This is a genomic window from Cellulophaga baltica, assembly GCF_018861125.1.
GTDB lineage: Bacteria > Bacteroidota > Bacteroidia > Flavobacteriales > Flavobacteriaceae > Cellulophaga > Cellulophaga baltica_A.
This window is the reverse complement of the sequence record NZ_JAHKQN010000029.1, coordinates 115,202-168,425: the sequence shown is the minus strand read 5'-3', so window position 1 is coordinate 168,425 and position 53,224 is coordinate 115,202. Positions and strand designations below refer to the sequence as shown.

Annotated in this window: 52 protein-coding genes, 1 tRNA gene and 1 pseudogene (1 of these 54 only partly in view); 35 read left to right on the top strand and 19 right to left on the bottom strand. The window is 30.4% G+C overall.

The features are described from left to right. Window positions 1-416 (top strand): annotated as a pseudogene (locus KO500_RS14890) (hypothetical protein); the annotation flags it as partial. Window positions 417-461: 45 nt separating this feature from the next. On the opposite strand, the gene KO500_RS14885 reads toward KO500_RS14890, so the two are convergent. Next, window positions 462-1,097: a hypothetical protein gene (locus KO500_RS14885; protein ID WP_215957355.1), complete on the bottom strand. Its 636-nt coding sequence runs from the start codon at window positions 1,095-1,097 to the stop codon at window positions 462-464. A gap of 226 nt (window positions 1,098-1,323) precedes the next feature. Here KO500_RS14885 and KO500_RS14880 point away from each other — a divergent pair, with 226 nt between their 5' ends. The 3 genes from KO500_RS14880 to KO500_RS14870 all read left to right on the top strand — a co-directional run bounded on the left by KO500_RS14880 (window position 1,324) and on the right by KO500_RS14870 (window position 3,982). Continuing rightward, window positions 1,324-2,229, top strand: a complete 906-nt coding sequence (locus tag KO500_RS14880) for a YihY/virulence factor BrkB family protein (RefSeq protein ID WP_215957354.1) — start codon at window positions 1,324-1,326, stop codon at window positions 2,227-2,229. A gap of 13 nt (window positions 2,230-2,242) precedes the next feature. Then, window positions 2,243-3,271: an AI-2E family transporter gene (locus tag KO500_RS14875; RefSeq protein WP_215957353.1), complete on the top strand. Its 1,029-nt coding sequence runs from the start codon at window positions 2,243-2,245 to the stop codon at window positions 3,269-3,271. 108 nt (window positions 3,272-3,379) lie between these two features. Continuing rightward, window positions 3,380-3,982: a nitroreductase family protein gene (locus KO500_RS14870; RefSeq protein WP_215957352.1), complete on the top strand. Its 603-nt coding sequence runs from the start codon at window positions 3,380-3,382 to the stop codon at window positions 3,980-3,982. Window positions 3,983-4,054: 72 nt separating this feature from the next. Here the strand turns inward: KO500_RS14870 and KO500_RS14865 are convergent, their stop codons facing one another. Then, window positions 4,055-4,237 (bottom strand): hypothetical protein, encoded by a 183-nt coding sequence (locus KO500_RS14865; RefSeq protein ID WP_215957351.1) that lies wholly within the window; start codon window positions 4,235-4,237, stop codon window positions 4,055-4,057. Window positions 4,238-4,451: 214 nt separating this feature from the next. Here KO500_RS14865 and KO500_RS14860 point away from each other — a divergent pair, with 214 nt between their 5' ends. The 14 genes from KO500_RS14860 to KO500_RS14795 all read left to right on the top strand — a co-directional run bounded on the left by KO500_RS14860 (window position 4,452) and on the right by KO500_RS14795 (window position 13,510). Continuing rightward, a complete protein-coding gene (locus KO500_RS14860) occupies window positions 4,452-4,790 on the top strand; it encodes a YtxH domain-containing protein (RefSeq protein WP_215957350.1) in 339 nt (112 codons plus the stop codon). A 7-nt stretch (window positions 4,791-4,797) separates the two neighbouring features. After that, complete coding sequence (locus tag KO500_RS14855) at window positions 4,798-5,145, top strand: hypothetical protein (RefSeq protein WP_215957349.1); 348 nt, start codon at window positions 4,798-4,800, stop codon at window positions 5,143-5,145. After that, entirely contained in the window at window positions 5,145-5,351 is a 207-nt protein-coding gene (locus KO500_RS14850; RefSeq protein WP_215957348.1) for a hypothetical protein, read from the top strand. The genes KO500_RS14855 and KO500_RS14850 overlap by 1 nt, the downstream gene beginning before the upstream one ends. A gap of 282 nt (window positions 5,352-5,633) precedes the next feature. Beyond that, window positions 5,634-6,521, top strand: a complete 888-nt coding sequence (locus tag KO500_RS14845) for a mechanosensitive ion channel family protein (RefSeq protein WP_215957451.1) — start codon at window positions 5,634-5,636, stop codon at window positions 6,519-6,521. A gap of 138 nt (window positions 6,522-6,659) precedes the next feature. Next, window positions 6,660-7,109 (top strand): ferritin-like domain-containing protein, encoded by a 450-nt coding sequence (locus tag KO500_RS14840; RefSeq protein ID WP_215957347.1) that lies wholly within the window; start codon window positions 6,660-6,662, stop codon window positions 7,107-7,109. A gap of 205 nt (window positions 7,110-7,314) precedes the next feature. Further along, window positions 7,315-7,476, top strand: coding sequence for a DUF1328 domain-containing protein (locus tag KO500_RS14835; RefSeq protein ID WP_215957346.1), 162 nt, complete (start codon window positions 7,315-7,317; stop codon window positions 7,474-7,476). A 63-nt stretch (window positions 7,477-7,539) separates the two neighbouring features. After that, window positions 7,540-7,728, top strand: coding sequence for a hypothetical protein (locus KO500_RS14830; protein ID WP_215957345.1), 189 nt, complete (start codon window positions 7,540-7,542; stop codon window positions 7,726-7,728). An 84-nt stretch (window positions 7,729-7,812) separates the two neighbouring features. Continuing rightward, window positions 7,813-8,124, top strand: coding sequence for a hypothetical protein (locus KO500_RS14825; RefSeq protein ID WP_215957344.1), 312 nt, complete (start codon window positions 7,813-7,815; stop codon window positions 8,122-8,124). Window positions 8,125-8,285: 161 nt separating this feature from the next. Continuing rightward, window positions 8,286-8,849 (top strand): helix-turn-helix domain-containing protein, encoded by a 564-nt coding sequence (locus KO500_RS14820; RefSeq protein ID WP_215957343.1) that lies wholly within the window; start codon window positions 8,286-8,288, stop codon window positions 8,847-8,849. Between the two features lie 5 nt (window positions 8,850-8,854). Then, the gene (locus tag KO500_RS14815) at window positions 8,855-9,301 is read left to right on the top strand and encodes a response regulator (RefSeq protein WP_215957342.1); all 447 of its coding nucleotides are present in this window, start codon (window positions 8,855-8,857) and stop codon (window positions 9,299-9,301) included. Window positions 9,302-9,315: 14 nt separating this feature from the next. After that, window positions 9,316-11,904: an ATP-binding protein gene (locus tag KO500_RS14810; protein ID WP_215957341.1), complete on the top strand. Its 2,589-nt coding sequence runs from the start codon at window positions 9,316-9,318 to the stop codon at window positions 11,902-11,904. A gap of 257 nt (window positions 11,905-12,161) precedes the next feature. Then, the gene (locus tag KO500_RS14805) at window positions 12,162-12,305 is read left to right on the top strand and encodes a hypothetical protein (protein ID WP_215957340.1); all 144 of its coding nucleotides are present in this window, start codon (window positions 12,162-12,164) and stop codon (window positions 12,303-12,305) included. Window positions 12,306-12,308: 3 nt separating this feature from the next. Further along, window positions 12,309-12,458, top strand: coding sequence for a lmo0937 family membrane protein (locus KO500_RS17515; RefSeq protein ID WP_215957339.1), 150 nt, complete (start codon window positions 12,309-12,311; stop codon window positions 12,456-12,458). A 23-nt stretch (window positions 12,459-12,481) separates the two neighbouring features. Then, window positions 12,482-13,510 (top strand): helix-turn-helix domain-containing protein, encoded by a 1,029-nt coding sequence (locus KO500_RS14795; protein WP_215957338.1) that lies wholly within the window; start codon window positions 12,482-12,484, stop codon window positions 13,508-13,510. Between the two features lie 457 nt (window positions 13,511-13,967). Here KO500_RS14795 and KO500_RS14790 read toward each other — a convergent pair whose 3' ends face one another. Next, window positions 13,968-14,459 carry a Dps family protein gene (locus KO500_RS14790; RefSeq protein WP_215957337.1) on the bottom strand — a complete coding sequence of 164 codons (492 nt, stop codon included), beginning with the start codon at window positions 14,457-14,459 and terminating at the stop codon, window positions 13,968-13,970. A gap of 199 nt (window positions 14,460-14,658) precedes the next feature. Here KO500_RS14790 and KO500_RS14785 point away from each other — a divergent pair, with 199 nt between their 5' ends. Beyond that, entirely contained in the window at window positions 14,659-15,477 is an 819-nt protein-coding gene (locus KO500_RS14785; protein ID WP_215957336.1) for an SDR family oxidoreductase, read from the top strand. 79 nt (window positions 15,478-15,556) lie between these two features. Here KO500_RS14785 and KO500_RS14780 read toward each other — a convergent pair whose 3' ends face one another. The 3 genes from KO500_RS14780 to KO500_RS14770 all read right to left on the bottom strand — a co-directional run bounded on the left by KO500_RS14780 (window position 15,557) and on the right by KO500_RS14770 (window position 18,735). Next, window positions 15,557-16,687 carry a DUF748 domain-containing protein gene (locus KO500_RS14780; protein ID WP_215957335.1) on the bottom strand — a complete coding sequence of 377 codons (1,131 nt, stop codon included), beginning with the start codon at window positions 16,685-16,687 and terminating at the stop codon, window positions 15,557-15,559. Continuing rightward, window positions 16,688-17,107: an arsenate reductase family protein gene (locus KO500_RS14775; protein ID WP_252732533.1), complete on the bottom strand. Its 420-nt coding sequence runs from the start codon at window positions 17,105-17,107 to the stop codon at window positions 16,688-16,690. 80 nt (window positions 17,108-17,187) lie between these two features. Continuing rightward, window positions 17,188-18,735 (bottom strand): hypothetical protein, encoded by a 1,548-nt coding sequence (locus KO500_RS14770; RefSeq protein ID WP_215957334.1) that lies wholly within the window; start codon window positions 18,733-18,735, stop codon window positions 17,188-17,190. 144 nt (window positions 18,736-18,879) lie between these two features. On the opposite strand from KO500_RS14770, the gene cls reads away from it, so the two are divergent. From cls to KO500_RS14755, 3 genes are all read left to right on the top strand, one after another. After that, the gene (cls, locus tag KO500_RS14765) at window positions 18,880-20,301 is read left to right on the top strand and encodes a cardiolipin synthase (RefSeq protein ID WP_215957333.1); all 1,422 of its coding nucleotides are present in this window, start codon (window positions 18,880-18,882) and stop codon (window positions 20,299-20,301) included. A 103-nt stretch (window positions 20,302-20,404) separates the two neighbouring features. Next, window positions 20,405-20,875, top strand: coding sequence for a hypothetical protein (locus tag KO500_RS14760; RefSeq protein ID WP_215957332.1), 471 nt, complete (start codon window positions 20,405-20,407; stop codon window positions 20,873-20,875). Between the two features lie 82 nt (window positions 20,876-20,957). Further along, complete coding sequence (locus KO500_RS14755) at window positions 20,958-21,530, top strand: hypothetical protein (protein WP_215957331.1); 573 nt, start codon at window positions 20,958-20,960, stop codon at window positions 21,528-21,530. On the opposite strand, the gene KO500_RS14750 is transcribed toward KO500_RS14755, so the two are convergent. From KO500_RS14750 to KO500_RS14740, 3 genes are all read right to left on the bottom strand, one after another. Continuing rightward, window positions 21,527-23,053, bottom strand: a complete 1,527-nt coding sequence (locus tag KO500_RS14750) for a GH3 family domain-containing protein (RefSeq protein WP_215957330.1) — start codon at window positions 23,051-23,053, stop codon at window positions 21,527-21,529. The two genes, KO500_RS14755 and KO500_RS14750, sit on opposite strands and share 4 nt — an antisense overlap. Window positions 23,054-23,146: 93 nt before the next feature. Beyond that, a complete protein-coding gene (locus KO500_RS14745; protein ID WP_215957329.1) occupies window positions 23,147-23,710 on the bottom strand; it encodes a type 1 glutamine amidotransferase domain-containing protein in 564 nt (187 codons plus the stop codon). A 241-nt stretch (window positions 23,711-23,951) separates the two neighbouring features. After that, window positions 23,952-24,269 (bottom strand): hypothetical protein, encoded by a 318-nt coding sequence (locus KO500_RS14740; protein ID WP_215957328.1) that lies wholly within the window; start codon window positions 24,267-24,269, stop codon window positions 23,952-23,954. Window positions 24,270-24,685: 416 nt separating this feature from the next. Between KO500_RS14740 and KO500_RS14735 the strand changes: the two genes are divergently transcribed. Next, entirely contained in the window at window positions 24,686-25,174 is a 489-nt protein-coding gene (locus tag KO500_RS14735) for a hypothetical protein (RefSeq protein ID WP_215957327.1), read from the top strand. Window positions 25,175-25,409: 235 nt separating this feature from the next. On the opposite strand, the gene KO500_RS14730 is transcribed toward KO500_RS14735, so the two are convergent. From KO500_RS14730 to rseP, 4 genes are all read right to left on the bottom strand, one after another. Continuing rightward, entirely contained in the window at window positions 25,410-26,045 is a 636-nt protein-coding gene (locus KO500_RS14730; protein WP_215957326.1) for a hypothetical protein, read from the bottom strand. Between the two features lie 19 nt (window positions 26,046-26,064). Continuing rightward, the gene (locus KO500_RS14725) at window positions 26,065-27,090 is read right to left on the bottom strand and encodes a YHYH protein (RefSeq protein WP_215957325.1); all 1,026 of its coding nucleotides are present in this window, start codon (window positions 27,088-27,090) and stop codon (window positions 26,065-26,067) included. A 328-nt stretch (window positions 27,091-27,418) separates the two neighbouring features. After that, window positions 27,419-27,492 (bottom strand) — tRNA-Asn (locus tag KO500_RS14720). 102 nt (window positions 27,493-27,594) lie between these two features. Next, a complete protein-coding gene (rseP, locus tag KO500_RS14715) occupies window positions 27,595-28,911 on the bottom strand; it encodes an RIP metalloprotease RseP (RefSeq protein WP_215957324.1) in 1,317 nt (438 codons plus the stop codon). A gap of 164 nt (window positions 28,912-29,075) precedes the next feature. Between rseP and KO500_RS14710 the strand changes: the two genes are divergently transcribed. From KO500_RS14710 to KO500_RS14695, 4 genes are all read left to right on the top strand, one after another. Then, window positions 29,076-29,753, top strand: coding sequence for an SCO family protein (locus KO500_RS14710; protein ID WP_215957323.1), 678 nt, complete (start codon window positions 29,076-29,078; stop codon window positions 29,751-29,753). Window positions 29,754-29,861: 108 nt separating this feature from the next. Further along, window positions 29,862-30,107, top strand: coding sequence for a FeoA family protein (locus KO500_RS14705; RefSeq protein ID WP_215957322.1), 246 nt, complete (start codon window positions 29,862-29,864; stop codon window positions 30,105-30,107). Then, entirely contained in the window at window positions 30,104-32,341 is a 2,238-nt protein-coding gene (gene feoB, locus KO500_RS14700) for a ferrous iron transport protein B (protein WP_215957321.1), read from the top strand. Before KO500_RS14705 ends, feoB begins: the two co-directional genes overlap by 4 nt. Window positions 32,342-32,693: 352 nt before the next feature. After that, window positions 32,694-34,220 (top strand): carboxypeptidase-like regulatory domain-containing protein, encoded by a 1,527-nt coding sequence (locus tag KO500_RS14695; RefSeq protein WP_215957320.1) that lies wholly within the window; start codon window positions 32,694-32,696, stop codon window positions 34,218-34,220. Here KO500_RS14695 and KO500_RS14690 read toward each other — a convergent pair whose 3' ends face one another. Beyond that, the gene (locus KO500_RS14690) at window positions 34,221-34,592 is read right to left on the bottom strand and encodes a DUF423 domain-containing protein (protein WP_215957319.1); all 372 of its coding nucleotides are present in this window, start codon (window positions 34,590-34,592) and stop codon (window positions 34,221-34,223) included. It abuts the gene before it with no gap. A 146-nt stretch (window positions 34,593-34,738) separates the two neighbouring features. On the opposite strand from KO500_RS14690, the gene KO500_RS14685 reads away from it, so the two are divergent. Beyond that, on the top strand, window positions 34,739-36,625 hold the full coding sequence (locus KO500_RS14685; RefSeq protein ID WP_215957318.1) for an outer membrane protein assembly factor BamB family protein: 1,887 nt from the start codon (window positions 34,739-34,741) through the stop codon (window positions 36,623-36,625). Between the two features lie 425 nt (window positions 36,626-37,050). Here KO500_RS14685 and KO500_RS14680 read toward each other — a convergent pair whose 3' ends face one another. The 4 genes from KO500_RS14680 to KO500_RS14665 all read right to left on the bottom strand — a co-directional run bounded on the left by KO500_RS14680 (window position 37,051) and on the right by KO500_RS14665 (window position 40,936). Next, on the bottom strand, window positions 37,051-37,461 hold the full coding sequence (locus KO500_RS14680) for a DUF2141 domain-containing protein (protein ID WP_215957317.1): 411 nt from the start codon (window positions 37,459-37,461) through the stop codon (window positions 37,051-37,053). Between the two features lie 61 nt (window positions 37,462-37,522). After that, the gene (locus KO500_RS14675; RefSeq protein ID WP_215957316.1) at window positions 37,523-38,344 is read right to left on the bottom strand and encodes a ZIP family metal transporter; all 822 of its coding nucleotides are present in this window, start codon (window positions 38,342-38,344) and stop codon (window positions 37,523-37,525) included. Window positions 38,345-38,365: 21 nt separating this feature from the next. After that, window positions 38,366-40,252, bottom strand: coding sequence for an Nramp family divalent metal transporter (locus KO500_RS14670; protein ID WP_215957315.1), 1,887 nt, complete (start codon window positions 40,250-40,252; stop codon window positions 38,366-38,368). 30 nt (window positions 40,253-40,282) lie between these two features. Then, window positions 40,283-40,936: a metal-dependent transcriptional regulator gene (locus KO500_RS14665; protein ID WP_215957314.1), complete on the bottom strand. Its 654-nt coding sequence runs from the start codon at window positions 40,934-40,936 to the stop codon at window positions 40,283-40,285. 118 nt (window positions 40,937-41,054) lie between these two features. On the opposite strand from KO500_RS14665, the gene KO500_RS14660 reads away from it, so the two are divergent. The 3 genes from KO500_RS14660 (at window position 41,055) to KO500_RS14650 (ending at window position 45,545) form a co-directional block, all read left to right on the top strand. Then, window positions 41,055-43,337 carry a TonB-dependent receptor gene (locus tag KO500_RS14660; protein WP_215957313.1) on the top strand — a complete coding sequence of 761 codons (2,283 nt, stop codon included), beginning with the start codon at window positions 41,055-41,057 and terminating at the stop codon, window positions 43,335-43,337. A 70-nt stretch (window positions 43,338-43,407) separates the two neighbouring features. Beyond that, the gene (locus KO500_RS14655) at window positions 43,408-44,403 is read left to right on the top strand and encodes a hypothetical protein (RefSeq protein WP_215957312.1); all 996 of its coding nucleotides are present in this window, start codon (window positions 43,408-43,410) and stop codon (window positions 44,401-44,403) included. Beyond that, a complete protein-coding gene (locus tag KO500_RS14650) occupies window positions 44,403-45,545 on the top strand; it encodes a lycopene cyclase family protein (protein ID WP_215957311.1) in 1,143 nt (380 codons plus the stop codon). The genes KO500_RS14655 and KO500_RS14650 overlap by 1 nt, the downstream gene beginning before the upstream one ends. On the opposite strand, the gene KO500_RS14645 is transcribed toward KO500_RS14650, so the two are convergent. Then, complete coding sequence (locus tag KO500_RS14645) at window positions 45,546-46,520, bottom strand: polyprenyl synthetase family protein (RefSeq protein ID WP_215957310.1); 975 nt, start codon at window positions 46,518-46,520, stop codon at window positions 45,546-45,548. Window positions 46,521-46,662: 142 nt separating this feature from the next. Between KO500_RS14645 and KO500_RS14640 the strand changes: the two genes are divergently transcribed. The 4 genes in view from KO500_RS14640 to KO500_RS14625 are tightly spaced (at most 32 nt apart) and all read left to right on the top strand, a layout consistent with a single transcriptional unit that may run on beyond the window. Further along, a complete protein-coding gene (locus tag KO500_RS14640) occupies window positions 46,663-47,268 on the top strand; it encodes a TetR/AcrR family transcriptional regulator (RefSeq protein ID WP_215957309.1) in 606 nt (201 codons plus the stop codon). Further along, window positions 47,269-48,603, top strand: coding sequence for a TolC family protein (locus tag KO500_RS14635; protein WP_215957308.1), 1,335 nt, complete (start codon window positions 47,269-47,271; stop codon window positions 48,601-48,603). A 32-nt stretch (window positions 48,604-48,635) separates the two neighbouring features. Next, window positions 48,636-49,805, top strand: a complete 1,170-nt coding sequence (locus tag KO500_RS14630; protein ID WP_215957307.1) for an efflux RND transporter periplasmic adaptor subunit — start codon at window positions 48,636-48,638, stop codon at window positions 49,803-49,805. Between the two features lie 17 nt (window positions 49,806-49,822). Continuing rightward, a protein-coding gene (locus KO500_RS14625; RefSeq protein ID WP_215957306.1) for an efflux RND transporter permease subunit crosses the window boundary here: on the top strand, window positions 49,823-53,224 show its 5' portion. 96 nt of this gene lie beyond the right edge of the window; 3,402 of the gene's 3,498 nt are visible here — the first part of the coding sequence; its start codon is at window positions 49,823-49,825; the stop codon falls past the right edge of the window.

Genomic DNA, 53,224 nt, shown 5'->3' with positions numbered 1-53,224 from the left:
GTAGTAGTAGTAGTAGTAATTCCTTAATTAATAAATCAAATTCAGTAATAATCAAAAGTAGCAGTAATAAACTTGTATTTGAAACGGATGATATTAAAAATGATCCAAGAATTAAAAACTTAGATCCCAATACTATTAAATCTATGAAAATAGATAAAAATAAAACTGGAAATGGGGGGACAATTGAAATAGAACTTATAGATAACCATGAAGAAGTTACAAGTACAAGCACATTTATTTCAGGCGAAAAACCAATTACTGTTATCAATGGAAAAGTACAAAACAAAGATTTTGATATGAATACAATATCACCTGATAAAATTGAAAGTGTAAATATTTTAAAAGAAGAAAAAGCAACTATTAAATATGGTGAAAAAGGTAAAAATGGTGCAATTGAAATAACCCTTAAAAAATAAAAAATCAACAAAACCTAAAGGCTTTATCCTTAAAAATAAAGCCTTTTAATTCTCTCTAAATATTACATTACTTTTTTTCATTGATGCTACGATCAATTGCACATAATGATTTAACGCCTTAGAAGGTTTCGCACCTCCTTTTACATCAATATTACCTCTCCAAATTAAAGATTTTTCTTTGTCAACACAAATGCAATAAACAGTAGTTTCCGTGTTGTAAATGTCATACGAAGTTTTCGTATTATGATTATCTAAATATGTATTTTGATTTTCTAAAAAATCATTTTTAAAATCAGAATAGTCTGTAAGCTGGTTAATTTTAGATCGTAAATTAGGTTTAATTTCTGCTCCCATCACTTTTGTAAATAATATAGCATCAAAATCTTTTTCTAACAATTGTTGCTCAACTGCAGCTAATTCATCTTCTGTTTTAGACGAAGCTTTAAATTGTATGTCAAATAGGTCTATACTACGTACTGCTTCAATACCAATATCATCAAAATCTTCTTTAATTCGTGTCTCAAAATCTATACGCATTTCTTCATTAGGTGTCATCCCAACTAATAATACTTTGTAAGCATTGAAAATTACAGGTTGCGGATTTCTATATTCAGCAACTAATTTTGAAGATTTACAGCTAAAAAGCATTACAACAATAAATACTATTCCAATTTTTTTCATGTAAATGAGTTACAACGGCAAAACTATATTTTTGCAATTGATTTGTTGGTTACAGATCAAAAATACAATTAATACTTATTTTAAGAAGTATACTAAGATATGCATTTATAAAAAGTTAGCCCTTATTTGAACTCATATATTATTTGATACAGTTAATCAAGTTTACTTACCAATATTAGTTTTGTGGTAGAAAACAAGTTATCAATAATTTAACTAACCTCTTACTATGCTGAAAGCTCAAAAAGAAAAATTTAAAATTAAAGATTTACCTTCTTTAATTGTTGACACTTACAAAGCATGGAATGAAGCAAACCCTTTTCGGTTGAGTGCCGTAGTAGCATATTATGCAATTTTATCATTGCCAGCATTACTTATAATTATTATAAACATCATAGGGTCAATATGGGGAACAGAAATTGTACAAGGTCAGTTAACTGAAGAAATATCATCAGCCTTGGGCAGTGACGCAGCTACATCAATTGAAACAATAATTGCAGAAACTCAAAATAAAGAAGAAAATTTAATCTCTACGGTAATTGGTATCGGAACTTTACTATTTGGTGCCACTGGTGTATTCTATCAATTAAAAATATCTTTAAATGAAATTTGGAAAATAAAACAAGACCCAAATGCAAGCTTCTGGAAATTAGTTACCGATAGAGCACGAAGTTTTGCTTTTATACTTGTAATTGGCTTTTTATTACTTGTAAGTTTTATTATCACTGCTGGTATTTCAGCACTTAATAATTACATACATAGGTTTTTTCCTGATATACTGGTATATATAGCTTACATACTAGATTTTGCCTTATCCGTAGGTATCATCACAGTACTTTTCGCTTTAATGTATAAATATCTACCAGATGCTAAAATTAGATGGAAAACTGTGTGGACAGGCGCATTTATCACCGCTATATTATTTGTAATAGGTAAGTCTTTATTAGGCTATTATTTTGGTGAAGCAAATCCTGGGTCAACATATGGTGCAGCCGGAACAATAGTTTTAATTTTACTTTGGGTATCATACTCTTGCTTAATCTTATTCTTTGGTGCCGAATTCACATATATGTATGCAAAACGATATGGTTTTGCAATTCAACCAAGTAAAATAGCAATAAAAGATACTGAATAATAACAACCAACTTATGAAATCAATTAGCCCCAAAATAATAAGACAACTGTTTATCATATTACTCATTTTATCAATGGGATCTATGATATTTAAACAAATGCTACCCTATTTATCAGGTGTTTTAGGAGCAATAACTATTTATGTTTTACTCCGTAAGCCAATGAGTAAATTGGTAAAAAAAGGTTGGAACCCTGATTTGGCTGTATCCTTACTACTTTTAGCCTCTGTAATAGGAATTGTAATTCCGCTAGCAGGTATTGTATTGATGTTAGCGAGTAAAGTTAAAGACACTGTACAACATTCTGAAAAAGTAATTGAAGCAGGAAAAAGTCAATTAAGCACCATAGAAAGTAAAATTGGTTATGATTTAACCTCTCAAATTGATTCCTCAGGTGCATCATCATGGTTAACTGAAAATTTGCAAAATTTTGCAGGTGGTACTTTTGACATATTTATAGCGATAGGTCTTATGTATTTTATGCTATACTATATGCTTACCAACAGAAGACAATTACGAGAATCACTATATGAATATATCCCGATAGGAAATGAAAATTTAAAAATTATAGGCAAAGATGTACAGGCAATGGTGCGCTCAAACGCTTTAGGAATTCCATTAGTTGCAGCTGCCCAAGGTGTTGTCGCTTTAATAGGTTTTTTTATTTTTAATATTGAACAACCATTTTTTTGGGCCGTAGTAGTTTTTGTGGGCTCAATGATCCCTTTTGTAGGGACTATAATTGGAACATTACCTGTATTTATTCTCACACTAGCATCTGGTAATGATTTTAAAGCTTGGGGTATTTTAATTTATGGATTAGTTGTCGTTGGCTCAACAGACAATTTATTACGATTATTTATATTAAAAAAATTAGATAATGTTCACCCTTTAATAACATTATTAGGTGTAATTGTCGGTGTACCTTTATTTGGTTTTATAGGGCTAATATTTGGCCCGTTATTAATAAGTTTATTTTTAATAGTGCTACGCATTTACAAAAAAGAATACGGACAAGAAACCATAGCAAAAGAACAACTTTAACTCAAAAATTGCAATTGAATTAATCAAATAATCATTTGAGTTAAAAATAAATTTGGTTTTTATGTAAAATTGTGGTTGATCAATGATCAAGAAAAAGAAATAATAGTTATGAACATATCAGAACAGATACAATTAGAAAATATAGCTGCTTGTGAATATGAAATATTTGCACTACTTAAACAGCGATATAGCCCCAGAACTTTTAAAGAAGCTTCAATAAAACAACAACATATTAATCAAATATTTGAAGCTGCACGTTGGTCTGCTAGCTCAAACAATATACAACCGTGGCGTTTTATTTATGCAGAAAGAAATACACCTGCATATGATAAAATATTGTCATGCCTAAATGATTTTAATAGAGAGTGGGCTACAAACGCACCCTTATTAATGCTAACAGCTTACAAAGAAGAAACTGAAGATGGGGTTGAAAACTTTCATGCACTGCATGATTTAGGTTTTGCCATAGGTAGCATGACAATGCAAGCACAATATATGGGAATAGCATTACATAGCATGGCTGGCGTAGATTGGGAAAAAGCACAAGACGTATTCAATGTTCCTGAAGGTTATCATATAGCAAGTGCAATTGCTGTTGGTTATTACGGCGGAGAAATTGAAAAACTATCAGAAGAATTACAAGAACAAGAAATAAACGAACGTAAACGAATAAGACAACGAGATTTTGCTTTTAAAGAACAATGGGACTAATATAAAATTCTTTAAACTAAAACAGCCACCGAATATTCGGTGGCTGTTTTTATTTGTTTATAATCTAGTTTTTTAAAATGCAACTCCGGATATTATTACGCCGACTACCAATAATATTAAGAAAGCCATAATTATAAACGCACCTGATAGTGTCTTTTTATTTTTTTGAAATACGAATTGCTTTGTATCTTCTTTGTGATCTTTTACAAACTTAGTTTCTTGTTCTTGACTTCTGATTTTATCTCTAGGTTCCATATATATCTTTTTAAATTAATAATTTCTGCTAATGACTAAATCTAATTTAATTTGGTAGGCTTAGCTGCTTCATTTGAATAATTTGTTAACCCTTTCAATTGATGCGCATTACAGTCAATCTTAAGTTTGTTTAAGACAATTTGCGACACATTAGTGACGTAAATTTGAATCAAGTGATTGAGACACAATTACTATTTAACAAAAAAAATATATCATGAACAACAATAATAACAACACAGCTTTAGGAATAATAGCAGGAACAGCAATTGGTGCCGCTTTAGGTATTTTATTTGCTCCAGACAGAGGTTCAAACACTAGACAAAAAATTGCAGACCAAGCTGTAGCAACAAAACATTCTTTAGAAGAAACTGCTCTAGACTTAAGAGACATGGCCGCAAATTCTGTTGCCACTAAAAGAGAAACTTTGGATACTCAAATAGAACATATCGTTTCTGATGTAAGTCATAAGACTGAAGATGTAATTACGACACTAGAAAAAAAATTATCAGAGTTGAAAGCTAAAAACAAAAAATTACAAAAATCTCAAATATAAAACCACTATGAGTATTATTAAATCTTTAGACGAAACTACTAGTAATGCAGCACAGTCTGGGGAAGACTATGTAAAAAAAACGCAGAAGTATTACGAATTAAAAATATTTCAGCAAATTTCTATACTGTCTTCTTACATTCTTAAAGTTGCGATAATAGGTAGCCTTTGTATATTAGGTTTAATATTTTTGGCAATAGCAGGAGCCACTGCTTTGGGAAATTATTTCCACGATAGAGCATTGGGTCACTTGTGTACTGGACTGATATTTTTTGCGACAATTATTCTTATATATTTATTCAGAAAATACATTGATAAATTTATTATTAAGAAGCTTTCTAAAACCTATTTTGACTAATGAGAAATCAGAATTACACATCGTTCGAAGAAATTGAATATGATTTAAAACGATTAAACTTAGAGCGTCAAATAGCGGTTGAACAGCTTAAAAGTTTTAAAGTACAAGTTCAAAAAGATTTACAACCCTTAAATTGGATACAATCTGGTTTTAAAGTGGCAAGTAAATTAAGTACCGTAATGCTATTAAAAAAGCTCTTTAAATAGTACACGAGATTTTCAAAATTTTAAAAAGGTCTAAGCTGAAAAGCTTAGACCTTTTATAGTTTTCTAACTATTTGTAAAACAGTCACTATTAGACTCAAAAAAGCACCTCTTACCGCTACAATACCTGTAATTTTACAGTAATAAGGTTTGGTTGATTGTAAAATGGTTTCAACAGCATACTACAGCAAGTTGAAACCATTTTTTTAAAAACCAATATTTGAGACTCTTTTTAGATTCAATCTATTTACCAACCAAAAAAATCACAAAATGAAAGAATTTGCTATGGACATACAACTAAATGATGCATGGAATAAAATGATTACCCGTTTAGAATCATGGGTTAACCAATTGATTATTAACCTACCTAATATAATTATAGCTATAGTTGTATTTATTACAGTCATTATACTATCAAAATACATTAGTAAATTAACTTTAAAACTGTTAAGTAAGAGTAGTCTTCAAAAGTCAATGAAGAATGTTATTGCTAAATTAGTATCAATCTTAGTAATTGCTGCTGGTCTATTTTTAGTTTTAGGAATTTTAGATTTAGACAAAACTTTACAAACCATTTTAGCTGGTGCCGGTGTTGCTGGTTTGGCTGTTGGCTTAGCCTTGCAAGGGGCTTTGGCAAATACTTTTTCTGGTATCGTTTTATCTTACATAAAACAAATTAAGTTTGGTGATTGGATTGAGAGCAATGATTTTGAAGGCGAAGTTATTGATATTGACTTAAGAGCTGTAACTATTAAGCAACCTGATAATAATTTAGTATACTTACCAAACAAGTTGGTTTTAGAAAATCCGATAAAAAACTTTTCATCAACATCACAGTCAAGAGTTATACTTAATTGTGGCGTTGGTTACTCATCAGATTTAGAATTTGTTCGTGACTTAGTCCAACAAACGATAGTTGATAATTTTCAGCCTGTTGAAGATAAAAACGATGTTATATTCTTATATAAAGAGTTTGGTGATAGCTCTATAAACTTTCAAACACGTTTCTGGATAGATTCTACATCAGCATTACAAGTAGCAAAAGCCAAAACGGAAGCAATGATTTTTATTAAAAAAGCTTTTGATAAAAATGATATTAATATTCCATTCCCAATAAGAACTTTAGATTTTCCTAAAAACTTTAGCATGTTAAAGGAAGATGAAAATAAATAAAAAGCGATTTGTTTTAAAGGCAATCTAAAATTGTTTTGAATCAATTCACCTCAGATTTAACTATTAAATTTGAGTATAAATGTTGATAGAATAAGCATTTAAAATATTATTCTAATAATTATATAAAAAAAACAAATTATGAGCACATACACACAAGAAGTTGGAGAAAAATTAAACGGACTTTTAGAAAAAACATACGACGCAGAAAAAGGATATAAAAAAGCTTCTGAGAACACAGATAACAAGGTATTGAAAGACTTTTTTGCAAAAAAAAGTAGCCAACGTTATGATTTTGGTTATCAATTAAAAAATGAAATTGCAAGCTACGGTCAAAAAATTGAAAATGGCGGAAGTATTACTGCTGCAACACATAGAGCATGGATGGATGTAAAAGCATTTTTAACGAGTGACAATGAAGAGTCAATGCTAGAAGAGGCATTAAGAGGTGAAAAGGCAGCAATTGAAGAATATAAGAATGTATTAGCAGAAACTGCTTTGCCAAAAAGCACATCTGATATTTTAAATCAGCAATTAAGTCAAATTCAACTTGATCTTTCAAAAGAAAAAGTTATGGAAAATATTATGTAAGGCTACGGTTTTTATAAATATAACTAACATTAAATTGGGGGTAAGTTACTAAACTTACCCCCAATTTTTTTGGTATAATATTCAACTGTTAATGAGCTAATTAATTAACCGATATAGTTAATCGGATCCTTACTTTTTAATGATCTTTGAAGTGTAAGATTGATAGAGTATCAATCCTATTTATTAACCCTAAAAAACACACATTATGTTACGTTGGACAGTCACTTTTATAATATTAGCAATAATCGCCGCAGTTTTTGGCTTTGGTGGAATAGCAGCAGGAGCTGCAAGTATAGCAAAAATACTTTTCTTTATTTTTCTAGTACTATTTATTATATCACTATTAACAGGAAGAAAGAAAGTTTAAGAATATAATTTTTAAACGACAACAAACACACACTTAATTACTTAACACATTAATATACATATAATGAGAAAGCCACTTATAATAACAATGGTTACCTTAATGCTAAGCACAACAGTAGTAACTTTAAATAGCTGTAGAGAAGAGAAATCTACAGGCGATAAAATTGAAGAAGCTGCAGATGATGTAGGCGATGGCATTGAAGAAGGAGCCGAAGAGGTAGAAGATGAGATTGATGATCATACAAATGAGTAAGATATCTCTATAAAATAATTGAAACGGACAAAGGCTTTGAGTAGCATTTGTCCGTTTCTTATGTCAAACATTAATACACAAATTATGGAAAATGCAAAAAGTGAAAAAGAATATATAAATGAATATTCTGAAAAAGGATATACTGCAAGCTATATGATTAAAAATGATAAGCTTGAAGACTTAGACACTAAAAAAACCTATAAACCTTCAGAAGTTTTTATAAAAAAAGAATTTAGATTTGAGGGTATGAGCAACCCATCAGACATGTCAATACTATATATTGTTGAGACGAGTGATAGCAAAGGAACTGTTTTGGCAAATTACAGTCCTTCAAGCGACACGAATATGGCTGAATTTTTCACAAATATTCCTAAAGAAAATTACACCGCTAATTAATTATTTGTCATTTTTTTTAAAATTGAATAAAAGTTTAGTTATCGCAAAGGATATTTTTTAACAAATAATTAAAAAAAATGTATCTTTTCAACGATTATACAATAACAAGAAACTTGTATTTTTACCTTTTTTATTTTAACCGCCAAATACTCAGAAAACCTATGAAATTTAATGTAAAGTTTGATTTTAATACCATCTGCAAAAAAGTGCTATGCCAGCAACTTGATGATATGAATTTAGACTATTCATTAAATGGTATTGGTGAGGTAAATTTAAAACAGTCTCCGAATGCAGTACAAATGCAAAAAATTACTGAAAATTTAGCCAAATTTGGTATTGAAGTTATAAGTGATCAGCAAACAGCACTTGTACAACGAATAAAAGATGCCGTTACACTAATTGTAAATGGCGATGAAGAGGCTCAGAAATATAATGTTTCAAATTATTTATCGGAAAAATTAGATTATTCATATACACACCTCTCAAATGTTTTTTCAGAGGTTACCCATATGTCTATTGAAAATTTTGTGATCTTAAAAAAAATAGATGTTGCTAAAAATTTGATTATTGAACATAACCTAACACTTACTGAAATTGCTTTTAAACTCAACTATAGTAGTGTAGCACATTTATCAACTCAATTTAAAAAAACAACCGGATTAACACCCTCAACATTTCAAAAAATTATAAAGAAAAGAAATGATAAGGTTGTTCCTCAAGATTAATTACTATGGCTTTGAACTCCCTGAATATTGCACTTGCTGATGATGATGAAGATGATAGATTCTTATTTAAAGATGCTATTGAAGAAATCAAAATCAAAACAAAACTTTCTCTTTTCACTAATGGTAAAGAGTTAATGGATTATTTAATATTACCAAATGTTATTTTACCTGAAGTAATATTCCTTGATTTAAACATGCCTATCAAAAATGGTATGCAATGTTTAAAAGAAATTAGGGAAAATCCAAAATTGATTGATTTATCTGTTGCAATTTACTCTACATCGTCATCAGAAAAAGACATTGAGGAAACTTTTGTTAATGGAGCTAACATATACATTAACAAACCCAATACTTTCAAAGAATTAAAAGCAGCTATTGAAAAAGTACTACAATTAAACTGGCAGTACCAAACCTCTGCTTTAAACAGAGATAATTTTCTATTAAGAATATAAGAATTTTAAAAATTATGATTTTAAATAAACTGGTAACTTCTTCTAAACTATACGTAGTATTACTTATTGTTGCGACCTCTTTATTATTATTTATTGGAAGTATTAGTTTTAAACAAATTACAGAATTTAGAGACTCTGCTAATTGGGTGACTCATACCATGGAAATTGAAAAGGAAATAAACAGCCTTTTCAACATTTACTATAGAATGGAGTCAAATGAACTCAAACAGCTTTTGCGAAAAGACACCCTTAGAAATGCCTCTTCACTTAAAAAATATATTGCCGATGCAGACTCATCTATTAATGAGCTAAAAACATTAGTTGGTGGTAATGCTGTACAACAAAATCATATTAAACGTATAAGTGAATTACAAGCCGAGTTAATTAGCTCTTTAAAAGTTATATCAAACGCACCTCAATTACGTCAAAAATACTCAAGAGGTGAGCGAAATAAAATTGACAATGTTGCTGATATTATGACACAATTAAATCAGCGGAAAAATTTTATGCTCAATAAGCAAAGTGAATTACTAAATGAGCGTGAAAAAACATATAAATCGCTGGCAATATTTACACCTTACACTATCTTATTCTTAGGCTTTTTCGCCTTATTTATTTTTGTTGTTTCATTCTTAAAAATTAATCGAGAATTAAAGAGTAGATCTGAAGCGGAAGCTTTTTTAGCCAGTGTGATGGCAAACACCGAAAATATCGTTAATTATTATGAACCTGTTTTTGACGATAATGATGAAGTTAAAGATTTTAAATTAATGTACGCTAATGATCGTAATAAGATAGATTTTAATCTTGATCCAGAAAATATAATAGGCAAAAACATAAGTGAGTTTCTACCTTTTACGAAACTAAATGGTGAGTACGAAAAAATTGCTCAGTCTTATAAAGAACAAAAATTAATTACTTTAAATAGACAAGTACAAATAAATGGAAATAAAATTTGGTTAGATTCTAACATTAGACCGCTCTCTAAAGGAATTTTAATTGTAGCTAAAAACAACACCTTTGAGAAAGACTCTATAGATAAATTAAATAACCTGAACCAAGAATTACAAGTACAGTATGAAGAGCTTAAGAATACAGAAGAGTTTTTGCAGAATGTAATTAAAAGTACCAATAATGTAGTTAGCTATTTTGAACCTATTAGAGATGAGCAAGGCAAAATTATAGATTTTATTGTTGAGTATACCAATGATGAACTTACAAATGAAACAGGCTTAAAAGTTAATGAGGTTTTAAATAAAAAAGTATCAGTCATCTACCCATATTTAATGGAAAATGGAGTATTTGAATATTTAGTGGAATGCATAGAAAATGATTGTATTTTAGAATTCGAAAGAGATTATGTATTTAACAACCAAGTAACCTGGTATTCTACATATGCTATTAAAAATGGAGATGGCGTTTGTGTTACTTCAAAAAATATTACAAAACAGAAAAATAACCAACAACAATTGATTGACATTAACGATCAATTAAAGATTCAAAACTCTATCTTAAATGATGCAAAAGCGATTGCTAAAATAGGAAGCTACGGGTGGAATGTTTTAAATGTAAATGATGAATCATCAACAATATCAGATAACCTTTATATGCTATTAGGGTGTGAACCTAAAGCATTTGAACCTACTCACGAGAACTATAAAAAGTTTATTCATCCTGAAGATTTAGAATATTACGAATCAAATATTAAAACCGCAGTTACTAATAAAGAAACTGTAGATTTTAGTTTTAGAGTAATTACTGAAGCTAGAAAAGTTAAACATTTTAGAACTACAGGTAGTTTTCAAAATGATATGCTTATTGGCGTAGCACAAGATATTACTAGCCAAAATAGAAACTCATTAAAATTAAAAGAAAAAAATCAGGCACTGAAACGTACTAATGCAGAGCTAGAATCATTTAATAGAGTAGCTAGTCACGATTTACAAGAACCTATTCGAAAAATACAAATGTTTATTTCAAGAATAGAGGAGACAGATTTGGAAAAATTATCCGATAGGAGCAAATCATATTTTGAAAAAATAAGCTCTTCATCAGAACGCATGAGAATGTTAATTAAGTATCTATTATCATACTCACGTATTAATAAAACACAAAAAGAATTCACAAGAGTAGATTTAACTGATATAATACAAAAGGTACAAGAAGACCTTGAAGCAAGAATTAAAGACGAGAACGTAACCTTTGTAATTGACAACCTACCTACATTAAAAGCAATACCATTTCAAATGGAACAACTTTTTAATAATCTTTTATCGAACGCTATAAAATACAGAGGACTTGAAGATCCGAGAATTATTATTGATTGTAAAAAACTTCGAAAAAGTGAGATTTCAGATAACTTTGTTAAGAAGAATAAATCATATTACAGAATATCAGTTATAGATAATGGTATTGGTTTTGAACCTGAACATGCTGAAAAAATATTCGAACTATTTCAAAGGCTTCATCAAAAAAACGAATACTCTGGTACAGGTATCGGCCTTGCAATTTGTAAAAAGATTGTGCAAAACCATAGTGGCCATATTGTAGCTGAAAGTAAACCTGAAAAAGGTTCTACTTTTTGCATTTATTTACCTGCATAACAAATTACCTTATTATATACCTATATATTCTTCTACAAACTCAATAGGTAACAAATACATAAAACAAATAAAAATTTAGTATTAGAGCACCCTTTTTATCTAAAAAAGGGTGCTTTTAACGTGTTTTTTAGTCATTTCCTATAATTATATAACACAACCATATAATTGTATAACACAAAAAGTCCCCTAATGGCGGAAATTTGTCATGTACAATAATAGTACACACCATTATTACCTTAATCACTAAAAAAACTAACATGAACAACAACAAACAAAATTATCAAACGAATTCTAAGATTGGGAGTACATGGACAACGGATGAAAATTTATCATCTTTAAAAAAAGAATTCTTATTAGATAGAGTAATTAACAATAGCGTAACAGGATATATATCTGATTAAGCTATGTATAATAATAAAATAAAAATTCTAGCAGCACTACTATTTGTGTTTTGGGCCATAGGATTTTTAATATTTGATTTAGGCCTAATTATTCATGTAGCACTACTATTTGCAACCATTACTTTAATAGTTGGTGTTATAAAAGAAAAATAATTATTAACGAAAAATCACTACACATGAAAACGGTAAACCTTATTACAAACAATATTTCTCAAATTTTTAATACACTACAAAATGAACTTGGTGGTAAATTAAATAAATCACAACAAGAATATAAATTAGAGCTTGATAATGACCTTGTAAAAGGTAATATTTCAGGTATTGCTTTTAAAGATGATATTTCGTTTATGAAATACGATGTAGTATTTAAGCAAGATACTATTTTTAAACACCACACATCAACAACAAATCCAATTAACTTTATGTATTGCTCAGCAGGGCAATTAAGCCATAAATTTAGCGATACAGCAGAAAAAAAGTCATTAAATCAGTTCCAAACAGGAATTTTTTCAAGTGACCCTAATAAAGATTCAATTGTATTTTTTAGAAAAGATCAAGCAGTTAAATTTTCAAATATTAAAGTTGATTCTTTAGACCACTCTAATGAAGAAAATATTAGCTTATTGAAAGAGCAATTAGCAAAAACGTTCATGCCGAAAAATGATGAAAAAACTTTTTCTTACGTTGGGTCTTACAATTTAAAAATTGCTGAAAAAATGCAACAGATAGATTCTATTAGCCAAAAAGGAATTGTTCGTAACTTATTAATTAATGGTACGGTTCATGTAGTATTGGCAATGGAAATACAACAACACAAAGAAGATGTTAAGAACTTAAAAAATAACTTTGGGTCATTAACTAGAGAAGAGATGGAAGACATTAAAGAAATCTCAACTTTTATTAAAAATTATCCAGAAATACAATATAGCTTAAAGTATTTAAGTAAAAAAACAGGTTTATCTCCATCTAAATTACAAGAAGGATTTAAATTATTGCATGACAGAACAGTTACCGATTTTATTAGAAACACAAGAGTTGAAGTTGCTGAAAATCTAATAAAAACAACAGATTTAAATATATCTGAAATTGTTTACACGGTTGGATTAACTAGTAGAAGTTATTTCTCTAAAATATTTAAAGAGAAGTATGACTGTAGTCCTAAGTTCTACCAAGACAACCAACATACGTTAGCTGCTACAGCATAATATATATCAATCATTTAATGATAAAAATAGCCAGCAATATTGCTGGCTATTTTTATGTTTAATTATTAGTCATTTATATAATTATTATTCCATCGAAATTTAAAAAAAATAGCCTTCAAAAATCATAATCGTATTGATGAAAGTTACTTAGTATTATCAACTTAATACTGAATAACGTATTAGACTAGTACAATAAATAATAATTAGAGGGTTATCATTTTAATATGAAATGAATCTTATTAGTATTTAGTAAAGTTTCAAATAAATTAAAAATCCGAACAACAAATATTTCATTTAATACAAATTATAAAGGCTATCTTAATTTTAAAATCAAATTAAACAACGTTTTAAGCGAGTAAAAAAATTAATAAATAACACTACTACCCTATTTTATAAAACATAAAAAAAGCGATAAGAAATTAATCTTATCGCCTCACATTGAAAAGGGTAAACTTTTTTATTTGAATGACTTAACAGATGCTCTCAACATCCAAGCCATTTCCTCGTGTTGTTGTAAGATACCAGTAATAAAATCTGCTGTACCTTCATCATTATGTGCTTCTGCATTTTCACCAATACTGGTTCTAATGAAAGTAATAATATCTTGGTGATCTTCTAAAAGAACTTTCATAAAACTAATACTATCGTTTTGATCTGGTCCATTTTCTTTCAATTGAGATAATTCTAAGAATTGTTGTAAGCTTCCTGGAGAGTAAAAACCTAACATACGAATACGTTCTGCAACTTCATCAACAGTTACTTCCAATTTACCATATTCTTCTTCAAAAAACACGTGTTTGGTATGAAAATCATGGCCTTCAATATTCCAGTGTGCATTTCTATATTTTGTATATAAAATAAACTCATCAGCAAGTAACTGTTTAAGCATATCAACAACTGCTTTTCTATTATCCTTTTTTATTCCGATTTCTGCTTCTACTGTTTTCATTATATATATGTTTTAAATTATTATCTACCTCAAAATTAGACATTAACACTAGTTAAATTTGATGTAAACACGTTTATAATTAGCACATTTACATATGGAAAGTAATATGAACGCAATCACATAAAAAGTGTGTTCTAAAACTAAAAATATACTTGCTAAATAGCTATAAATCTTATTTTTAAGTATAAAAAACATTGATATGCAAAAGCCAAATAATAGATTAGAAGATCAAACTTGTATTATAACCGGTTCCAGCTCAGGAATTGGTGCCGCAATAGCAAAAAGTTATGCGCTTGAGGGCGGTAAAGTTGTTATTAATTACCATAGTGATAAAGAAGGTGCTGAAGAAGTTGCTCATGAAATAATGAAAAACTCAAATGCTATAAAGCCTTTAATTATACAATGCGATGTGAGTAAAGAAGAAGATGTGAAAACTCTTTTTAAAAAAACAATAAAAGAATTCGGTACAGTTGATGTCTGTGTTGCTAACTCGGGCATACAAAAAGATTATCCTTTACATGAAATGCCTTTAAGCGCATGGCAACAAGTTTTGGACGTAAATTTAACCGGACAGTTTTTATGTGCTAAAGAAGCGCTTAATGAGTTTATGAGAAGAGGTATGCGACCTGAAGTTTCAAATTCACTCGGCAAAATTATACACGTAAGTTCAGTACATGAAGAAATTCCATGGGCTGGCCATGCAAACTACGCAACATCAAAAGGTGGTTTAAAAATGCTAATGGAGAGTATTTGCCAAAGTTATGCTGGTAAAAAAGTACGTTGTAACAGTATTGCTCCTGGAGCTATTAAAACTGATATTAATAAAGAAGTTTGGGAAGATGAAGAAGGCTTGAAAGATATATTAAAACTAATTCCATATGATAAAATGGGAGAACCTGAAGATATTGGTAGTGTAGCTAGTTGGTTAGCTTCTGATGAATCTGAGTACGTAAATGGCACTACTATATTTGTTGATGGTGGGATGTCATGCTATCCTGGTTTTACTTCAAACGGATAGAATTTGTTTACACCAAACAAATTCCACAAAAAAAGAGCGCTTAAATAAGCGCTCTCTTTGTATATTTATTTTAATTAGATTATTTCTTTTCGTCTTTATCTTTATTTTTATCTGATTTATTATCAGCTTCTTTTTCTGCATCACCAAAAGTAATATTATCATCAACAGTACCTTTAAATGCTTTAATCCAACCGTTTTTGACGGTGTTCATTATTGTTGGCAATACTTTTGTAGAAACACTAGTTAAATCACCTTCAAAAGGTACTCGTGTTGCTAAGGTATTATTTCCTTTATTCTTTAATAAGAATTTAAAGAAACCAACAAAACCTTCCCATAGTGTATTAAAAAAACCATCTTGCTCTTTACTTATAAGTTTAGAGTCTTTTAATAATGGTTTTACGTATCCTTTCAAATATCCATCTGCAATAGCAAGTTCACTAAATACATTAAAATTACCTTCAGCAAAATCAATACCAGCGTAATGGTTTGTAAAATCATTAAGCGCAGTAGCTGATGCATTTTCTAACGAAAGCGAAATATCCATATCTGGCACTTGTTTTACCAAGTTCATTTTACCATCCATTTTGAAATTTCCATCACCAATAGATATTGCTGTTGCATGAATTTCTGATGGTAATGTTCTTTCTTGTTGCACAACATTTCTAAGGTTTGTAGCTTGTAAGTTAACCTTATCCATGTGTAAATCAATAGTTGGTTCTGCGGTAAGTTCAACAAATGCTATTTTGCCATCTATAATTTCAAAATTGTTTATATCAATAGGCACCAAATCTGTCAAAGCCGTAGTCCAATCTTCAATATCAGGATCAGAAACCTCTTCTTCACCTTGATCTTCAAAAACATAAATTACTGTTGGGTGGGTCATTATAATTTCACTTACAATTTCACCATTCAAAAGCGATTTCCATTCTACAGAAATATCTGTTTTTTCGAAATCTAAAAATGGCACCTCACTACCTGCATCAACCTTATTTAAATATAAATCGTTAATTACATACGCACCTCTAATTAGTGAGATATCTATATCTTCAACATGACCGTAATATCCAGGAATATCGGCCAAAACCTTATTTACATAATTTTTTACAAAAATAGGTAATAGCAACCTGACTATAAGTATTACAGCTATTATAGCTACAGGAATTATATACCTCTTTTTCTTATATCTTTTTCTTGTTTTCTTGCCTTCCATCTATTTGCTTTCGTTCGTAATTCCCTTACTATCGGCTTCTAAATATTTTTTAAATTCAGCGCCAGATTTTAATTGGTAATATTTTTCACCAAAAACCAGAATAGGAAATTGAATTAATCTCGGGTTTTTCTCTAAAATTTTCATCCAATGGTGTGGTTCCATATCAATAAAATCTTCACCATATTCATTTTTAAAATCTGGATGGTCTACATCTAATAGATCTTTAACAGGAATATTTAAATTACTAGCTAATTCGCCCCATTGCGTTCCACTTACATTTGTTTTAGAAACATCTACTCCTAATACCTTTTTATCCGAAGATTGAACATAGGCGTAACACTGCTTACCTATACTACTTTCTGAATTATAATATAGTGTTATTTTTTTATTATCTGTTGAAATTACTCCCATATCGTCCATATCTTTAGTTTTTGACAAAGGTAGGTTAGAGTGTTGATTTAGAGTGGCGTGATTAAATTTATTATTAATCCAAATAAAATTCAATCTTTTTTACCATTGCCTATCATTGTTGAGATTATACCACTTTTTACATTCAACCATAAGTAGTTAAAAAATGATTTTGTAGGGTCTCTTTCCACTTCTATTTGACCATACCTGTAACCGTTAGTATCGGTTTTTGAGCCATCGTTAATGAAAATCTTACCTATAAAAGTTAAAAATTTATCTACACCCAATCCATTTTTTTTAAGTGCTAAAAATTTAAAATCTTCATATTTCATTTTAATATCACCATTAGATGCATAATCATTACCACCAATAGTAAAATACAATTCATTTATTACACCTGTAGCTTTCGCTTGTAAGTTCGACTTTAAATAATCGTTAATATATTTTGCATCAAAATTTTTAATAACCCCATTTGCTTTGAACATTTTTTTATCATTTTCTGTATAAAAGGTCCAATCTAATTTAATAGGTGCAACACCCATCAAATTTGCTGTGTTATTGAATTCAATTTTCAAATTATCAACATCAAAACTATTTCTTATAGTAGAATTCACATCTGTAAATAACAATTCACCAGGGTATGTACCTTTATTCACCAACTCAGAATATTTAATAGTTCCGTTTTTAACTTTCATAACAGGAATTCGAAGTATAAAAGGTAATTTTTTAAAAACTGAACTAAACATTGGTTTTATCGTTGTATCATCTGGCAATAATTTATTTCTATATATTTCAAGATTTAGTTTATCAAAAATACTTGACGCTATTAATAATGAAGCTTTACTATCTGTAGTTTTAACTGCAACATCATTTAGTTTTATTTCAGGAATTTTAAGATTTATATAATCACGCTCTTTGTATAGTTTACTTTGTAATTTTACTTTATCGTACTTAGATTTTAAACTAAAATTTTTGATTACCGTATTAATATCGTGTTTAATACTCTCAATTCTCAAAGCTTCAAAATCACCTAAACTTGCAACTATTACCCCTGTACTTCCTTTAAATGATTTATATAAAAAAGGAATTTTTTGAGCTAAGGTTTTTTTATTTACAATGATATCTGAAAATTGAAATGAAACTTTTTGTGCAGAAAATTCAATGCTGTCATTCACTGTATTAAATACTTTAATGCCAGAGTTATTAATTTTAAAATTCTGAATATTTATCTCTTTTTTAAACTGACTTTCTTTATCAATCGTTGTATCCTTTTTATCAACTTTGTAATATACGGTCTGTAAGCTATCAATATACACGTTTTGTAATATCACTTTGTCTGATTTCACCAAGCTGTAATAATTTAAGCCAGATATCTCTAACCTATTTACTAATACTTTTGATTTCGGATTGTCTTTTTGCAAAGAATCTATTTGAATACCTGAAAGTTCAAACTTATTATTCAGTAAGCTTATTTTTAAGTCATCGTAAGTAACGTTAATATTTTCGGGCGTTTTAGAGCTTAATAATGCTTCAATTTTTTGCTTAATAAAAAAGTGAGCAGTGGCATAACTTATTATTCCCAATCCGATAATTAGAATAAAAGCTGAAATGATTTTTTTATAGTGAAAATTAGATTTCAAGTTGTTTGGTTTTTATGAGTGTAAATTTCACCATTTTAAAAAGCGTTAGACAACCCAATCAATTTTATATTTAACCTAAAAAGATTAAGGATAAATAACTAATCGTATTAATTAGTACATTAACACCAAATAAGACCAAACAAAATGAATACTGTACTTTTTATAGCCTACCTTATTGTTACACTTTGGGCATTTGGCAGCATTGTTTTACACGGTTCAAGACCTACAAAATCACTGAGCTGGCTATTAACCATAGTTGCTTTACCCTTTGGCGGCCCCGTTCTATACTACCTGTTTGGTGTTAACCGACGAAAATTTAGATTCTTTAGGTTACGACAAACAGAAAAGCGTAAGCTTTATGACGAAACATATAAAAACATATCTACGAATGAAGAGGAAGCTAAAATCGCTACTGAAAATCATTCAAAATTAGCCCGCCTAATAAAAAGCAACACCTATTTTTCACCTTATTCTGGCAATGAAATAACAGTTTTAGATAATGGATTAGAAACTTTTGATGCTATATTTAAAGCCGTAGAAAATGCCAAAAAATTTATACACTTGCAATATTACATTTTTGAGCAAGGTGAACTGACAGACAAATTCTATGAGTTATTCAAAAAAAAGATAGCAGAAGGCGTTGAAATACGTTTAATATATGACTCTGTGGGCAGCTTTGCCTTTAGAGGTAAAATCATGAAACGGTTTAGATCAATTGGTGTTAAAGCTTATCCAATGATGCCATTGCGTTTTGGAAGCTTACTTTTTACCCTAAACTACCGTAATCACAGAAAATTATTGGTTATAGATGGTACAACAGGGTTTATAGGTGGTATAAATGTCACCGATAAATATATAAGTAAAGAAAACCCGTTAGGTATTTGGAAAGATATTCATATTAAGGTTGAAGGCCCTGCTGTTGATAGTATTCATCGTGTTTTTATAAAAGATTATCATTTTGCTAGTAAAGAAGAACTATTAATTAATAATAAATATTTGCCTAAAAATGAGATAAAAGGCGAGTCTACAATACAGATAGTTACTAGCGGCCCAGATTCAAAACAACCTGCAGTAATGCAACAGTATGTTGCAATGATTAATAGTGCAAAGAAAACGATATCAATAGCGAATCCTTATTTTATACCAGGTACTACTGTGTTACAAGCAATAAAAATAGCCGCACTAAGTGGTGTTAAAATTAATATTCTTGTTCCTAAAAAATCCGATTCATTGATGGCAAAATACAGCATGTTTTCAAGGTTTGAAGAATTATTGGCTATTGGTGTAAATATTATTTTACGTGATGATTTTTCACATAGCAAATTGTTAATTATTGATAATGAGATTGCATCTGTTGGTTCTGGTAATTTTGACTACCGTAGTTTTGAACACAACTTTGAAGCTAATGCACTTATTTACGACCCAAAGGTTATAAAATATATTTGTACAGAATTTGACACCTACTGCACCGATAATGAATGCTTAGATTATGAAAGGTTTAAAAACCGATCGATTGTTACTAAATTCATTGAAGGTTTAGCTAAATTTTTTAGTCCTTTACTTTAAGTATTTTCTTTTTGTAAAAGGGTTAATTATAAATTTAATTAGATTAATCATTAAAACTCCTTTAAATTATTTTTGCCTTGAACAATTTTAATTAAAGTTACACATGAAAAAGATTTTAGGAGTATTTGCTATTATTATTGCAACTACTATGACTATGCAAGCACAATCAATATCTAAAAATGCATTAGGACTACGATTTGGAGATAATGATGGTTTTGGAGGTGAAGTCTCTTACCAACGTCACTTAAAAGAAAACAATCGTTTAGAATTTGATTTCGGTTGGCGAAATTCAAATGATGTTGATGCCTTTAAATTGGTTGGTTTGTACCAATGGGTTATGCCTATTGATGGAGGTTTCAATTGGTTTGTTGGTGCTGGTGGTGGCGTAGGATCTTATGACACTGACGGAGATAATGGAACTTTTGCCTTGGTTGCTGGTGATATAGGTATTGAATATAATTTTGAAATACCTTTAGTTGTATCGCTTGATGCAAGGCCTGAACTAGGTTTTAATGACAGCTACTCTGACGACTTAGATTTTGATATCGCTTTAGGTATTAGATATCAATTTTAATACCAATATGAGAAAGAAAATATATACTAAAAAGTGGCTTATGGCCACTTTTTGTATTTTAACAATACAAATTTTCACAAGTATGAAAGAAGAAAATACAACACATATTATACCCAATTCAATAAAAGAAGAAGCCTTAATTGCCCTTTCTCACTATCCTGAATTAGAAAATACAGAAATAGAATTTAAGTTTAAAAAGAACATTAAAAAATCTATTATGCAGGCACAGCCTTCATTTTTAAGTCTGTTTAAAAGAAAAGAAAAAAGAAGCTACAAAATATTAATTAGTGAAAGCTTTGAAATAGAAGGAGAAAAATTTGACACGAAAGATATTCCTAAAAATGTAATGATTGGTTGGTTAGGGCATGAACTAGGTCATGTTATGGATTATAGAGATCGAAGCAGTCTTAATCTTATTTGGTTTGGGGTAAAATATCTTTTATCAGATAGTTCAATTAAAGAAGCCGAAAGAGCTGCTGATTCGTTTGCTGTAAATAAAAATATGGATGCTTATATTTTAGCCACTAAAAATTTTATACTTAATAATACGAGCCTATCAGAAGTTTATAAAGCTCGTATTAAAAAATATTACCTTTCACCTGAAGAAATAATGGTTATTGTAGCCGATAGAGACAAAGCATTACAAGCTGATTAGGCTTGTAAGTTGCTTGCAAAATCTTCCCATTCTTTAAATTTATCTTCACCCATAACGCGCTCCATCTTTACTTGGCCACCTTTCTTTTTATTAGCACCACTCCACTCATGAAAAACTTGAGGTGAAACTATTGTTACCTTTACTCCTTTTAAAGCTTTTGATCGGGCTACCTTATAGTTTTTGTTTGCTTCTTTTAAATGCTTGTCCAATTCAACAATCACTTTATCTTCATCTAAAACATCATCAGAGCCCAAATACCAACTGTGGTAAAAATCATCATCAAAACGTTTCGCACATAAGGTATATTCTGATATTTTTACACCAAAAGCTTCTTCTAAATGGTTTACAGCATCATCTAATTTATTAACCGACAATTGAGAACCTACAGTATTTAAAAAGAATTTAGTTCTACCTGTAATTTTAATTTCCGCACGTTCAATATCAGTAAACTCAATAGTATCACCAATTAAATAACGCCACGAACCTGATACTGTACTAATTACTAAAGCATAATCTTGATCTTTCTCAACTTCCGAAAGCGTTAATGAGGGAGCATCACTGGTAAGTGAACCATCTTGATTTATATACTCGGGCTTAAACGGAACAAATTCAAAATAAATACCATTGTTTGTCGCCAATTGCATTGCATCAGTCTCAGGTCTTGATTGAAAAGCAATAAAACCTTCAGATGCCAAATAAGTATCAATAACTGTAATTGGGTGTGCTAATAAAGCATTAAAACTCTTTTCATAAGGTCCGAAGGCTACACCACCAGAAGTATACACTTGTAAATTAGGCCAAATTTCATGAATATTATTTAACCCATGGTCTTCAATAACTTTTTCAAGCATTAACTCAATCCAAGACGGTATACCGCTTAGTGCTCCAATATCCCAATTTTTTGCATTGTCTGATATTTTTTGAACGCGCTCATCCCAATCTTCAATTTGAGCAATTTCTTCACCAGGCTTGTAATAATCACGAAACCAAAAGGGAATATTACTAGCGCTAATACCACTAATTTCACCCTCTAAATGTTCATCTTTCTCATCCAAATCGGTAGAACTCCCTAACATTAAAATTCCTTTTTCAAAAAATTCAGCTGGCAAATCAAAATTACTTAACGCAGAAACCTGATCAATACCCGTACTTTTAATTGCTGAAATCATAGCATCAGTTACCGGTATTCTTTTACTCGTTTTTCCTGTAGTACCAGAACTCAATGCGTAATAATCTGGCGTTCCTGGCCAAGTAACATTTTCTTCACCCTCATGAAGTTTATACCACCACTCACCGTTCAACTTATTATAATCAAAATATGGAAGCGTTGTTGCAAATTTTTTGGCAGGATTTTCAGCTTCTAAAATTGTAGCGAAATTATAATGTTGCCCAAAAGCAGTGTCTTTCGCTTTTTCAAGCAAATCAATCAATACTTTTTCTTGTTCTTCAATTGGGTTAGACTCTGGTGTTAACTTATCTTTTAAGTCTATCACTCCTTTTATTATTGATCCTAGAATTGCCATTTGATTATTTTTTTTGATTTATTATTCAGTAAAAAATCGGTAAGAATATTATTTTTCCGACCGATTAAATATAAAATTTATTTTACTAACTTATTAAGCTTTAGCAACTTGATTAGTGTGTTTACCTTCATTAATTTCTTCTATCATTTTATTAATAAAAGCAGGTAAATCTTCAGGGTTTCTACTCGTAACTAAACCACTATCAACCACAACTTCTTTATCAACCCAAGTAGCGCCAGCATTTAAAACATCACTCTTTATACTCTTGTACGATGTTACCTCCCTATTTTCAATAACATCGGCACTAATTAATAACCAAGGCGCATGACAAATAGCAGCTACAGGTTTATTATTTTTAAAAAATGATCTAATAAACTCTAAAGCATTCTCGTCAGTTCGTAGTGAGTCAGGATTAATAACACCACCTGGTAGTACTAAAGCGTTGTATTCTGATTGATTTGTATCATTCACCAACTTATCTACATCAATTGATTTTCCCCAATCCGTTTTATCCCAACTTTTTATTTTTCCTGTTTTAATTGAAACGATATCGACTTGAGCTCCTTCTTTTTTTAGTGCCTTATATGGTTCAAATAATTCTGATTTCTCAAAACCATCAGTTGCCAAAACAGCCACTTTTTTATTTTCTAATTTCATAACCAATTTCTTTTTAATTAACACTTGATTTTTTAGGGCTACGGAATAACCCTTTATAAAATTACGGCCTATTTAGCAATACAATTAGCTCAAACAAAAGTTAAATGGATGGTAATGAAACTTCTTACAATATAACCGTCTGTATAAAACAGAAAAGTCCTCAACTTGCGTTGAAGACTTTCAGTTGTAATCTACTTTTAGTTTTTGCCCTATAAACCACAGCAGATAACTTTATATAAATCTATTCATATAGGTTTGATATTTTTTTATTTTTAAATGATAAATAAAAAATGAATGCGAATACGGTTATAATGCTAATAATCAATAGCGAAAATATCAGTGATAACTCATTTTTTTTAGCTTCTAACAAAAACTGCTTTTCTTTTATAAGAAGGTTTACTTTGTAGCTATTTTTTAAAATATCTAATGATGTCATCATTTCCGGCAGTGAGGCATACAATTCATCCCCTATTGAAATAGCAGAAGTATTATTTAAACTATGGACTTCACTTAATAGTGAGCTTACTAGTAATACTATAATTAGAACAATTTTTTTCATGCTTTTACACAATTAATTTAAATGCTACTACATTTTTTTTAACACACAGTAGAATTCTTGATTGCTTAAGTCACTTTTCAAAATTTCAATAGCTAAATAAGTTTACATTCTTTACTCTTTAAAGAAATACTATCTAACAGGTTTGGTGGTATTTATTATTAAACATAAAGTTTGACAAATTAAAGATGCGAAATAATTCAAATACAAAAATAAACAATCAGTAAAAAGAAGTTGATAATCAACAAGTAAGAAGTTATTTTAAGTTTTAAAAATTAACTATTGGGCATTATAATCCTAAATTTTAGGTTACAATAGCCTGTATCATAAATTCTCATAGCCTTAATTTAATTTTATAAAATTAGCGTTTGTTAAGAAATTCATATATTTGATACTCAACAAATTAATATATAACAATTATGAAATACCTAATAATTTTTGCTGTTGCACTAACTATGTTTGCTTGTAAAGAGAACCCAGCTGAAAGTGCTGAACACAAAGAATTGGTTGCATCGCATGCTAGTATGAAAACAGCTCATGAAGCCATGACTACAGAACATGATGCCATGAAAGATAATCATGATGAAATGACTGAAGCGCATGCTAAAATGGAAAATGACTCATTACATCTTGAAATGGAAAAAGTACATAGTTCATTACTTGAAAAACACCAAGAACTTATTGATGAGCACACTGCTCTACTTGAAATGCATTCTGAGTTAGAACAAAAACATGCTACAGGTGTTGTTTCGCTTGAAGAAATGAAAGAAGAGCATGAAGCTATGGAGGCTGAACATGAACTTATGGAAAAAGAACATGAAATGTTAGCTTCTGAACATGCTAAAATTGCTGAAGAAGATAAAAAAATGATGATGGAAGATGCTGCGAAAGCAACAGAAGAAGAGTAATTTCAACTCATTTATTTAGTAAATACTATAAATCCCCATAACTAATGTTTACGGGGATTTTTTATGTTTTGTATTAAAACCCTCTAATTATTCCCTAAAAGGTTAGGCTAAATAAAAAAGTGCTCAATACTCAAAATCATTATAAAACAAAAAAGCCTTCAACTTTCGTTGAAGGCTTTCTATTGTTATATTTCCTAATCTTTTGCCTTTTAAAATTAAGAAAAGTAACTTTTACTTAAGATTTTGCTAAAATAATTTTTTGATTATTTCTTTTTTTAAATATTATAAAAAGTATAAATGCTATTAGTCCAAAAGCTAAAATGAACATTTGAGAAAATGTATTTGATAATTCCGCTTCTTTTTCTTGTAGCAAAAATTTTTTATTTTTTAAAAGTAAGTTGACTTTGTAATTATTTTTCTTATTTAAGATTAATGGGCTTCTTTGAAAACCTTTTTTTAAAATTAGCAACCTAGCTTTACTTCCTAATATATCTTTAAATACGCCACCGTCAAATTTTAGTTTTTCTATATCATTTGGTATTTTAATATGGTTAAAATACACCATAGTTTCATGACCTAGCTTAACGAAACTTTTATCTAACAAAACATATTCATCGTTATCATAAGCTATTTTTAAGGTCTTTTTGCAATACGCTAACAATTGCTTTTTAAACATTTCTGGTGTTTTATAAGGCGTATCTGCATAATGAAAACGCACTTCTTTTCTGAAAGCATCTAACGATGATGTTATTTGTAACGTCCATGTATTATCTTCTTGTTCAGCTAAAACTATGGTAGAAACATCTACACCATGCGCTAAAGCACTTAACGTTGAAAATAACATTAAAATAAGTAAATTATTTTTTTTCATAATAAAAATTTTACTTCTATTATTCTACTGCGTAAGCTCCATAAAAACAATCAAAAAACTCATTATTTTCTAAAGGCATAACATGATAATGATAACCTCTTGTTTCATCTTCATGACCTCTACAGTCATCTAAATCGGTAGGTTCATTACCTTCTGCATCTAATTGAGCATAAATTCCGTGACCATCTAAAGCATAACCAATCATTGCCGCATGATCATCATCTTGAGTAATTCTTGTGCTAAATCCCATATCGCCATGATAGTGATACCCTAAAGCGTTATTTACATGCCCGCCAGCATCATCTACTGGAGCAACTTGGTATGCTGCCAATATTACATCTAAATCTGCAGGATGATCAAACCTAACCCCATTAAAAGCTAAACCTCTAACATATGGCCCATATTCTACTCCTGCAAGGTCAATTGTTGGACCGTCACCTAATTGTATAGAAGTCTCTTGTTTTACAGGTACAATAGGAATTAAATATGTTTCTTGAGCCTCTATCCATTCAGGCAAGCATTGTGCACACATATTTTGATATTCCGCAGGTGGATTTGGTTGTGCACCGCCTTGGCATTCTTCTATGGTCTCTACTCTTATAACTTCTCCAGTATCTTCATCGTACATTTTCCAACCATCATCATTATAAAAAGTAGCTAAGTTTTCTATAAAAGCACCATCTAAATCAACAACTCCATCATCAGTAATCCATAGTCCTCCATTCTCTGCTCCGTCAGTAATATATTCTGGACACCAAGGTCCCATTTCATGGTCTAGGGGCGTATGTTGCGAAACTATTTGATAACAATCTGTTTCTGTACCATCTGAAAGTGTACAAGGTACCGTTGTTATTGTTATATAACCATCATCAACAAGAAACAGGCTAGAATCTACACTTAAAACTGTTCCATCAGTTGTAACCTCTTCATCTGTTACGGAATTATCATCACTATCACCACCACAGCCAGTTAAACTACACATTAAAATAACAATTAGTCCTTTTGCAATTAACTGCCCTACATTGTCTCTAAATTTACTTTTCATAACCTCATAATTTGTAAAAATTAATATTTAATTAAATGGGAATAATGATAAAAGTTTGGTTTTAACTACTACTTATATTTTTTGAAGATGAGAATTAAAATAAATAGTTATAGAGTCAATCAGTTAAAAGATGTTAATTTTCAGCAAGAACATGAATATTTTCAGTTCTGTAAAAGGAAAACTGTTTTAAATAAGAAGGTTTTAACAAATCGCAAATTTCTATTTCATACATTATCAATGAAATAGTTATACATATTATGATGTATTTAACAGAAGTTATAGAAATAAAAAAGCCTTCAACTTTCGTTGAAGACTTTCTATTGTTAAGCTCCCCCTCTTGGGCTCGAACCAAGGACCCTCTGATTAACAGTCAGATGCTCTAACCAACTGAGCTAAGGAGGAGTGTACTTTATCGCGTTAGCGGGTGCAAATATAATTGTTTTTTCAAATTAGCCAAACAAAAAAATATACTTTTTTTGTTTTTTTTTATTTACGCCTCTTTTTTTAAAAATATCCTTTAATAATATTCCAGATATCATTACCAAAAATAACGGCCATTAAGCCCATTATTATTACGAAACCAATTATTTGTCCGCGTTCTAAAACTTTTTCACTTGGTGCACGCCCAGTAATCATTTCATACAATAAAAACATTACGTGTCCGCCATCTAAAGCTGGTATTGGTAATAAGTTTACAAATGCCAACCAAACTGAAAACATCGCCATAAAGTTCCAGAAGAACATCCAATCAAATGATTCTGGCATCATACTTACAATACCTATTGGCCCTTTAACTGATTTATAAGCTTCAGTTTTAGGTTTAAATATAATCTTAAACTGCTTTATCTGTTTTGACAATACTTTTATAGTTTCAGAAAAACCTGCTGGTATTGCCGCTAAAAAGCTATAATCATCTGTCACAACAACATCATCAGTACTTAATTGCACACCAATAGCACCTTCTTCAGGAACCGTTAAGTTAATGATAGCTTCGCCACCATTTCTATTCACAACAATATTTAAAGGTTTATTAACTGAACCTCTAATTACTTTCGTAAATTCATTCCAATACGTAACTGTATTATTATTTACTGCTATTATTTGATCATTTGCTTGAAAACCTGCTTTTTCAGCTACAGTATTCGGCATTACTTTTGCTATAATCGCTCTTTGTCTAAAACCTAAAAAGTTTTTTCCTTGTGTTGCTAAAACATCTTTTATTCCTTCATCTGGTACTGCAAAAGTTACTTTTTCACCGTTTCTATCAACAGTAACGTTATCTGCTAAAAGGATATCTAGAGTTGCATCAGAAAATTTCTTAGATTTTTCACCGTCAATAGATAAAATTTTATCTCCGGTTTTTAATCCTATTTTCTCGCCAATTGAATCTACAAGAATACCATATTTTAAACTATCAGCTGGTATATATGTATCACCTTTTGTAACTAGTAACATGGTATAAATAATCCATGCTAGAAAAAAGTTTACGGTAACACCACCTAGCATAATAATTAAACGTTGCCAAGCTGGTTTAGAACGGAACTCCCAAGGTTGTGGTTCTTGAGCCATTTGATCCGTATCCATACTTTCATCAATCATACCGGCAATTTTCACGTAACCTCCAAGTGGTAACCAGCCGATACCATATTCTGTTTCACCTATTTTCTTTTTGAATAAGGAAAATTTAACATCAAAAAACAAGTAAAATTTTTCTACTTTGGTTTTAAAATATTTAGCTGGAATAAAATGCCCCAGCTCATGTAAAATTACTAATATTGATATTATTAATATAAAGGTAAGTATCTGTGTAACTACGCCCATTTAATGTCTTTTTTTAACTTTTCAGCGCCAAAAGTAAGCTTTTAGAAGGTCTAAAAAAAGTAAAGTAATTAGACCCGATTTTTTTTATGAAATTTTTAGTAGCATTTCTGTAAATAATCTTTAAAGTTTTAAAACTGCGTTAGTACCTTTGCTAAAAATAGATTATGCGTAGTTTTTTTAGAAAATATAGATTATTTGGTATTGTATTTTTCTGCCTATCTGCAGTAATTATTTATTTATTTTACAACGCATTACAACCAAAAAAAGTATTGCCTATTTATCAACCAGCAGATTTTAATCCTGAGTTGGTAGATTTATCATTACAACACGTAAAAAAATACCATACCATTGCCGATTTTTCATTGACCAACCAAAACGGAGAAACAATTACTAATGATACTTATAAAGACAAAATTTATATTGCTGATTTCTTTTTTACCACTTGCCCTACTATTTGCCCTATTATGACCGATAATATGGTTACAATCCAAAAAAAGATTTTAAATGATGATGATGTGATGCTTTTATCACACTCCGTAACTCCAGTAATTGATTCAGTCGCACAGCTCAAAAAATATGCAATTGAAAAAGGTGTTAATGAGCGTAAATGGAATTTAGTTACTGGTGATAAAAAACAAATTTATGCCCTTGCCCGAAAATCATACATGGCAGTAAAAACCGATGGTGATGGTGGCCCTTTTGATATGATACATACTGAAAATTTTATGCTCGTTGATAAAGAGAAAAGAATACGTGGTACTTATGATGGTACCAACCCTGAAGAGATAGAAAAACTACTAAGCGATATTGAGATTTTGAAAAATTCGTACTCCGAAAAATGATTTAGACCTTAATTAACCTTAAAAAATCAAATTTTAATAGCTTTTTAAGACCTTACTATAGGCTTTTTCTCTTATTTTTGCCTTAATTAAAATCAATCTAAATAACAGTTGGTAAAAACAGTTGCAGAATTAAAACGAGGAGAGAAAGGGATTATCAAAGAATTTGCTGATGATATTTTACCTATTAAAATTTTAGAACTTGGTTGTTTACCAGGTAATAAAGTCGAACTTGTTTTGGTGGCACCTTTTAAAGACCCAATTTACATAAATGTAAACGGTTCACATATTGCGATACGTCGTTCAATGGCCAAATTGATTGAGCTAGAAATTATTGAAGACGCAAGCCTATTATGAGTAAGCAAATTAATGTAGCCCTTATTGGAAACCCGAATACGGGAAAAACATCTGTATTTAATCAACTTACTGGTTTAAATCAAAAAGTTGGTAATTACCCTGGTATAACTGTTGAAAAAAAGGAGGGTGTTTGTAAACTACCGCGTGGTCTTAAAGCACATATTATAGATTTACCCGGCACCTATAGTTTAAACACAACATCATTAGATGAAAGTGTTGCTGCAGAATTACTCTTAAATAAAAATGATAAAGACTTCCCAGACGTTGCTGTTGTTATAACAGATGTAGAGAATTTAAAAAGAAATTTACTTCTTTTCACTCAAATAAAGGATTTAAAAATTCCTACCATATTAGTTATTAATATGGCCGACAGAATGTCTAGAAAAGGAATTACTATTGATATTCCGTTACTTGAAGAAAAACTAGATACCAAAATTGCTTTAGTCAGTACTCGTAAGAAAACGGGAATTGAAAAGCTTAAAGAACTTATAATCGATTACAAAAGCCTGTCAACTAAACAAAATATTGACATGACGGTTATAGCTTCAGATTATTTTGATCGTTTAAAAAAGACGTTCCCTAAAGAAGACCTTTATAAGCTTTGGCTCGTAATCACACAAGATGTGAATTTTATGCCTATTCAGAAAAACTTGCAGGATACCGCAAGATCTTTTGAAACAAAGTCAAAATCTGAATTAAAGAAACTACAGCAAAAAGAAACTATTTTGAGATACCAATTTATTAATGGTATTCTTAAACAAACGCACAAAATAGATTTAAATGCTGCAAAAGGTCTAAGAGCAACATTAGATAAAATTTTGATGCATAAAGTATTTGGCTATGTTATTTTCTTTGCCATTTTGCTTTTAATATTTCAAGCAATTTATGACTGGAGTTCATATCCAATGGATTTTATTGAAAATACGTTTGCGTGGGCTGGGGAATGGGTAAAAGACACATTACCACCAGGTGTTTTTACCGATTTAATCGCTGAAGGTATACTAGCAGGTATTGGTGGGGTTGTTATATTTATACCACAAATTGCTTTCTTATTCTTTTTTATTGCTCTTTTAGAAGAGACCGGATATATGAGCCGTGTGGTTTTACTAATGGACCGCTTAATGCGACCATTTGGTTTGAGTGGTAAAAGTGTTGTTCCATTAATTTCGGGTACAGCATGTGCAATTCCTGCAATTATGGCTACGCGTACTATTGAAAACTGGAAAGAACGTTTAATTACGATTTTAGTTACTCCTTTTACAACATGTTCTGCTCGTTTGCCTGTTTACTTAATCATTATCACTTTAGTTATACCTAAAGGAAGTTTTTTTGGCTTTAGTTATCAAGCACTTACACTAATGCTTTTGTATTTACTAGGCTTTTTCACAGCTATACTATCTGCAATGGTTTTAAACAAGATTTTAAAATTCAAAAGCAAGTCTTACTTTGTGGTTGAAATGCCAAATTACAAGCTACCATTAATTAAGAATGTGGCATATACGGTAATAGAAAAAACAAAAAGTTTCATTTTTGGTGCCGGTAAAATAATATTAGCTATTTCAATAATTCTCTGGTTTTTAGGTTCTAATGGCTATTCTGATGATTTTCATAATGCAGATGATATTGTAAAAAATAGAATTGATAAAAAAGGTTTATCAGACTTTAATTCAGAAAACATTAAAAGTGAATTAGCATCATATAGTAAAGCTTTAAACGATAGTATTTCTAACGAAATTTATAAAATTAGTGCGCTAGCTGTACAAGATTCTATTTCTCAAAAACAAAAGGTACTTTATCATAATGCTATAGACCAAGAAATATCAAGTTACAGACTAGAAAACTCTTATATGGGTTATATGGGTAAAGCAATTACACCAATTGTAAAACCTTTAGGTTATGACTGGAAAATTGGTATAGCGGTGTTAACATCATTCGCAGCACGTGAAGTTTTTGTGGGTACACTTGCTACTATTTATAGTGTAGGTAGCGACGAAGAAGAAACTATCACCAATAGAATGGCAGCTGAAGTAAACCCAGCGACAAACAAACCGCTATTTAATTTAGCATCAGGTGTTTCCTTATTATTATTTTATGCCTTTGCTATGCAATGTGTAAGTACTTTAGCTATTGTTAAAAAAGAAACAAATACCTGGAAATGGCCTATTGCACAATTAGTATTTATGAGTGCATTTGCTTATATTGTTGCTTTAGCAGCATATCAAATATTAAAATAAAAGACTATGACACAAGAAGTTTTAATGTACATTACTTTATTTATAGCGCTTGGTTATATCATAAAAAAATTCTTTTTACCTAAAACGCTTTTTAGTTCAAAAAAGAACAAACAACACGGTTGTGGTTCATCAAATTGTGGTTGTAATTAAGTACTTATTAAATTTTATTTAAAAAAATTTATTACAAGACAACCTTTTTCCAATTTTCAACGTCTTATGAATTGAGACGCATATTCATCATATTTCATCTAAAAAAGTTAAAGTATTGATAAATAGGTCTTAACAAGAAACTAAAGATACTTGGTATTCCAAAATCCTGGGTTTTCTTGTTCAACAACTAAAACTCAATCTCATGACTCAAAAGATTACCACTACATTTCTAATTGTACTCACATTTGCAATTCACACAACGTTCTCACAAAATATAAATGCAAAAATTGTAGATTCAATTTCACAAAAACCTATTCCCTTTGCCACTATACAATGGTCAGTAGACAAAGGAATTATTACAAATGATGATGGTGAATTTAATTTAATCGTAGATAAGAATACACAACCTAAAGATTCAGTTTATATATCTTCGATGGGCTACACAACTCTTGGCAAAACTTTTGAACAGTTGACAGATAGCATTATATATTTATCACCAAATACCATAGCATTAAACAATGTAATTGTCTCTAATAAAAATTACACAGCTGAAGAGATAATAGATTTTGTAAAAGATAATATAGAGGGTAATTACAATAGAGCTTTTACTAAGAAAAGAATTTTTTTAAGACAACGGTATTATCAAAATATGCATAAAACAAATTATTCAGACCTAGAGTCTACCATTACAGCATTTAATAGTAGTTTTTTAGATAGTGTTATAGCAACTGTACCTAAAAGTGAAGAGCGCTACACAGAGTCTCTATTTGATCTTTATGGAAATTATGAAGATGAAAATCAAAAAATAGATTTAATTAAAGCTTCAGAACTTTACGATAAGAACAGTGAATTAGACGTAAAAAAATTGGAACAACGATTTAATAAAATTATCAAAGAAAACGTAAAAACAACTTCTTATTTTAAAGTAAAGTCTGGCATATTTGGTAGTAAAGTAGAATCAGGATTAATTACTTCTGAAAATGACTCTACAGATGTAGAGGCATTAAATAAAAAATTAGAAGAAGAACAAAAAAGAAAAGAAAATAGAAAACTTTATTTTGCGCAAAGCATAAAAAATGATGTGAGTAAAAAATTTGCAAACCTCTTTTTTATGGATAATACTAATCTAAACTTTATAACAAAATCGCGTAAATACGAATTCACCTTAATTGAATATGCATATTTAGGAAATACCCCTGTTTACGTAATAAATTTTAAACCCAAAAATAATGCTGACTACCAAGGTACTTTATATATAAACCCCGACGATTTTGCTGTTGTGAGAGTTGATTATGAAAATACACAGTCAATTAAAACCTTTAAATTGCTAGGTATATCAATGAACCAGTACTTAGCAAAAGGTAAAATTATTTTTTATAAAGATGCTAATAACAAATACAACTTACGTTATTTAGAACATGAAAACGGTAGTAAAGTTGGTATAAACAGACCTTTGAAAATTATTGAGAAAAATAAGGTTGTAAAAGGCAAAAACAAACAGAATGAGCTCTCTTTAAAAATGGATTTAGGTTTTACTGGCACCAATAAATATGAAATAGTTGTATTTGATACCGAGAAAAGCTCGCAAAATACATTTGATTCTTTTACCGAGAACAACACTATTTTACCTACCTATATGCCTAGCTATGATCCTGAATTCTGGAAAGGATATAATATTATTGAACCTAATACCGCTATTAAAACTTTTACCTCAAAAGAGACTAAGTAGTTATAGAAAGTGTACCAATAATAAAGCCCAACCTGCAACTAAAAACAAACCACCAAGTGGTGTTATAGGTCCTAAAATTTTAATTTTCTTGTTTTTAGAAGCGCTAATACAAAGCCCATAAATACTAAATGAAAATAAAAACACACCAATAATATAGCTGTAAACAATATAGTTTTGAATACTAGCTGATCCATCAAAATTAAAACCAACTACAAGTAATACAATTGCATGGTACATTTGATATTTTACGCCAGTTTCAAAACTTTGTAATTGCTCAACAGTAAATGTTTTTTTAAGCGCATGAGCACCAAATGCTCCAAAAACCACTGCTAACATACCATAAAGTGCTCCGAAAACTTGTGCTAGAATCATATAATACTTATTGTTTTAAACAAAGGTAAAAGATGATCTTAGATAACTAAACAAAAAATATAATAAATGAATAAAAATAAGGTTTAATATAAGTAACTTGTAAGGTATTTCCTTACATGAATAATCAATTAACTTAAAACCAAAACATGAAGTTAAAATTAATTCCCTTATCACTGTTCCTTATTACAGGATTATCATTTGGTCAACGAGAGCCAAATAAAACTCTAAACTTTGAGAGCAGAGTAGATGATTTGATTATCGTACCATTTAATGGAGTCGCTGTTGTTTCTGAAGGAGAAAATCTACATGGGTATAACCCTGCAGAAGATAAAATTATTTGGACAGTGGATGCCCCAAAAAGAACTGCTCTAAACGTTAGTGCTGAATTCTTAACAACTGGAGGTGTTAATGGTATTCCAATTGATTTTGTAGCTATTGAGGACACACCATTTGTTCAGAAATTTTTTGATGAACAACTGTATTTATACAACAGTATAACTGGGGAGCTTCTTTTTGCTCCACAAGGTAAAGAAAGGTATTTTCAAGCAGAATATTTATTCGATGAAAATGCACTTTTATTAAGAGGGTTAGACGATAAAAATTTAATTATTGCTAAATACTCCTTAAGTTCTAAAGAGATGCTTTGGAAAACTACAGTATCGACTACCTATGGAGCATTCATGCAATCTTTAGCAAAACTTTCAGGCAATGATGCTCAAGGCTTTAGAGACGTAATGGAGTATTCTGAAGATAAAATATTTGTATTAGTTAAATCTAAATTTTATGTTTTAAACAAATCTAATGGTTTACTACTTTGGAAAGATGAAGAAAACAAGATTACAGATTTCAGAACTTCATTAGATGGAAATAAATTAATTTCTGTTACAACAAAAGGCCTATTCGGAACAAAAAGTGAAATAGAACTTTATAACGCCGAAACAGGTGATAAAATTTGGAAAGACCCAATTAAAACAAAATATTTAGTTTTATTTGAAGATTGGCAAGATAAAATGCTTTTAGCTCATTATAAAGGATTTAATTTTTTCGATTATAAAACCGGCGAAAAAAGATGGAAAAAAGACCCTAAAGGAAAAGGGATTAAATCTGTAATTCCTATTGACAAAGACTTCTTATATGTTTATGATGATGAGATGATGTTAATTGATAAAAATGGAGAAAAATTATGGAGAAATGATGTTAAAATTTGCGATGATGAAGAAGACCCTATTTTCTTCTTAGAAAAAACAAATAACAATAGAGTACTATATGTAACTGCTACATATGCGAATATGGTTGATTATACTACTGGAAAGAAAATCTGGAAAGGAAATCTTAAGTTAAACGAAAAAAGACCAACTTTTGCTAAATATGATGATAAGTCAGGTGATTTTATAGTATTTAATGATGAAGAGTTATATCGTTTTAACCAAAATAGTGAAGAAAAGCCTAAACCCTATGCTAAATTGAAATTGAAAAATGAAAAATTAATTTCTAGTTTAGAAATTTTCCCAAACAATGTATCAATATCAGGTGATAGAGAAGTTGTTGGGGTTGATAATTCTGGAACAGTACTTTTTCATAACAAATATACACAACCAGGTGAGTTTGGCAGAAGATTATTAAAAACTACAGCAATTTTAGGACAAGTAGCAGGAAGTGTTGCAGCAGCTGAAGTTACCATAGGCTCAAGATATAAAGATAGTGAAGGTAATACTGTGGATAATAGATCTAGACATGCTCTTTTTGGCGAAAAAACCCAAGCAATAGGAAAGGCTGGTTTTCTTGCTGGTGCAATAGGTCAAACTTTCGTGCAAAATCGATTTTTGGCTATGCAAGAGACTGATAACTATAGCTTAATTTTTGCTAAAGGTGAAACAGGAGAAAAGCTTTTAATAAAAGTGAATAAAGAAACCGGAGAAGAGCTTGATAAAATTACTTTAGAAAATAACAAGCCTATTTATGATGTAGACTATGTATCTGATGATATATACTACAGTAAAGGTAAAGAGGTTCGAATTTTTAAAGGAAAATAATAAAACGTAAAGTTTTAGAAAAAAAAAGGAATGTAAATAATTACATTCCTTTTTTTTATTTTATTTAAAATCGTAAACAATACCTAGTTGAAAAACGTTCAAGAAAAAATTTTCAATTGTAAACATTTCAAAAGAAAATTTAATAATTGTAAAGTCTTTTACACAGTAGCTTAAATTAACAATATAACGTTCAAAATTGTCGCTTCTTCTATTTGAATTATCTCTTTTGCTGATTATTTTCAGTATCTTCAATTATAAATTCCACATTGCTTTCAGCTAAATCTTAACTTCCGCTACAGTTTGATAAAATTAAAAGTGAAATTCAAAAAAAATTAAATAATCCCATAGTCAATCAAATTGATATTTTACATATATATCTTTTGATACATATTGATTAAAAGCCTTTTGCTTAAAAAAATGAGAGGTTATTTAATACTTACTTCCACAAGTGTATCTTGATCTACAACAAATGAACACTCGTCAAAACTTGGAGCACTAAATGTTTTCAATTTACCGTAAGAAAAACCAAGAGATTCTTTAGGGATACCTATAAAATTTGTATCTAACTTATCATTCGAATTTTCATCATGAAAAACGGCTATCGCGTAAGTACCAAAAGGAACTTCCAAGAACTCTAATTTTGTAATTCCTAAGTTTGCCTTTTCTTTTCCAGATTTAAATACCGTATCAAATTTAAGAAAGCCCTTTTCTTTATTATAAAGTGCGACACAAACATTGCCCTCACCAGTTTTTACATTATTAACCTCAACACTTATTTTGTGTTGAGCTTGCAATAAAATTGGAAAAAATAGCAAGCATAAAATAACAAATCTCATAAAATACGTTTTCTTTTGAATAACAAAAGTCTTGCCGAAAATAAGCTAATTAAATTAGTTTTTATCCTAAACCAACATCTAAGGTCATCATTACAATAAAACCTCCAATAAAGCCCAAAACAGCAATATCAGAATGCTTGTCTTGTTGCGTTTCTGGTATTACTTCTTCAACTACAACAAAAATCATTGCTCCTGCAGCAAATGCTAACGCATAAGGTAAAATTGGTTGAAAAGCTATTACTGCCCAAGCACCTATAACTGCTGCAATTGGCTCAACTAAAGCTGACGCCTGTCCGTACATAAAACTTTTTCTTCTACTCAAACCTTGTCTACGTAAAGGCATAGCTACAGCAAATCCTTCAGGAAAATTCTGTAAACCAATACCTAAAGCTAGTGCAACAGCACCACCAATACTTGCGCCATCAAAACCAGCTGCAACACCACCAAACAAAACACCTACCGCCAAACCTTCAGGTATATTATGTAATGTAATTGCTAATGTTAATAAGGTAGTTTTATGCCAAGGTGTTTTAATACCTTCTTTTTCACTTTCTTTAAAATTGATATGTAAATGCGGTAATACTTTATCTAAACCAAAAAGAAACAATGCTCCTAATAAAAATCCAACGGCAGCTGGAATCACTTTTTCAAAACCCTCTCCAGGACTCATTTCAATCCCTGGCGCTAATAAACTCCAAAAACTAGCTGCAACCATAACGCCTCCTGTAAAACCTAACATACCATCTAAAACTGATCTGTTCATTGTTTTGAAGAAAAATACTAGAGCAGCACCTAAAGCTGTTAGTGCCCAAGTAAAAACAGTAGCATAAAATGCCGCCAAAACTGGGTCAATTGATTCGAAGTATGAGATTACTTGTTCCATTCTTTATTTTTAATTTTTTAATTAAACGATTAATACAGGTATATCTACATCATGCCTTACAGTATCTACTGTCGTGCCAAACAAAATATCTTTAAATAATTTATGTCCATGTGCACCCATGATTAGCAGGTCAAAATCACCTTGATTCACTACGATAGATATTTTCTTTTTTGGACTCCCAAAAGCTAATGAAATTGAAATGCTGTACCCCATTTCAATTAATTTCTTTTTATATTCTTCTAAATAAACACGATCACTTAAGGTTTCAAAATCATAAGCATTATTACCGTGAACTAATGAACCTGCTGTTTCTACAACATGAATTAAATTATAGGTTGCTGTTTTACCTCCTAAATTTAAAGCTGCTGCTATTGACTTTTTATCACTGGTTGAAAAATCAACTGCAACTGCAATATTTCTATATTTAACTTCTTCAATATTTTCGTTTATAAAAAGCTGTCCAATATGAGGAACATGTTGTACTTTTTTTACTGTTTTACTCAGTAATGGTTTAAAAATAATATAAAAAAGCAAAACCAAAGCACCCACAGCAATAGGAACCACAAATACCCAAATATAAATTGGATGTTCACTACTAACTAACCAATTTGCCATCTCATCATAAACCAATTTTCCATTTAAAGTCACAATTATAAGTGCCACAACCCACGATGCAATTTTTGTAATGTTACTGATTGTAAAATCGCCCATTTTTTTCTTATCACTTACAAAGTGAATTAACGGAATTATTGCAAAACCAAGCTGTAAACTTAAAACTACCTGACTTAAAATTAAAAGTTCACCTGTAGCTCTTTCACCAAAATAAATAACGGTTACTAATGCAGGCGCAATTGCAATAACTCTAGTCACAACCCTACGAACCCAAGGTTGAATTCTCAAATTTAGATAACCTTCCATTACAATTTGCCCAGCCAACGTACCTGTTACAGTACTGCTCTGCCCTGCTGCAATTAAAGCCAAAGCAAATAATACCCCCGCCCATTTTGACCCTAATAATGGCTCCAGCAAACGGTGCGCATCTTGAATTTCAGCAACTTCAAACATTCCATTTTTATAAAATGTAGCCGCAGCCAAAATTAGAATAGCAGCATTTACAAAAAAAGCAAGATTTAGGGCTATTGTAGCATCAATAAAATTGTATTTAATAGCCTGTTTAATTCCCTTTTTAGTTTTTTCAAACTTTCTGGTTTGCACTAATGATGAATGTAAATATAAGTTATGAGGCATCACCGTTGCACCTATAATTCCGATAGCAATATACAAAGCAGCGTTGTTAGGCATTGTAGGCACTAAACCAATAATCATTTCTCCAACATCAGGTTTAGCAAATAATACTTCTATAAAAAAAGAACCTCCAATTATCGCTATTAATGAGATAATAAAAGCTTCCATTTTACGAATACCTTTATTAATTAAAAATAGCAATAAAAAAGTATCTAAAACTGTTATACAAACACCCCAAATTAAAGGCATGCCAAATAAAAGTTGTAAACCAATTGCCATACCAATTACCTCTGCTAAATCACAGGCCGCAATTGCAATTTCAGCAAAAACATATAAAATAAAATTAACTGGTTTTGAATATGTTTCTCTTGATGCTTGTGCCAAATCTTTACCTTGAACAATACCAAGCCTAGCACTTAAACTCTGTAATAATAATGCCATAATATTTGACATTAATAAAACCCATAACAACTGATACCCAAATTGACTACCACCCGCCAAATCGGTTGCCCAATTTCCAGGATCCATATAGCCAACGCTAATTAAATATGCAGGACCAAAAAAAGCTGCAATTTTTTTCCATAAAGAAGTATTTTGAGTCACTTTAACAGACTCATTTACCTCTTCAAGAGAACGCTTATTATTCGTGTTTTCTTCTTTCATTTTAAATGAATGAATTGAAAGAGTATTTTATCAATCGCATCTAACATATAAATTAGACCCTATTTGATGTGATATTAAAATAGATTTATCATTAATATTAATATGCAATGAACCATCAAAATCTTCTTTATCAAGCACCGTTATTTTATCGCCTAAAGCAATACCATGTTTATCTAAAAATTTTAAAAATGGTGCTGAAGAATCTTTAACTCCAACACAAATTCCTGATTGGTTTACTTTTAGTTCATTTAACAACATTTTGGTGGTTTTAGTCAAAACGCCACTTTTAGAAGGGATTGGGTCACCGTGTGGATCAAATTTTGGGAAACCTAAATGTTTGTCCAAGCTATCAATTAATTTTTCACTTTTAATATGTTCTAGTTGTTCAGCAATTTCATGAACTTCATCCCATGAAAAATCTAACTTATCCACTAAAAAAACTTCCCACAAACGGTGTTTCCTAACAATCGAAAGCGCTTTTCCTATACCAGATTCTGTTAAACTAACACCTTGGTACTTTTTATATGACACATATTCTTTTTCTGATAATTTACGAATCATATCAGTCACTGATGAAGGTTTGGTTTCCATCTGCTCTGCTATAGCATTTGTAGCCACTCTTTCATTACCACTTGTACCCAAATGATATATCGCTTTTATATAATCTTCTTCAGAATGTGTCATTAAAAAAATTTACACAAAAGTACATTTTTATTTCAAACTCAAAAATATATTTCTTCAGTTTAAAATATATTTTTAGATTTGTCTAAAAATTATGTCAACAAACATTTAAATTTAAATAATGCCTCTCCTAAAAACAATTACAGTAGTACTATTTTCAATACTCTCTATGAGTAGTTTTGCGCAACAATCAAAAGTCTCAGGAACTATTCTTGAAAAAAATAAACCGGTTCCGTTTGCAAATATTTTGATTTCTGGTACCACAGTAGGTACTTCATCAAACGAAAATGGAGAATTTACTTTGAATATAAAACCAGGCTCGTACACCTTAAAAATATCAGCTGTTGGTTATAACTCTTCATCTAAATCAATTGTAGTTACTGAAAGTAATACTTCAAACCTTATCATTAATCTTTCAGCAAAATCTGAAGAATTAGAAGAAATGGTAGTTACAGGAACTCTTAAAGCTGTTAGTCGATCAGAAAGTCCAGTTCCTGTAGAAGTGTACAGTCCTACTTTTTTAAAGCAAAACCCAACTTCAAATATTTTTGAAGCATTACAAAATGTAAATGGTGTGCGCCCTCAAATAAACTGTAATGTTTGTAATACGGGTGATATTCATATTAATGGACTTGAAGGTCCATATACTTTAGTTTTAATTGATGGAATGCCAATTGTGAGTGGTTTAAGTACAGTATATGGCTTATCGGGCATACCAAATTCATTAATTGAACAGATTGAAATTATCAAAGGTCCTGCTTCTAGTTTGTACGGTAGTGAAGCAGTTGGCGGATTAATAAATATAATTACTAAAAACACTTTACAAGCACCAACTTTTTCAATTGATGGCTTTGCAACGGGTTGGGGTGAATATAATCTTGATGCCGGTGGTAAAATTAGTGTTGGTAAAAAAGCTGATGTATTGTTAGGGGTTAACTACTTTAACTTTAATAATACTATTGACAATAATGATGATAATTTTACAGATTTAACCCTACAAGATCGTATTTCTGTTTTCCAAAAATGGAATTTTCAGCGTAATGAAAACAGAATTTTTTCATTAGCCGGTCGATTTTTCTACGAAGATCGTTGGGGTGGCGAATTACAATGGACACCTGAATACCGTGGTGGAAATGAAATTTATGGTGAAAGTATTTACACTACTAGATATGAACTTTTAGGAAAGTATCAATTACCTGTAAAAGAAAAAATGATACTTTCATTTTCTTATACAGACCATGACCAAAACTCGGTATATGGTGATACTGAATATTTAGCAAAACAACGTATTGGATTTTCTCAATTAACTTGGGATTTTACTAAAAATAACCATGATATTCTTATTGGATCTGCATTACGTTACAATTATTATGATGATAACACCACAGCAACTGCTAATGATGATGGCGGTAATGACCCAGACAAAGTTGTAATACCAAGTTTGTTTGTACAGGATGAGATTTCATTCAACGATAAACATTCATTATTACTTGGTATGCGTTACGATTATGACAACCGCCACGGATCAATATATACACCAAGGTTGGCTTACCGATGGAAAATTAATGATAATGATATATTAAGATTGAATGCAGGAACTGGTTTTCGTGTAGTAAATATTTTTACAGAAGAACATGCTGCTTTAACAGGTGCTAGAGATGTTCTTATTGAAGAAGAACTTGATCCTGAACAGTCATTTAATATTAATCTTAACTATTTAAAAAAGATATATTCTGATAATGGAACATATGTAAATTTAGATTTTTCTGCTTTTTACACCTACTTTAGCAATGCCATAATCCCTGATTATGATACGGACCCGAATTTAATTATTTATGATAATTTAGATGGTCACGCAGTATCTCAAGGTATTAGTGGTAATATAGACATGGTTTTTAATAACGGATTAAAAATACTTTTAGGTGCTACATTACAAGATGTTACTAACACAGAAGATGGTGTAAAAGAAAAACAAATACTTACCGAAAATTTCTCAGGTACTTGGAATGTTTCTTATGATATAAAAAGTATTAATTTAAGTATTGATTACACGGGTAATATCTACGGACCTATGCGCTTACCGTTATTAAGTGACTTAGACCCTAGAAGTGAATATTCACCAACATGGAGTATTCAAAACATACAGTTTACCTATAAAGGCATTGATAGGTTTGAGTTTTACGGTGGTGTAAAAAACCTTTTAAATTGGACTCCAAATAAAGGGAACCCATTTTTGATTGCCCGTGCAGATGACCCTTTTGATGAAAATGTAGACTTCGATGATAACGGAAATGCTTTGGTTACCGATGATAACCCTTATGGTTTAACATTTGACCCAACCTATGTATATGCACCAAATCAAGGTATTAGAGCTTTTGCTGGTTTAAGGTATAGAATAGATTAATAACCATGTAGGTTTCTTATTATCACTTACCGATAGTTTAAATTGGTATATTTGAAAAAAATAGATGATAATGAAACCTACATTTTACCTGTTTATCTTTTTAATTGCATTTAGCTTAAAAGCCCAAACTACAAATTCAGAAATAATTACCCTTACTTCAAATGAAGAGAAAGAAATTCTGATTCCCGCTTTTTTAAATGATACAATTCAAATAACAGTATCGCCCTACAAAAGCAAAAAAGCTAAAAAAAACACTTTCTTATTTTACAAATACCCGAGTAAATTATTATTAAAGAATGAAGAAGCTAAGTCATTTGAACATACTTTTACAATTACTGCTGATGGCATTTACAAATTAGTTTTAAAGAATGAGAATTCTAAAACATTTGATTATTCCGTTAACTATACTGTAACTTCAACAAGAAAAAAGAAACCTAAAATAGGATATAAAGTTCAGAGAGACACTACATATGGTCCGGAAGTTGAGCAGTTAGTTGATCATATCATGTTAGAAACTAAAACTATTCAGAATGAAAAATACTATTTAAACAGCACATCAAATGCGCTTTTAAAAGGTGGTAAAAACCGAATTATTGTGCCTGTAAACTTACCATCAAAAACTAAAGAGTGGTATTACGTTTTTAGTGCATCAAGAGAAGAAAAAGATATAAATAACACCCTTTCAACATTTAATTTAGCATCACAACTTACTAAATTTATAAAAGAAGATGAAGGTATGCAAGGTGCGGTAAGTAATTTAAGTCCGCCACCAGGTGCAAATATTTGCGATATTTATGTGATTAATGATGATAAAAATGCCAACTTATTTAAAGAAAAAGAAGATTTTGCTTCAAACTTAAATGGTTCACGTGAAAATTTTAAATCTGGTATCGTTACTGTTTCCGATGTTTCAAAAAGTTATTTAGGCATCAGAAATCCAGATAATTTATATGGTATTCATATTGCAATTGAAATTATTGCGGTTGTTGAAAATACCGAAAAAATAAAAGAGCTAGTTAATATCCCTATTATTACAAGTTACGAAGTGCCTTACTTAATTGAATAATGCCAAATTACGATTATATAATTATTGGTGCAGGCTTAGCTGGTTTACTACTAGCTGATACCTTGGGTAAAGACCCCTATTTTAAAGATAAATCTATTCTACTTTTAGATAAGGATGCTAAACAAACCAATAACCGAACTTGGTGTTTTTGGGAGCAAAATAATGATGATTTTAATACCATTATTTCTAAAAAATGGGATAGTATTCGATTTACTGGCAAACGAATAAATCAGACCTACCCCATTGCACCTTATTCTTATAAAATGGTTCGTGGTATTGATTTTTATAACAGCTACTTTGAGCGGATTTCGAATTACAAGAACATCTGCTTTTTGCAAGAAGAAGTATTAAATATTGAAGATAATACTTCTGAAGTTTCTGTAAAAACAGCAAAAAACACATTTACTGCCTGTAAAATTTTTAATAGTTTTTACGATATATCACAAGTAAAAAAACAAAAACAACACCCTGTTTTACAACAACATTTTATTGGTTGGGTGATTAAAACTGAGCAAAATATTTTTGATGATAATACAGCTACTTTTATGGATTTTTCTATTCCACAAAAAGGAAATACGCGTTTTATGTATCTGTTACCTTTATCTAAGCATGAGGCTTTAATTGAATATACATTGTTCTCGGAAAATTTATTAAAAAAAGAAGAATATGAAATTGCTATTAAAAGCTATTTAAAAGAAAATCTCAATATTGACAATTACACAATTGTTGAAAAAGAGCGTGGTAGCATACCCATGACATGTTATGATTTTTCAAAAAATAACACAGAAAATATAATGCATATTGGAACCGCTGGAGGTTTTACAAAAGCAAGTACTGGGTATACTTTTAAAAACACTACTAAAAAAATTAATCTTTTAATTCAGAATTTAAAAGAAGAAAAGTCTTTTAGAAAATTTTATAAGAAAGATAAATTTTGGTTTTATGATCTGTTGCTTTTAGATATTTTAGAAAGCAATAATGAATTAGGACAATCAATTTTTGAAGCTTTATTCAAAAACAGGAGCCCGAAATTAATCTTCAAATTTTTAGATGAAGAGACTAATCTTTGGGAAGATGTGAAATTTATTAGCGCACTTTCACCACTCCCCTTTTTAAAAGCTTTATTTAAAAGAGTTTTTTAATTACACTTCACGTTGCATTAAACCTTCACCAAAGGTACGAAGCATCATTTTCTTATCTTCAGAAATAGTTAGATCATCTAGTACTTCAAAAGCTTTTTTGGTATAAAGTTTAATTTCTTTTTTAGTTTCTTTAGCAGCACCACTTTCAATAAAAATACTTTTTACAGTTTCAATTTTATGAGTTGTATCATTAGGTTGAATAGAAAATAAATGTTCCAACTCTTTAGTTTCCGAAACCTCAGAAAACTCCAATGCTTTTAAATATAAAAACGTTTTCTTGTTCTCAATAATATCGCCTCCAACTTGCTTTCCAAAAGTTTCTGGATTTCCAAAAGCATCTAAGTAATCATCTTGTAATTGAAACGCAATACCCAAATAGCGTCCAAAATCGTAAATATTATTTTGCTCTTTTTCTGATACGTTTGCGATAATAGCACCCATTTTCATAGCTGCACCAACTAAAACTGCAGTTTTATATTCAATCATTTTTAAATACTCAGGTATCGAAACATCATCACGAGTTTCAAAATCAACATCATATTGTTGTCCTTCACAAACTTCAATAGCTGTTTTACTAAACAATTGTGCTAAACCTCTAAAAATATGACCATCATAATTTTCAAAAAGTTGATATGCATTTATCAACATAGCATCACCAGAAAGAATTCCAGTATTTATATCCCATTTTTCATGCACTGTACTTTTCCCTCTACGTAATGGAGCATCATCCATAATATCATCATGTACTAATGAAAAATTATGAAAAACCTCAACAGCCAAAGCTGCATCTAATGCTTTTTTATAATCTGTATTAAAAATTTCAGCAGTCATTAAAGTTAGTACAGGACGTAAACGTTTCCCTCCTAAACCTAAAATATAAACTATAGGCTCATATAAGTTTTTAGGTTCTTTAAGCTTTATTTTTTTTTCTAAATAAGTAATAAACTCATTTCTGAAAACTTCAATCGACTGCATGCTAACATTTTTTTTCAAAAATACGTTAAACGTTGGAATATTTACATAACATCAATTGAAGTAAAAAATATGTAAATAAATTGTAAATACTTAAGAAACTTTTTTTGTTTTTAAAGTTTCCTTACTATGTTTGCAACTTGTTATGAAAGAGAGAATTTTAGAAAAAGCAACAGAAATGTTTTTAACGTTAGGTTTTAAAAGCGTAACAATGGACGATTTAGCTAATGAAATGGGTATCTCGAAAAAAACCATTTATGCAAATTTTGAAAATAAAACCAAGTTAATAGAAGAAAGTACCTTAAGTTTATTTTACACAATATCTACTGGTATTAATGGTATTTGTAAAACAGAAAAAAATCCGATTGAAGAACTTTTAGAAATTAAAAAGTTTGTAATGAGTCAATTGAAAAATGAAAAATCATCACCACAATACCAGCTACAAAAATATTACCCAAAAATTTATGCTTCATTAAAGCAAAAACAATATGAAGCAATGCAAGACTGTACCATAAACAATATAAAAAAAGGCATTGAATTAGGTATTTACCGAAAAAATATAGATGTAGAATTTATTTCAAGAATTTATTTTTTAGGAGCAAGTAGTATTAAAGACAATACACTTTTCCCAAGTGAAATGTTTTCTTTAAAAAAAATACAAGATGAATATTTAGAATACCACATTAGAGGAATTGTGACCCCTGAAGGAAGAAAAATATTAAACAAACTTATCAATTCAAATCACGAATAAATGAAAAACAACTTATTAATTGCACTTACAACATTTTGGTTTACCGTGAGTTTTTCTCAAGAGAAATCAAATAGTTATAGCTTAGAAGAAGCCATTAATTATGCCCTTGAGCATAGTTATTCTGCTATAAATGCAGATAGAGATATTTTAGATGCACAAAAACAAAAATGGGAAACTATTGCTGGAGGATTGCCACAAATTAATGGAGCTGTAAGCTACCAAAATCAGATAAAACAAGTCGAAAGTTTAATACCTGCTGAATTTTTCGGTGGAGAAGAAGGCACATACACAGCTGTGATTTTCTCTCCGCAACATACCATGAACCCATCAGTAACACTTTCACAACAAATTTTTGACGGTTCATATATTGTAGGCATACAAGCTGCAAAAACTTTTTTAAAGTATAGCGAAAACAATACGGAAAAAACAAAATTAGATATTAGAAAATCTGTTGTTGAAGTTTATGGCAATGTGCTTTTAGCAGATGAAAGCATAAAAATAGTAGAAAAAAATATCGCTGCTATTGAGAAGAACCTTTTTGAAACAAAAGAAATGTTTGAAAATGGACTAGCAGAAGAAGAAAATTACGAACAGTTACAAATAACACTAACTTCTCTTGAAAACCAGTATAATAACGTAATACGCTTAAAAGAAATTACATTACAAATGTTAAACCTAACTATGGGTATTTCTACAGATTCTCCGACAGTGTTGACCGATGATCTTGAAAGTTTAGCAAATAGTCAAACTAATTTAGCATTAACTGATACTAATTTTGATATCAATAATAATATAGATTACAAATTGGCATTAAATTTAAACGAGCAACGTGCTTTAGAATTAAAACTTCAAAAAAGTAAAGCATTACCAACATTAAATGCTTATGTAAATTACGGTGCAAATTCATACAACGAAGATTTCGGTTATTTTGGTAGTGAAGCTGACTGGTACGATTACTCTATTATAGGTGTCGATTTAAACATTCCAATATTTAGCTCATTAAAAAGAAGTGCAAGTACCCAAAGAGCTAAAATTGCTTTAGAAAAAGCAAAAACACAATTAATTGAAGCTGAACAGCAAATTAATCTTCAATTAGAAAAAGCTAAAAGCGACTACATACTTGCAATTGAGCAATACGACAACAATAAAAATAATTTAAAATTAGCAGAACGTATTGAACACAAAAATCAAATAAAATATGCTGAAGGAATCGCAAGTAGTTTTGAACTAAGGCAAGCTCAAACACAACTTTATGATGCTCAAAACACCTACTTACAATCAATGGTAGATTTAATTAATTCTAAAACAGAATTAGAAAACGTATTAAATAACTAACACAATATTCATAATCAACAGCAAAAAATAAGATGAAAAATATATACATTATAGCTACAACTGCTTTGATATTTATATCATGCGGAGGAAACAAAAAGAAAACCGTTGAAGATGTAATTGCAACTGAAAACGTAACTACTATTAGAGAAAAACGCACTGAGCTTGCTGAAGAGCAAGAAACAATAAACAACAAATTAAAGCAACTTGATGAAGCGTTGTTACAATACGACACCATTAAAAAAGTACCTTTAATTACAACTTTTACTGCTGAAACAGCAGTTTTTAATCATTACTTAGAGCTACAAGGTAATGTTACTACAAAAGACCTTTTAGTAATTACACCAGAATATAACGGAATATTAACCGGCTTATATGTAAAAGAAGGGCAACGTGTAAGTAAGGGACAAGCATTGGGTAAAATTGATGATGGCGGATTAACACAACAGTTATCGCAACTACAAATACAAGCTGAATTAGCAAAAACAACTTATGAGCGTCAAAAACGTTTATGGGACCAAAAAATTGGAAGTGAAATTCAATTTTTACAAGCTAAATCTACTTACGAAGCTCAAACAAGAGGTATTGAACAATTAGAAAAACAAATTTCAAAAACAGTAATTAAAGCACCTTTCTCTGGTACTATTGATGATGTAATAACAGAAAAGGGAAGTGTTGTTGCCGCTGGTCAAACACAGTTAATGCGTATTGTTAACTTAAACGATATGTATATTGAAACTGATGTTCCTGAAAGCTATATACCTTATGTAACGAAAGGGAAAAATGTAGAAGTTGATTTCCCTGTTCTAGGTAAACAAATTTCTACAAAAATTCGTCAAGCTGGTAATTTTATAAATCCTGCAAACAGAACTTTTAAAGTTGAAGTTGGCATACCTAATAAAGACAAAACAATTAAGCCAAACCTAACTGCAAAGCTTAAAATTAATGATTACACTAGTGAAAGTGCAATTTTAATTCCACAAAGTATCGTTTCTGAAAATGCTGAAGGAGAACAGTACATTTATGTAGTTACAGATAAAAAAACGAATGATGAAGGCGTAGCTAAAAAAGTAGTTATTAAAACTGGAAAAACACAAGGTGATGTTATTGAAGTGTTAGAAGGTGTTAAAAATGATGATGAAATAATTAGTGAAGGTGCACGTAGTGTTGAAAACGGGCAAGCAGTTAAAGTTATCAACCTTTAATTTTTAAAAAACAACCAATGACTGATAAAAAAAATAAAAAAGAAGTCGATAAGGAGTTCAAGTGGTCATCATGGGCTATAAACAATAAAACGACCATGTACGTTCTTATTTTAGTCATATTTTACCTTGGTATCGCTGCGTTTTTCAACATGCCAAGAGAAGATTTTCCAGAAGTAAACGAAACTAAAATATACGTAAGTTCTATTTTTCCTGGTAATACGGCTGAAGATATTGAAAAGCTTATTACCGACCCCTTAGAAGATCAATTAAAAACGGTAAGTAATGTGGTTGAAATTACCTCAACTTCACAAGAAGATTACGGTATTTTAATTGTAGAATTTGATGAGAATATTACTGTCGAAGAAGCAAAACAAAAGGTAAAAGACGAAATTGACTCTGAAACCTCGGGTGAAGATTGGCCAACTTTTAATGGGGCAAAAGTTGAACCAGAAGTTTTTGAATTAAGTTTATCTGAAGAAATTGCAATTTTAAATATTAATATTTCTGGTGATTATCCAATTGAAAAGTTAAAAGAATATGGTGAATATCTCCAAGATGAAATAGAGAATATACTTGAAATTAAGAAGGTAGATATTCGTGGTGCTCAAGAAAAAGAAGTTGAAGTTGCTGTGGATATTTATAAGATGATGGCTTCTCAAGTTACCTTTAACGACATCATCAACACGATTAATAATGGGAATGTAACCATGTCTGCTGGTAACTTAATTGCAAGTGGTCAAAGACGTACCATTCGTATTATTGGTGAAATTGATAAACCATCTGAACTAGAAAACTTTGTAGTAAAAGCTGAAAATGGTAAAGCAATATACTTAAAAGATGTTGCAAAAGTAAAGTTTAAAGAAGAAGAAAAAACTACATACGCAAGAGAATATGGTGAACCTGTTGTAATGCTTGATGTAAAAAAGCGTGCAGGTACAAACATGGTAGCTGCAGTTGATCAAATTAGAGTTATTGTTGATAATGCAATTGAAAAAGAATTTCCTAGAGATTTAAAAGTTACCATAGCTAACGATCAATCGTCAGTAACTATTGGTAAAGTTGATGACTTAGTTAACAATATCATCTTCGGGGTCATATTGGTTGTTACCGTACTTATGTTCTTTTTAGGGTTTAAAAATGCCATTTTTGTTGGTTTTGCCATTCCAATGTCAATGTTCATGTCACTAATGATATTAGGGTTTTTAGGGCATAGTTTAAATACTATGGTATTATTCGGACTTATTATGGGTCTGGGGATGTTGGTGGATAACGGAATCGTTGTTGTAGAAAATGTCTACAGACTTATGGATGAAGAAGGCATGAGCCGTTTTGAAGCTGCTAAAAATGGTATCGGTGAGATTGCTTTCCCAATTATCATTTCAACAGCTACAACAGTTGCTGCTTTCGTACCGTTAGGTTTATGGCCTGGTATAATGGGTGAGTTTATGGTTATTTTACCCATAACACTTTCCGTTGTTTTAGGCTCATCATTATTTGTTGCTATTTTCTTTAATTCGGTATTAGTTTCTCAGTTTATGAGCGTTAACGATAAAGATATGCCACTTAAACAAATTATTAAAACAACTGCAATAATGGCGGTTATCGGAATTTTAATAATCATATTTGGTGGTTCATATAGAGGTTTAGGCTCTTTAATGGTGTTTACTGCTGTTATGCTTTGGGTTTATCGAATGTTTTTACGCAAATGGGCAAATTCTTTTCAGACAAAAACTCTGGTTAAATTAGAGAATTGGTACGAACGTCAATTAAGAAGTGCATTGTCAGGTAAAAAACCAGTTTTGTTAACGATTGGAACTTTTGCTTTATTAATACTTTCTTTTATTGGTTTTGGAATCTCATTAGGTACTCAACGAACAAAAGTTGAGTTTTTCCCTGACAATAAACCAAATCAAATTATCGTCTACATTGAATACCCTGAAGGTACTGATATTGCAAAGACAAATGCAATTACAGAGCAAATTGAAAAACGCGTATATACTGTAGTAAATAATGAAGAGTATAGAGATGGTGATTATAATTTTTTAGTTGAAAGTGCCGTATCACAAGTTGGTGAAGGTGCCGGAAACCCAAATACCGATGGTGGTTCTTCAGCAGAAATGCCTCACAAAGCGAAAATAACCGCTACAATGCGTGAGTATAAATTCCGTAAAGGAAAAGATAGTGAGTTATTACGCCAAAGAGTACAAGAAGCCCTTGTAGGTATTTACCCTGGTGTATTAATATCTGTTGAGAAAGATGCTGCTGGTCCACCTGCAGGTTCTCCAATTAATATTGAAATACAAGGTGATGATTATGTAGAGTTAATTACTACTGCTGAAAAAATGAGAAAATTCATCAACACCAAAAATATAGCTGGTATTGATGAGTTAAAAATAGATGTTAATAAAGATAAGCCTACAATGCTTGTTCAAATTGACAGAGAAAAAGCAGGGGAATTGGGTATTAGTGCCGCACAGGTTGGTACACAATTACGTAATTCAATTTTTGGTTCAAAAGCTGGTATCTATAAAGAAGATGGTGATGATTATGATGTTTATGTTCGTTTTAATAAAAATGATCGTTATAATACAAGTGCTTTATTTAATCAAAATATTACATTTAGAAACACAGTTGGTCAGTTAATAACTGTACCACTATCATCAGTTGCAAAACAAAGCAACAGTTCGGGTTTCAGCGCTATTAAACATAAAGACACAAAACGTGTTGTAACGGTTTATTCTGCAATGTCTCCTGGGCATACAGATGCAGGTGCAATTGTTGCTGAAATTCAAAATGAAATGAAAAATTTTGAAGAAACACCTGAAGGAGTCGTTATTGATTATACGGGCCAGATTGAAGAACAAAACAAACAAATGGCCTTTTTGGTGGGAGCCTTTTTTACGGGGTTAGGCTTAATATTCTTTATATTAATATTCCAGTTCAACTCAGTATCTAAACCAACAATCATAATGATTGCAATCTTTTTAAGTTTTATTGGTGTATTTGGTGGAATTGTAATTTCAGGTAGTGCCTTTGTTATTATGATGACAATGGTTGGTATAATATCACTTGCCGGAATTGTTGTAAATAATGGTGTGGTTTTACTAGATTATGCACAATTACTTATTGATAGAAAAAAGAATGATCTTGATTTAGAAGAAGATGATTATTTGACCGAAGATGATTTATTCGAAAGTATTGTGAAAGCAGGTAAGGCACGTTTACGTCCCGTACTGCTAACTGCAATTACTACAATTTTGGGTCTTATTCCATTAGCAATCGGACTTAACATAAACTTCTTTACATTATTTGGTGAGTTTGATGCTAATATTTATATGGGTGGTGATAACGTTGTTTTTTGGGGACCATTAGCATGGACCGTAATTTACGGATTGCTAATTGCGACCTTCTTAACTTTA

What these genes read in the sequence shown, in the direction of transcription:
- KO500_RS17515 (WP_215957339.1), top strand. Translation starts at nt 12,309, where the DNA reads ATGTATAATAATAAAATAAAAATTCTAGCAGCACTACTATTTGTGTTT.
- KO500_RS14830 (WP_215957345.1), top strand. Translation starts at nt 7,540, where the DNA reads ATGAGAAAGCCACTTATAATAACAATGGTTACCTTAATGCTAAGCACA.
- KO500_RS14735 (WP_215957327.1), top strand. Translation starts at nt 24,686, where the DNA reads ATGAAATACCTAATAATTTTTGCTGTTGCACTAACTATGTTTGCTTGT.
- KO500_RS14670 (WP_215957315.1), bottom strand. Translation starts at nt 40,252, where the DNA reads ATGAAAGAAGAAAACACGAATAATAAGCGTTCTCTTGAAGAGGTAAAT.
- KO500_RS14755 (WP_215957331.1), top strand. Translation starts at nt 20,958, where the DNA reads ATGAAAGAAGAAAATACAACACATATTATACCCAATTCAATAAAAGAA.
- KO500_RS14825 (WP_215957344.1), top strand. Translation starts at nt 7,813, where the DNA reads ATGGAAAATGCAAAAAGTGAAAAAGAATATATAAATGAATATTCTGAA.
- KO500_RS14710 (WP_215957323.1), top strand. Translation starts at nt 29,076, where the DNA reads ATGCGTAGTTTTTTTAGAAAATATAGATTATTTGGTATTGTATTTTTC.
- KO500_RS14660 (WP_215957313.1), top strand. Translation starts at nt 41,055, where the DNA reads ATGCCTCTCCTAAAAACAATTACAGTAGTACTATTTTCAATACTCTCT.
- KO500_RS14820 (WP_215957343.1), top strand. Translation starts at nt 8,286, where the DNA reads ATGAAATTTAATGTAAAGTTTGATTTTAATACCATCTGCAAAAAAGTG.
- KO500_RS14685 (WP_215957318.1), top strand. Translation starts at nt 34,739, where the DNA reads ATGAAGTTAAAATTAATTCCCTTATCACTGTTCCTTATTACAGGATTA.
- KO500_RS14635 (WP_215957308.1), top strand. Translation starts at nt 47,269, where the DNA reads ATGAAAAACAACTTATTAATTGCACTTACAACATTTTGGTTTACCGTG.
- KO500_RS14795 (WP_215957338.1), top strand. Translation starts at nt 12,482, where the DNA reads ATGAAAACGGTAAACCTTATTACAAACAATATTTCTCAAATTTTTAAT.
- KO500_RS14865 (WP_215957351.1), bottom strand. Translation starts at nt 4,237, where the DNA reads ATGGAACCTAGAGATAAAATCAGAAGTCAAGAACAAGAAACTAAGTTT.
- KO500_RS14775 (WP_252732533.1), bottom strand. Translation starts at nt 17,107, where the DNA reads ATGGACGATATGGGAGTAATTTCAACAGATAATAAAAAAATAACACTA.
- cls (WP_215957333.1), top strand. Translation starts at nt 18,880, where the DNA reads ATGAATACTGTACTTTTTATAGCCTACCTTATTGTTACACTTTGGGCA.
- KO500_RS14885 (WP_215957355.1), bottom strand. Translation starts at nt 1,097, where the DNA reads ATGAAAAAAATTGGAATAGTATTTATTGTTGTAATGCTTTTTAGCTGT.
- KO500_RS14630 (WP_215957307.1), top strand. Translation starts at nt 48,636, where the DNA reads ATGAAAAATATATACATTATAGCTACAACTGCTTTGATATTTATATCA.
- rseP (WP_215957324.1), bottom strand. Translation starts at nt 28,911, where the DNA reads ATGGGCGTAGTTACACAGATACTTACCTTTATATTAATAATATCAATA.
- KO500_RS14790 (WP_215957337.1), bottom strand. Translation starts at nt 14,459, where the DNA reads ATGAAAACAGTAGAAGCAGAAATCGGAATAAAAAAGGATAATAGAAAA.
- KO500_RS14695 (WP_215957320.1), top strand. Translation starts at nt 32,694, where the DNA reads ATGACTCAAAAGATTACCACTACATTTCTAATTGTACTCACATTTGCA.
- KO500_RS14870 (WP_215957352.1), top strand. Translation starts at nt 3,380, where the DNA reads ATGAACATATCAGAACAGATACAATTAGAAAATATAGCTGCTTGTGAA.
- KO500_RS14640 (WP_215957309.1), top strand. Translation starts at nt 46,663, where the DNA reads ATGAAAGAGAGAATTTTAGAAAAAGCAACAGAAATGTTTTTAACGTTA.
- feoB (WP_215957321.1), top strand. Translation starts at nt 30,104, where the DNA reads ATGAGTAAGCAAATTAATGTAGCCCTTATTGGAAACCCGAATACGGGA.
- KO500_RS14815 (WP_215957342.1), top strand. Translation starts at nt 8,855, where the DNA reads ATGGCTTTGAACTCCCTGAATATTGCACTTGCTGATGATGATGAAGAT.
- KO500_RS14860 (WP_215957350.1), top strand. Translation starts at nt 4,452, where the DNA reads ATGAACAACAATAATAACAACACAGCTTTAGGAATAATAGCAGGAACA.
- KO500_RS14850 (WP_215957348.1), top strand. Translation starts at nt 5,145, where the DNA reads ATGAGAAATCAGAATTACACATCGTTCGAAGAAATTGAATATGATTTA.
- KO500_RS14785 (WP_215957336.1), top strand. Translation starts at nt 14,659, where the DNA reads ATGCAAAAGCCAAATAATAGATTAGAAGATCAAACTTGTATTATAACC.
- KO500_RS14655 (WP_215957312.1), top strand. Translation starts at nt 43,408, where the DNA reads ATGAAACCTACATTTTACCTGTTTATCTTTTTAATTGCATTTAGCTTA.
- KO500_RS14645 (WP_215957310.1), bottom strand. Translation starts at nt 46,520, where the DNA reads ATGCAGTCGATTGAAGTTTTCAGAAATGAGTTTATTACTTATTTAGAA.
- KO500_RS14875 (WP_215957353.1), top strand. Translation starts at nt 2,243, where the DNA reads ATGAAATCAATTAGCCCCAAAATAATAAGACAACTGTTTATCATATTA.
- KO500_RS14810 (WP_215957341.1), top strand. Translation starts at nt 9,316, where the DNA reads ATGATTTTAAATAAACTGGTAACTTCTTCTAAACTATACGTAGTATTA.
- KO500_RS14845 (WP_215957451.1), top strand. Translation starts at nt 5,634, where the DNA reads ATGGACATACAACTAAATGATGCATGGAATAAAATGATTACCCGTTTA.
- KO500_RS14680 (WP_215957317.1), bottom strand. Translation starts at nt 37,461, where the DNA reads ATGAGATTTGTTATTTTATGCTTGCTATTTTTTCCAATTTTATTGCAA.
- KO500_RS14840 (WP_215957347.1), top strand. Translation starts at nt 6,660, where the DNA reads ATGAGCACATACACACAAGAAGTTGGAGAAAAATTAAACGGACTTTTA.
- KO500_RS14745 (WP_215957329.1), bottom strand. Translation starts at nt 23,710, where the DNA reads ATGAAATTAGAAAATAAAAAAGTGGCTGTTTTGGCAACTGATGGTTTT.
- KO500_RS14760 (WP_215957332.1), top strand. Translation starts at nt 20,405, where the DNA reads ATGAAAAAGATTTTAGGAGTATTTGCTATTATTATTGCAACTACTATG.
- KO500_RS14835 (WP_215957346.1), top strand. Translation starts at nt 7,315, where the DNA reads ATGTTACGTTGGACAGTCACTTTTATAATATTAGCAATAATCGCCGCA.
- KO500_RS14740 (WP_215957328.1), bottom strand. Translation starts at nt 24,269, where the DNA reads ATGAAAAAAATTGTTCTAATTATAGTATTACTAGTAAGCTCACTATTA.
- KO500_RS14675 (WP_215957316.1), bottom strand. Translation starts at nt 38,344, where the DNA reads ATGGAACAAGTAATCTCATACTTCGAATCAATTGACCCAGTTTTGGCG.
- KO500_RS14665 (WP_215957314.1), bottom strand. Translation starts at nt 40,936, where the DNA reads ATGACACATTCTGAAGAAGATTATATAAAAGCGATATATCATTTGGGT.
- KO500_RS14805 (WP_215957340.1), top strand. Translation starts at nt 12,162, where the DNA reads ATGAACAACAACAAACAAAATTATCAAACGAATTCTAAGATTGGGAGT.
- KO500_RS14730 (WP_215957326.1), bottom strand. Translation starts at nt 26,045, where the DNA reads ATGAAAAAAAATAATTTACTTATTTTAATGTTATTTTCAACGTTAAGT.
- KO500_RS14880 (WP_215957354.1), top strand. Translation starts at nt 1,324, where the DNA reads ATGCTGAAAGCTCAAAAAGAAAAATTTAAAATTAAAGATTTACCTTCT.
- KO500_RS14750 (WP_215957330.1), bottom strand. Translation starts at nt 23,053, where the DNA reads ATGGCAATTCTAGGATCAATAATAAAAGGAGTGATAGACTTAAAAGAT.
- KO500_RS14650 (WP_215957311.1), top strand. Translation starts at nt 44,403, where the DNA reads ATGCCAAATTACGATTATATAATTATTGGTGCAGGCTTAGCTGGTTTA.
- KO500_RS14725 (WP_215957325.1), bottom strand. Translation starts at nt 27,090, where the DNA reads ATGAAAAGTAAATTTAGAGACAATGTAGGGCAGTTAATTGCAAAAGGA.
- KO500_RS14855 (WP_215957349.1), top strand. Translation starts at nt 4,798, where the DNA reads ATGAGTATTATTAAATCTTTAGACGAAACTACTAGTAATGCAGCACAG.
- KO500_RS14690 (WP_215957319.1), bottom strand. Translation starts at nt 34,592, where the DNA reads ATGATTCTAGCACAAGTTTTCGGAGCACTTTATGGTATGTTAGCAGTG.
- KO500_RS14780 (WP_215957335.1), bottom strand. Translation starts at nt 16,687, where the DNA reads ATGGAAGGCAAGAAAACAAGAAAAAGATATAAGAAAAAGAGGTATATA.